At 72.2% G+C, this 56238-nt stretch carries 49 protein-coding genes, 3 tRNA genes and 6 pseudogenes (2 of these 58 cut by a window edge); 29 read left to right on the top strand and 29 right to left on the bottom strand.

Features of this window, described 5'->3' with window-relative positions; all coding sequences use genetic code 11:
- On the bottom strand, positions 1 to 6224 hold the 5' portion of the coding sequence (locus GEV43_RS45760) for a hypothetical protein (protein ID WP_160826814.1). It extends 3565 nt beyond the left edge of the window; only the first 6224 of its 9789 coding nucleotides appear in the window; its start codon is at positions 6222 to 6224; its stop codon lies off the left edge, out of view.
- Positions 6221 to 7834, bottom strand: a complete 1614-nt coding sequence (locus GEV43_RS55770) for a phospholipase D-like domain-containing protein (protein WP_160826813.1) — start codon at positions 7832 to 7834, stop codon at positions 6221 to 6223. Before GEV43_RS55770 ends, GEV43_RS45760 begins: the two co-directional genes overlap by 4 nt.
- 918 nt (positions 7835 to 8752) lie before the next feature.
- Between GEV43_RS55770 and GEV43_RS45750 the strand changes: the two genes are divergently transcribed.
- Entirely contained in the window at positions 8753 to 9646 is an 894-nt protein-coding gene (locus GEV43_RS45750) for a hypothetical protein (RefSeq protein WP_160826812.1), read from the top strand.
- Positions 9643 to 9975, top strand: coding sequence for a hypothetical protein (locus GEV43_RS45745; protein ID WP_160826811.1), 333 nt, complete (start codon positions 9643 to 9645; stop codon positions 9973 to 9975). The genes GEV43_RS45750 and GEV43_RS45745 overlap by 4 nt, the downstream gene beginning before the upstream one ends.
- Before the next feature lie 78 nt (positions 9976 to 10053).
- On the opposite strand, the gene GEV43_RS53010 is transcribed toward GEV43_RS45745, so the two are convergent.
- The 4 genes and pseudogenes from GEV43_RS53010 to GEV43_RS55760 form a co-directional block, all read right to left on the bottom strand.
- Positions 10054 to 10404, bottom strand: a complete 351-nt coding sequence (locus tag GEV43_RS53010; protein WP_241684535.1) for a TipAS antibiotic-recognition domain-containing protein — start codon at positions 10402 to 10404, stop codon at positions 10054 to 10056.
- Positions 10405 to 10589: 185 nt separating this feature from the next.
- Positions 10590 to 10856: pseudogene (locus GEV43_RS53005) on the bottom strand (MerR family transcriptional regulator); the annotation flags it as partial.
- A gap of 53 nt (positions 10857 to 10909) precedes the next feature.
- Positions 10910 to 11146: a hypothetical protein gene (locus GEV43_RS55765; RefSeq protein WP_309240345.1), complete on the bottom strand. Its 237-nt coding sequence runs from the start codon at positions 11144 to 11146 to the stop codon at positions 10910 to 10912.
- Positions 11143 to 11415 carry a hypothetical protein gene (locus GEV43_RS55760; RefSeq protein WP_309240344.1) on the bottom strand — a complete coding sequence of 91 codons (273 nt, stop codon included), beginning with the start codon at positions 11413 to 11415 and terminating at the stop codon, positions 11143 to 11145. Before GEV43_RS55760 ends, GEV43_RS55765 begins: the two co-directional genes overlap by 4 nt.
- 286 nt (positions 11416 to 11701) lie before the next feature.
- On the opposite strand from GEV43_RS55760, the gene GEV43_RS45730 reads away from it, so the two are divergent.
- The 11 genes and pseudogenes from GEV43_RS45730 to GEV43_RS45695 all read left to right on the top strand — a co-directional run bounded on the left by GEV43_RS45730 (position 11702) and on the right by GEV43_RS45695 (position 22050).
- Complete coding sequence (locus tag GEV43_RS45730; RefSeq protein ID WP_160826810.1) at positions 11702 to 13096, top strand: MFS transporter; 1395 nt, start codon at positions 11702 to 11704, stop codon at positions 13094 to 13096.
- Positions 13093 to 13785: an FAD-dependent monooxygenase gene (locus tag GEV43_RS48955; RefSeq protein WP_206681741.1), complete on the top strand. Its 693-nt coding sequence runs from the start codon at positions 13093 to 13095 to the stop codon at positions 13783 to 13785. Before GEV43_RS45730 ends, GEV43_RS48955 begins: the two co-directional genes overlap by 4 nt.
- Positions 13677 to 14306, top strand: coding sequence for an FAD-dependent monooxygenase (locus GEV43_RS53000; RefSeq protein WP_241684534.1), 630 nt, complete (start codon positions 13677 to 13679; stop codon positions 14304 to 14306). The genes GEV43_RS48955 and GEV43_RS53000 overlap by 109 nt, the downstream gene beginning before the upstream one ends.
- A gap of 355 nt (positions 14307 to 14661) precedes the next feature.
- Positions 14662 to 15648 (top strand): alpha/beta hydrolase, encoded by a 987-nt coding sequence (locus GEV43_RS45720; protein ID WP_160826809.1) that lies wholly within the window; start codon positions 14662 to 14664, stop codon positions 15646 to 15648.
- Between the two features lie 212 nt (positions 15649 to 15860).
- Positions 15861 to 17063 carry a M20 family metallopeptidase gene (locus tag GEV43_RS45715; protein WP_160826808.1) on the top strand — a complete coding sequence of 401 codons (1203 nt, stop codon included), beginning with the start codon at positions 15861 to 15863 and terminating at the stop codon, positions 17061 to 17063.
- Positions 17064 to 17206: 143 nt separating this feature from the next.
- Positions 17207 to 18433 (top strand): aspartyl protease family protein, encoded by a 1227-nt coding sequence (locus GEV43_RS45710; protein ID WP_206681739.1) that lies wholly within the window; start codon positions 17207 to 17209, stop codon positions 18431 to 18433.
- 127 nt (positions 18434 to 18560) lie between these two features.
- The gene (locus GEV43_RS48945) at positions 18561 to 18839 is read left to right on the top strand and encodes an inositol monophosphatase family protein (RefSeq protein WP_206681738.1); all 279 of its coding nucleotides are present in this window, start codon (positions 18561 to 18563) and stop codon (positions 18837 to 18839) included.
- A pseudogene (locus tag GEV43_RS56895) lies at positions 18806 to 18877 on the top strand (hypothetical protein); the annotation flags it as partial. The gene GEV43_RS48945 and the pseudogene GEV43_RS56895, both read left to right, overlap by 34 nt.
- 220 nt (positions 18878 to 19097) lie before the next feature.
- Positions 19098 to 19373 carry an inositol monophosphatase family protein gene (locus tag GEV43_RS48935; protein ID WP_206681737.1) on the top strand — a complete coding sequence of 92 codons (276 nt, stop codon included), beginning with the start codon at positions 19098 to 19100 and terminating at the stop codon, positions 19371 to 19373.
- A gap of 73 nt (positions 19374 to 19446) precedes the next feature.
- A pseudogene (locus tag GEV43_RS56890) lies at positions 19447 to 20360 on the top strand (diiron oxygenase).
- Positions 20361 to 20370: 10 nt separating this feature from the next.
- The gene (locus GEV43_RS45695) at positions 20371 to 22050 is read left to right on the top strand and encodes an FAD-dependent oxidoreductase (RefSeq protein WP_206681736.1); all 1680 of its coding nucleotides are present in this window, start codon (positions 20371 to 20373) and stop codon (positions 22048 to 22050) included.
- A 77-nt stretch (positions 22051 to 22127) separates the two neighbouring features.
- Here GEV43_RS45695 and GEV43_RS45690 read toward each other — a convergent pair whose 3' ends face one another.
- The 7 genes and pseudogenes from GEV43_RS45690 to GEV43_RS45665 all read right to left on the bottom strand — a co-directional run bounded on the left by GEV43_RS45690 (position 22128) and on the right by GEV43_RS45665 (position 27137).
- Positions 22128 to 22871 carry a copper homeostasis protein CutC gene (locus GEV43_RS45690; protein WP_160826807.1) on the bottom strand — a complete coding sequence of 248 codons (744 nt, stop codon included), beginning with the start codon at positions 22869 to 22871 and terminating at the stop codon, positions 22128 to 22130.
- On the bottom strand, positions 22868 to 23812 hold the full coding sequence (locus GEV43_RS45685) for an asparaginase (RefSeq protein ID WP_241684533.1): 945 nt from the start codon (positions 23810 to 23812) through the stop codon (positions 22868 to 22870). The genes GEV43_RS45690 and GEV43_RS45685 overlap by 4 nt, the downstream gene beginning before the upstream one ends.
- Positions 23813 to 23823: 11 nt before the next feature.
- Complete coding sequence (locus tag GEV43_RS45680) at positions 23824 to 24735, bottom strand: amino acid ABC transporter permease (protein WP_160826805.1); 912 nt, start codon at positions 24733 to 24735, stop codon at positions 23824 to 23826.
- The gene (locus GEV43_RS45675) at positions 24732 to 25262 is read right to left on the bottom strand and encodes an amino acid ABC transporter permease (RefSeq protein WP_206681735.1); all 531 of its coding nucleotides are present in this window, start codon (positions 25260 to 25262) and stop codon (positions 24732 to 24734) included. The genes GEV43_RS45680 and GEV43_RS45675 overlap by 4 nt, the downstream gene beginning before the upstream one ends.
- A 149-nt stretch (positions 25263 to 25411) precedes the next feature.
- Positions 25412 to 25672 (bottom strand): hypothetical protein, encoded by a 261-nt coding sequence (locus GEV43_RS56885; protein WP_375539152.1) that lies wholly within the window; start codon positions 25670 to 25672, stop codon positions 25412 to 25414.
- Between the two features lie 140 nt (positions 25673 to 25812).
- Entirely contained in the window at positions 25813 to 26346 is a 534-nt protein-coding gene (locus tag GEV43_RS56880) for a transporter substrate-binding domain-containing protein (RefSeq protein ID WP_206681734.1), read from the bottom strand.
- Positions 26347 to 26409: 63 nt separating this feature from the next.
- Positions 26410 to 27137: pseudogene (locus tag GEV43_RS45665) on the bottom strand (amino acid ABC transporter ATP-binding protein).
- A gap of 116 nt (positions 27138 to 27253) precedes the next feature.
- Here GEV43_RS45665 and GEV43_RS45660 point away from each other — a divergent pair.
- Complete coding sequence (locus GEV43_RS45660; RefSeq protein WP_160826804.1) at positions 27254 to 28411, top strand: ROK family protein; 1158 nt, start codon at positions 27254 to 27256, stop codon at positions 28409 to 28411.
- A gap of 155 nt (positions 28412 to 28566) precedes the next feature.
- On the opposite strand, the gene GEV43_RS45655 is transcribed toward GEV43_RS45660, so the two are convergent.
- Genes GEV43_RS45655 through GEV43_RS45645 form a run of 3 tightly spaced genes read right to left on the bottom strand, consistent with a single transcriptional unit; the run spans position 28567 to position 30958 of the window.
- Positions 28567 to 29397, bottom strand: coding sequence for a siderophore-interacting protein (locus GEV43_RS45655; protein ID WP_309240342.1), 831 nt, complete (start codon positions 29395 to 29397; stop codon positions 28567 to 28569).
- Positions 29398 to 30306 carry a PDR/VanB family oxidoreductase gene (locus GEV43_RS45650; protein WP_160826803.1) on the bottom strand — a complete coding sequence of 303 codons (909 nt, stop codon included), beginning with the start codon at positions 30304 to 30306 and terminating at the stop codon, positions 29398 to 29400. It lies immediately after the preceding gene.
- Between the two features lie 22 nt (positions 30307 to 30328).
- Positions 30329 to 30958, bottom strand: a complete 630-nt coding sequence (locus tag GEV43_RS45645) for an MSMEG_1061 family FMN-dependent PPOX-type flavoprotein (protein WP_160826802.1) — start codon at positions 30956 to 30958, stop codon at positions 30329 to 30331.
- A 156-nt stretch (positions 30959 to 31114) separates the two neighbouring features.
- Between GEV43_RS45645 and GEV43_RS45640 the strand changes: the two genes are divergently transcribed.
- The 4 genes from GEV43_RS45640 (at position 31115) to GEV43_RS45625 (ending at position 34940) form a co-directional block, all read left to right on the top strand.
- Positions 31115 to 31744, top strand: coding sequence for a TetR/AcrR family transcriptional regulator (locus tag GEV43_RS45640; protein WP_160826801.1), 630 nt, complete (start codon positions 31115 to 31117; stop codon positions 31742 to 31744).
- A gap of 75 nt (positions 31745 to 31819) precedes the next feature.
- On the top strand, positions 31820 to 32674 hold the full coding sequence (locus tag GEV43_RS45635) for a helix-turn-helix transcriptional regulator (RefSeq protein ID WP_309240341.1): 855 nt from the start codon (positions 31820 to 31822) through the stop codon (positions 32672 to 32674).
- A 123-nt stretch (positions 32675 to 32797) separates the two neighbouring features.
- Positions 32798 to 33592, top strand: coding sequence for an alpha/beta fold hydrolase (locus GEV43_RS45630; protein WP_160826800.1), 795 nt, complete (start codon positions 32798 to 32800; stop codon positions 33590 to 33592).
- A 52-nt stretch (positions 33593 to 33644) separates the two neighbouring features.
- Entirely contained in the window at positions 33645 to 34940 is a 1296-nt protein-coding gene (locus GEV43_RS45625) for an FAD-binding oxidoreductase (RefSeq protein ID WP_160826799.1), read from the top strand.
- 25 nt (positions 34941 to 34965) lie between these two features.
- On the opposite strand, the gene GEV43_RS45620 is transcribed toward GEV43_RS45625, so the two are convergent.
- Positions 34966 to 36183 carry a GAF domain-containing SpoIIE family protein phosphatase gene (locus tag GEV43_RS45620; RefSeq protein WP_206681733.1) on the bottom strand — a complete coding sequence of 406 codons (1218 nt, stop codon included), beginning with the start codon at positions 36181 to 36183 and terminating at the stop codon, positions 34966 to 34968.
- Between the two features lie 182 nt (positions 36184 to 36365).
- Positions 36366 to 36521: a hypothetical protein gene (locus GEV43_RS45615; RefSeq protein WP_160826798.1), complete on the bottom strand. Its 156-nt coding sequence runs from the start codon at positions 36519 to 36521 to the stop codon at positions 36366 to 36368.
- Positions 36522 to 36679: 158 nt separating this feature from the next.
- On the opposite strand from GEV43_RS45615, the gene GEV43_RS45610 reads away from it, so the two are divergent.
- Entirely contained in the window at positions 36680 to 37027 is a 348-nt protein-coding gene (locus GEV43_RS45610; RefSeq protein ID WP_160826797.1) for a VOC family protein, read from the top strand.
- 80 nt (positions 37028 to 37107) lie between these two features.
- Here GEV43_RS45610 and GEV43_RS45605 read toward each other — a convergent pair whose 3' ends face one another.
- Positions 37108 to 37719, bottom strand: coding sequence for a hypothetical protein (locus tag GEV43_RS45605; RefSeq protein WP_160826796.1), 612 nt, complete (start codon positions 37717 to 37719; stop codon positions 37108 to 37110).
- 65 nt (positions 37720 to 37784) lie between these two features.
- On the bottom strand, positions 37785 to 41012 hold the full coding sequence (locus GEV43_RS45600) for a S8 family serine peptidase (RefSeq protein ID WP_160826795.1): 3228 nt from the start codon (positions 41010 to 41012) through the stop codon (positions 37785 to 37787).
- Positions 41013 to 41513: 501 nt separating this feature from the next.
- Here GEV43_RS45600 and GEV43_RS45595 point away from each other — a divergent pair.
- The 4 genes from GEV43_RS45595 (at position 41514) to GEV43_RS53530 (ending at position 44809) form a co-directional block, all read left to right on the top strand.
- Positions 41514 to 42146 (top strand): LysE family translocator, encoded by a 633-nt coding sequence (locus GEV43_RS45595; protein ID WP_160826794.1) that lies wholly within the window; start codon positions 41514 to 41516, stop codon positions 42144 to 42146.
- A gap of 231 nt (positions 42147 to 42377) precedes the next feature.
- Complete coding sequence (locus tag GEV43_RS45590) at positions 42378 to 43409, top strand: medium chain dehydrogenase/reductase family protein (RefSeq protein WP_160826793.1); 1032 nt, start codon at positions 42378 to 42380, stop codon at positions 43407 to 43409.
- Between the two features lie 63 nt (positions 43410 to 43472).
- Complete coding sequence (locus tag GEV43_RS45585) at positions 43473 to 44393, top strand: carotenoid oxygenase family protein (RefSeq protein ID WP_206681732.1); 921 nt, start codon at positions 43473 to 43475, stop codon at positions 44391 to 44393.
- Positions 44390 to 44809 carry a carotenoid oxygenase family protein gene (locus GEV43_RS53530; protein ID WP_206681731.1) on the top strand — a complete coding sequence of 140 codons (420 nt, stop codon included), beginning with the start codon at positions 44390 to 44392 and terminating at the stop codon, positions 44807 to 44809. Before GEV43_RS45585 ends, GEV43_RS53530 begins: the two co-directional genes overlap by 4 nt.
- 6 nt (positions 44810 to 44815) lie before the next feature.
- Here GEV43_RS53530 and GEV43_RS45580 read toward each other — a convergent pair whose 3' ends face one another.
- The 6 genes and pseudogenes from GEV43_RS45580 to GEV43_RS52985 form a co-directional block, all read right to left on the bottom strand.
- A complete protein-coding gene (locus GEV43_RS45580) occupies positions 44816 to 45163 on the bottom strand; it encodes a DUF1330 domain-containing protein (protein WP_160826792.1) in 348 nt (115 codons plus the stop codon).
- Positions 45164 to 45384: 221 nt separating this feature from the next.
- Positions 45385 to 45459, bottom strand: a tRNA-Val gene (locus GEV43_RS45575).
- A 4-nt stretch (positions 45460 to 45463) separates the two neighbouring features.
- Positions 45464 to 45534: transfer RNA gene (locus tag GEV43_RS45570), tRNA-Cys, on the bottom strand.
- Between the two features lie 26 nt (positions 45535 to 45560).
- Positions 45561 to 45633 (bottom strand) — tRNA-Gly (locus GEV43_RS45565).
- Positions 45634 to 45671: 38 nt separating this feature from the next.
- Positions 45672 to 46643, bottom strand: coding sequence for a CHAP domain-containing protein (locus tag GEV43_RS45560; protein WP_309240340.1), 972 nt, complete (start codon positions 46641 to 46643; stop codon positions 45672 to 45674).
- A gap of 79 nt (positions 46644 to 46722) precedes the next feature.
- Positions 46723 to 46884, bottom strand: a pseudogene (locus GEV43_RS52985) (universal stress protein); the annotation flags it as partial.
- On the opposite strand from GEV43_RS52985, the gene GEV43_RS52980 reads away from it, so the two are divergent.
- Positions 46807 to 46980: a hypothetical protein gene (locus GEV43_RS52980; RefSeq protein WP_241684721.1), complete on the top strand. Its 174-nt coding sequence runs from the start codon at positions 46807 to 46809 to the stop codon at positions 46978 to 46980. The pseudogene GEV43_RS52985 and the gene GEV43_RS52980 sit on opposite strands and share 78 nt — an antisense overlap.
- 430 nt (positions 46981 to 47410) lie before the next feature.
- On the opposite strand, the pseudogene GEV43_RS56875 reads toward GEV43_RS52980, so the two are convergent.
- Positions 47411 to 47524, bottom strand: a pseudogene (locus tag GEV43_RS56875) (universal stress protein); the annotation flags it as partial.
- A 201-nt stretch (positions 47525 to 47725) separates the two neighbouring features.
- Between GEV43_RS56875 and GEV43_RS45550 the strand changes: the two are divergent.
- Positions 47726 to 48316 (top strand): YceI family protein, encoded by a 591-nt coding sequence (locus GEV43_RS45550; protein WP_309240339.1) that lies wholly within the window; start codon positions 47726 to 47728, stop codon positions 48314 to 48316.
- On the opposite strand, the gene GEV43_RS45545 is transcribed toward GEV43_RS45550, so the two are convergent.
- A complete protein-coding gene (locus GEV43_RS45545; RefSeq protein WP_160826790.1) occupies positions 48317 to 49222 on the bottom strand; it encodes a LysR family transcriptional regulator in 906 nt (301 codons plus the stop codon).
- Positions 49223 to 49293: 71 nt separating this feature from the next.
- On the opposite strand from GEV43_RS45545, the gene GEV43_RS45540 reads away from it, so the two are divergent.
- The 4 genes from GEV43_RS45540 (at position 49294) to GEV43_RS45525 (ending at position 55124) form a co-directional block, all read left to right on the top strand.
- A complete protein-coding gene (locus tag GEV43_RS45540) occupies positions 49294 to 50505 on the top strand; it encodes a TDT family transporter (protein ID WP_160826789.1) in 1212 nt (403 codons plus the stop codon).
- A gap of 152 nt (positions 50506 to 50657) precedes the next feature.
- A complete protein-coding gene (locus GEV43_RS45535) occupies positions 50658 to 52055 on the top strand; it encodes an amino acid permease (protein ID WP_309240338.1) in 1398 nt (465 codons plus the stop codon).
- Positions 52056 to 52154: 99 nt separating this feature from the next.
- Positions 52155 to 54515: a LuxR C-terminal-related transcriptional regulator gene (locus GEV43_RS45530; RefSeq protein WP_309240337.1), complete on the top strand. Its 2361-nt coding sequence runs from the start codon at positions 52155 to 52157 to the stop codon at positions 54513 to 54515.
- A 288-nt stretch (positions 54516 to 54803) separates the two neighbouring features.
- Complete coding sequence (locus GEV43_RS45525; protein ID WP_160826788.1) at positions 54804 to 55124, top strand: hypothetical protein; 321 nt, start codon at positions 54804 to 54806, stop codon at positions 55122 to 55124.
- A gap of 239 nt (positions 55125 to 55363) precedes the next feature.
- Here the strand turns inward: GEV43_RS45525 and GEV43_RS45520 are convergent, their stop codons facing one another.
- On the bottom strand, positions 55364 to 56238 hold the 3' portion of the coding sequence (locus GEV43_RS45520; protein WP_160826787.1) for a M20 family metallopeptidase. It continues 352 nt past the right edge of the window; only the last 875 of its 1227 coding nucleotides appear in the window; the start codon falls outside the window, past its right edge; it ends in the stop codon at positions 55364 to 55366.

Here is a 56238-nt window from a genome sequence, read left to right as displayed (position 1 = left end):
CGGATGCCCTGGGGATGCGGCCGGAACCCGACGATCGCGCCGATGTCCCCGGTGAAGACGAACGGGACCGGGGCGGCGTTCTCCCCCTCGGATCGGGCGGTGTCCGGGAGCGGCATCGGCGCGTGGGCCACGCCCGGCTCCGCCCGTTCGTCCTCGGGCCGCACCACGCCGAAGGCGGTCGGGCGCGGCAGCCACTCCAGCTCCGCCGGACGGCGTTCCTCGCGCGGGTTGCCCGAGTGCTCGATGCGGTCGTCCGGCGCGGGGGACGTCGGCGGCGCGGCCACCGCCTCGGCGGCGAGCAGGAGCTGCACCGGCGCCAGGGCCGAGGGCACGTCGCGGTCGGAGACCGTCTGGAAGAAGACCCGCCACGCCTCGGGACGCCACGCGCCGTCGGGCAGTACGCCCCGTTCGCGCAGGGTGGCGACCGGGATCACCGCGCCGCGCGCGCCGGGCGGCCCGAAGACGTGCTCAAGGTCGATCTTGATGTCGGTGGGCAGCGGACGGGCGTTCGACGTCGGCAGGCCGGTGGTGCGCCCGCGCTGGGTCGTGCTGTCCAGGCCGTAGGAGCCGATCGGCACGGTGCTCTCGCGGCGGAAGACCAGCCGGTACGTGCGGACCGGCACCGCAGGGCCGCTCTGGCGCGCCGGCTCGCTCCACTCGACGTAGACCTGGCGCGGCGTCATCACCTGGGGCGTCGCCGCGCCTTCCGCCGGTTCGAGGTCGGACGGGGCGATGCTGTAGCTCACCGTGAGGTCGCCGTCCACCGGCACCGCGGGAGGCGTGCTCGGGTAGCGCGTCGCGATCAGCGTCAGCGGGCGCCCGGAGCCGCCCGCGAAGTCGACGGGCGTGATCGTGTAGACGTAGCCGCGGCCCTCGCGCGGCAGCGCGGCGAGGTCGCCCGCGGTGTCGGGGAAGTGGTCGACCACCTGGAAGCGCGGCTGGAGCAGCGAGAGCGTGTCGGTCGGCGTGGCCTGCCCGTCCCCGTCCGCGCCGGCGACGTCGGTCGTGTGGCGGTGCAGCACCTTGACCGGCTTCACCGTCGTGGTGTGCTCGGCCTCGTCGCCGTCGAGGGCGCGCCGGCGCACCAGGTAGTGGGCCAGGTGGTGGTCGGGGTCGTTCTGGGCCCGGGTCGTCCCCGGCGCGGCCTGGCGCCGCCAGCCCAGCTCCCAGGCGAGGGCGATCGTGCTCGCGTCGCTGTACTGCCGCACCTGCTCGAACTCGGGCGGGAACAGGTCGAACCGCGACTGGGCGACGTTGAAGGCGCGCACGGCCTCGCTCTTCGGGCCGGGCCCGGTCGCCTCGGGCCGTTCGCGCTGGCTGATCGACGGCTGGCCGTCCAGTCCGGCCGTCACCTGGTCGAGCCAGGCGGGACGGCGGTCGTCGGCGGTCTTCACCGCGAACACCAGCCCCATCTGGAAGGCCGCCGAACCGGCGACCAGCTTGTCGCGCTCGGCCTGGCTGCTCTCGGCGTGGAACGCGCGCAGGTCGGAGACGAGGTCGTGGATGATCACACCGCGGAGCTGGTGGGCCTGCTGGTCGGCCTGGACCGCGCTGACGGCGCCGGGATCGTCGCCGTCCTGGGCGCCGTCCGCCGCGTAGATCGTCGTACGCGGGTCGAAGGCCGACTCCAGCAGCTGCGCGTACAGCTCCTGCGGGTCGTGCTTGAGGAAGGGCGACCCGCCGAACTGCTCGTACGCTCCCCGCACGGCCGCCTCGAAGGAGCTGTCGGACGGGCTCTGCACCCGCGGGTCGCTGACCGGCGGGCGGTAACCGGGCAGCGCGCCGGGGTCGCCGACCGGGCGGGCGACCGCGGCCTCTCCCGCGCCGGTGTACTGCTGCTTGAAGGCGTTGGCGAGGTGCTGCGCCAGGCTGAGCCCGTCCTCCAGGGGCGCGGGGGCGCCCGGCGCTCCCGTGGCCTGGTTGACGACGCGGCGCTCGGCGGAGCCGTCGGCGTAGACCCGCGCGGCCCAGTTCACCCCCCAGGTGATCGGCTCGCCGGCGGCGACCGCGCCGCTCACGTCGACGAACCGCGGACCGGGTAGCGGGTCGAAGTGCAGGAGCGTGTAGTTCTCGCCGGCCGCCGGCTTCGGCACGCGCAGCGCGAAGTCCTTCGCGACCGCGGTGCCCTCGGCGGGGGGCGGCGGCAGGAAGCCCGGCTCGGGCTCCGCCACCGGGAAGCCCTCCTCGTCGAGGACGAGCCGGCCCTGCGCGTCCCGGTGCGGCCGTTCGCCCTGCGGCAGCAGCACGAAGTAGATCTTGTGCTCGTCGTCCCAGGCGGGCGCGTCGCGCAGCACGAAGATGACGTAGCCGGGCACGTGGAACACGTCGCCTTCGGCGGCCGTCCTCTCGCCGAGCAGGGGCGCGAGGGCGCGCGGCGGCAGGGCGGGACGGCGCGCGGCCAGCAGGCGCGTGAAGGCGGGCGCGGCGTCCAGCGCGCCCCCGGTGCCCGGCACCGGCTCGACCTCGGTGGCCTCCAGCCCGAGCGACAGGAACTCCTTGGTGCGATCGAGGGCGGCCTGGACGTTGTCCTCCTGGAACGCCACCTTGACGTTGGCCTGGAGGCTGTGGCCGCAGCAGGAGACGCCGACGGTGCCCGCGCCGCGCACGCCGGGCACGCTCAGTCCCTTGACGCCGATCTCCAGGCCGGCGCTGAACGTGATCTCTAGGCTGAAGCGGAACGAGAGCTTGATGGTGGTGAAGACCAGCGGGATCTTGATCCAGAACTCGATGGCGAAGGAGATCTGCACCTCCAGCCCGATCGCGCCGTACACCGCCGAGTTGTCCGTCGGGTCGCGGAAGTCGATCACGCCGATGTAGCGCGCGCCGAACGCCACCCGCGCGGTGGCGCTGATCCGCATGCCGACCAGCCCGAGGTCGACGCCGGCGCTCAGTTCGAGCCTGCCGCGGGCCAGGAAGCTCGTTCCGAGCACCATCTCCGTGGTCGAGACGCGGAAGATGAACCCGCCCTCGATCTCCACGGCCAGCGGGCCGAGCTTGGTGTGCCAGCGCAGCATGTTGGGCCAGCCGAGCTCGTAGTGGAACAGCCCCGGCTCGATCAGCAGGGTGGCGGAGAAGCGGCTGTCGGCGATCGCGTCGCGGACGAAGTCGGGCAGCGGCGGATGGACGCCCGGCTTGCCGCCCTCGGGCTTGGAGATGTGGGCCAGGAACCGCTTCTGGCGCGGCGACAGCAGCACGAAGCCGCTCAGGATGGGGTTCTCGCGCGCGCCGTCCCGGTTGGTGACGTAGTCGGCGTAGTTGGTGTTGAACCAGCCGCGCACCGACATGAAGAACGTCAGGTCGCTGCGGAAGGCGATGATCGCGTCGACGAGGAAGATGCAGGCGAGGTCGGCCTCGGCGAACGCCTCGTACCGCAGGGGCGAGGCCGAGGCCGAGGTCTGCGAGATCATCGCGCGCAGCACGATCGTCCAGCGCGGGTCCTGCCCGGCCTCCTCCAGGTCCACCGCCCAGCGGTCGCGCTTGGACAGGTCGCCCTGGGTGCGCGAGAGGCCCTCCAGGGTCTTGAGCAGCTTCTTGACGTCGTTCTCGGCGTCGGCGGCCTTGATCGCGGCGATGGTGAAGCGGTAGCCGAAGCCCATCCCGATCTCGCGCAGGTAGATCTGGATGACCGGGATCATGAAGCTGACCTGGCGGATCTCCAGGTACAGGAACCAGGCCCGCACCCAGGGCGAGCCGGGGCCGCGGCGCACGCGCAGGAACCCGAAGCTGGCCGCGATGGCGGGCAGCCCCTGGATCTGGACGATGCCCTCGCCGACCAGCCCGGCCTGGTCGGGCTCGTCGACGAAGTCGACCACGCCGCTCAGCCGGAAGGCGGCGCCGATGGCGAGGTTCACCGCCAGCCGCGTGAAGTGGATGCGCGGCACGAACTCGCCCGGCAGCGGCAGGCCGATGAACAGCTCGTGGTAGTCGGGCCGCGAGTCCGGCGTGTCGCCGGGCCCCTGGGCGAACCTCAGCTGCCCGGTCACCTGCATGGCCCCGTCGCCGCCGAAGAACTCGCACTGCGGAACGAAGCCGATCGCGCGCAGCTCCATCTCGAAGCAGCCGAGGAAGTTGAACGTCTTCGGCTTGGGCAGCTCGACCAGGAACTTCACATGCTTGCCGATCACCCGGGCGTCGCCGGTGAGCGGGCACTGGACGAGGTCGATGCGGGTCTTGCCGAGCAGGGCCAGCGGCCCGTCCGCGTCGTCGCCCGGAGCCAGCACGAACCGGGCGGAGCCGGTGACGGTGAAGTAGAGGTGGAACGCGCCGTCGTCGACGAACCGCAGGCCGAGCGCGTCGACCGAGAACTGGAAGCGCGTGCCCTTGCAGTCGAGCAGCTTGACGCCGCGCAGGTTCGCGGCGCCCTGCACCAGGGTGAGGTCGCCGCCTTCACGCTGGGCGAACTGCAAGGCGATGTCGGCCGTGGCGTCGCCCACGAGGTCGGGCGGCAGCGGGCCGGAGCCGGCGATGGTGAAGTCGGCGATGCGGTTCTCGCGGATCACGAAGCCGCTGTCGGTGAAGCGGAACCGCGTGCGCAGGCCGTTGAGCCGGGCCGGGCGGTCGGTGACGGTGGCGGCGAGGTTGACGCCCTTCGGCGTGAGCGCGAAGTCCCGCACGCTGAAGGTGATCGGCTCCTCGCTGGCCCGCGTGAAGTCGAGCTCCAGCATCGCCCCTTCGGGCTGCTGGATCTGGTAGTGGTAGTCCTTCGTGGCGATGGTGAAGTAGTGGAAGGACTTGTCGGCCAGCTCCTTGCCCTTGAACCGCCAACGCATCCCGAACAGGTCGGGGAACTCCCGCTCGGCCTCCGGCGCGCGCAGCTCGATCCCCTGGTCGTGGTCGACCTTGAGGGCGAAGGTGCCGAGGCTGAAGGTCAGGCGGCACCGCAGGTCGAAGCTGAGGCTCAGTACGCGCAGCCGCATCCCGATGTCGAAGCCGACCTCCCCCTGGGGCAGCGTGATCGGCAGCCCTTCGAGCGGCGTCGGGGTGTAGAGCTGGAGGAACTGCGCGTCGTCGCCCTGGCCCTGCTTGAGGAAGGGCAGGGTGAACGCCCCGCCGCCCGCGTCGATGTTGACGCTCAGCTTGGCCGTCCAGCCGTCCTGGAGGTCCACGGGGTCGAACGCCACGGGCTTGCAGAGGGACGCCGGGTCGTTGAGGTCGAGCGGGGCGATCGGCGCGGTCAGCTCGCGGAAGAAACCGGGCAGCTTCGGAGCGCCGAGCGCGACGTCCAGCAGCACCAGGCTGCGCGGCCCGTCCGCCGGTTCGAGCGTGACGCTGAAGAGGGGCTTGCCGGGCGGCTGGGGCGGCTCGTCGTTGTGCAGCTCGCGGTCGCCGTCGCGGCCCCACGCGAACGTGCTGCCCGCCGTCACCGGGCCGTCCCCCGCCAGGGTGACGACGAACGCGGCGCGGCCGAGGCCCGCGCCCTGGCGCATCAGCAGCAGCGAGAAGCGGCTGGACGCCGGGACGCCCACGCTGAGGCCGGGGAGCGCGAACGCGGCGCCGGACGCGGCCTGCCAGTCGAGGCGCACCTCTTCGAGCCCGTCGCCGATGATCAGGCGCAGGGTGACCTGCTGCTCGCCCGCCGGGCTGCGGTCGCCCAGGTTGGGAACGAACCGGCCGAGCAGCCGGTTGAGGGCGCCCTCCTTCCATTGCAGCACCAGGCACGCCTTGCCGCCCGCCTGGTGGAAGCCGACCGTGGCGCTGTCGATCACCACGCCCGTGTCGCCGATCTGCACCGGGTACGGCAGGGGAGCGGTGAACGGCGCGTCGGCGCTGAAGCCGTCGCTGCCCGCGCTCCCGCTGAGCTTCGGCACCGTGAACTGGACGAACGGGCGTCCGGGATCGGGCTCGTAGCGCGCGTCGCCGCCGCTCGTCACCTTGCGCATGGGCCGCAGCAGCTCCGGTCCGAAGCGCAGCGCGACGGGCGCGTCGGTCAGGCGCAGGGCGGTCTTCGGCAGCACGTCGATCGCGAAGCCCAGCTGGGCGGGCGCGCTCGGGCTGCTGTCGGGGGCCAGCACCACGCTCACCGCGTCGAAGCCGGGCAGGCCCAGCACGAGTTCCCGCTCGAACAGCAGGCGGGTGGCCAGCCTGCCGTGGTCGACGTCGGCGGTGGTGTGCGGCGGCTCGATCCAGACGTGGTCGAGCACGGCGGGGTCGGACGGCCTCGGCAGGAAGGACGGCCACTTCTCGCGCATGAACTCGTTGACGGTCACGAACATGCTGCTGCTCATGGCAGGCAACCCCCCCACGGGAAGCGCGAGTCGACGTCGTAGTAGCGGTCGTGTTGGTCCTGCTCGCTGTCGGTGAGCCTCGTCTCCGCGGTGGGGAGCGTGAGCGGAACGACGTTGGACGGCAGGGTGACGCCGCTGCCCGCGGTGCCCCACTCGGGCTCCCAGACGTGCAGCGCCTGGTCGAGGTCGGCGATCCTGCTCTGCTCGGCCGGGCCGATCAGGCCGAAGGTGTCGCCCCAGAGTTGCGTCCGGTACTGCCGCACCAGCGCGTCCTCCTCGTCGAGCAGGCCCACCGCGTGCTCGAGGTCGCTGTAGAGGCTGCGCTGGTAGGCGTTGGCCGAGCCGATGAGCGCCCAGTGGTCGTCGACGATCGTGCTCTTGGTGTGCACGAACACGTCGCGGAGGAACGCGCGCACCCGGCCGCGCTGCTGGGGGTTCAGATCGTGGAGCAGGCCGTTCCACAGCGCGACGTTGGCGTACGCGGGGATGGGCGGATCGTTCGGGTCGTTGATCCCCTTGATCAGGACCACCTTGAGATCGTCGCGGATCTTGAGGACGCGGTTCAGCCAGGCCATCACGTCCACCGACCAGAACCCCTGGTCCTCGATGTAGACGTAGCGCTCGGCGGTGAGGACCGCGTTGAACCAGGCGGAGCGCACCTCGAACAGCCCGTCGGGAGCGAACGAGATCTTCTGGTTCTCGGGCAGGAGGTTGGTGCTCTTGTAGTTGAAGCGCGGCACGGTCCGCAGCGACTGGACGTGGTGCTTGCCCACCGGCGTGGTGGGCAGGTTGCGCGTCGGCAGGTAGGGCGTGCCGGGCGTGTGGCTGGCGACCTTCACATTGCCGTCGCGGAAGGACCTGACCTCGCGTGCCCGGAGCTCGTTCCAGATGTTGCGGTAGAACTCGTACATCGCGAGCACCGCCGGGCCCTGGACCTTCGCCTGCACGTCGTGCCACTGCCCGGCGGGGTGCGGCGGGGCGCCGTGCCGGTCGTTCACCAGGTCGAGCCCACCGGTGTAGCCGGTGGCGGTGGTGCCGTTGCCGACGAGCACCAGCTTGGTGTGCGACGCGCCGGCGGAATGGGCGATGATGTTCAGGCAGGCCCTGTCGGCGAGGGCGGGTTCGTTGCGCAACTCGCGGATGGAGGCCATGGTCGACAGGTTGATGTCGGCGATGCCTATCTTGTTCCGGACCGACGAGGTCGCGACGCCGTAGTCGGCCATTCCGGAGAACGAGATCCAGCCCATGACGCGGACGTCCACTCCGGCGCGCGCCTTGGCCTTGAGCACGTCGATCATGAGATTCGAGGCTCCGTAGCCGTCGAGCGAGAACGGGAGCTCCGATCCCCTCGGCGGCCTTCCGGGAGGGGGCGGGTGGCCCAGGAAACCGACCCACCAGCCGGTGATGTAGATGAACTGGGCGCTGTTCTCGCTGGGCGTCCCCGTGCCCAGTGGCGTGATCGCCGCGGCGAGGTCGTTGAAGTAGGCGGCGCCGTCGATCAGTGGAGTGACCAGGCAGCCCGAGAACGTGGCCGGCAGCGGCTCCGAAGGGGGTTCCGTGTCGTCGGGCTGAACGAAGTATTTCTTTCTCAGAGCATCGATGTCAGCCACGGAAAACCCCCGAAGCTATATGCCATTACATGATGGAATCTGGCATTCTGATGGCAGAGAGCGGTGAACGCGTATCGGCCGGGAATGACGGAGAACCCGGCCTGATAAAGGGTGGGAGAAGCGATGGGCCGATTTTCCCACAGGCGGCCACCCTCCACAACTACCCGGCCCGATCCGGTCAGCGCGACTTCCCGTCGCCGGATCATCGGCGCTGTATCGAATACAGCGTCGACATCCATCCCCGATCCGGATCGAACGGCCCGACACGGTGCGTCGCGAGATCGCGGAAACCGGGAGAACTTCCATGCCGCTATGGGCGATTCTCGCCGAATCGCGTCCGAGTGGATCATTCCGAAAATCACGCGGCGTGAAACTGGCCGTGTGAAGCCGGAACGACGCCGGGCCGGCTTGCCGCGCATTCTTTCGCCCGCGCCGCCGCTCGGCGTCCGGCGCGAGCGTGGTACAAGATCGCCTGGTCGTGGGCCGTAAGGAGCCGCTCGTCCCCGGCTATCCGTTTGGCCGCCGCGCGCCTGGAGACGTGTTCGATTCGTCCTTGCTCCGGTGCGGGACCCGGCGCCTCGCCCCGTACGCCAACGGCCTCTCGCCCCGCGCGGTGACGCCGCCTCGGCGCGGAAGTGCGCCGTCAAAAACCTTCGCCTGAGATGGCGGGTAACGCGCTATCCGACTGGCTGTCAAGAGCCTGCCAATATGGCCGAATCGCCCTGTTCTATCCCCTTTGAGCGATCTTGTCGCGGTTCCATTCCGGCGTTTGGATCTAGAGGTGATCTTTCGCAGCGCGCCGCCCGCGGTGCGCTTCGGGCGCCCGCCCGTCGCCGCCGCCGGACCGGTCCCGCGCGGACCGTCCGTCCCGGACGCGTGCCCGGCCTGCGCCGTCCTCCCCGAGAAGGAGCCGTCACCATGCCCAGCCTGCTGAGCTACAGCCTCCACACCGACGCGGCGCCGCTGGAGGTCTCACGGACCGGGGCGCCCTCGCAGGCCACGGTCTACGTGCTGGCCTCCAACCACCACAACCGTTCCGTCACCTGGACCACCATCGACGTCACGGTGCCCGCCGGCGCGAACGCCGCCGACCTGGCCTCCAGCAACGCCTCCATCGCGCCTGAGACCCAGGCCGTGCCGGGCGGCACGCCACCGGCCTTCGCCCGGGACCCGCGCACCGGCGCCTACCGCGCGACCCCCGCCGCCGGCGGCGGAACCCTGCGTTCCGGCGAATCCCTGGTCCTGGTCCTGCGGAAGATCCCGGTCAACGAGACCGAGGGCCTGGCCGTGCTGACGATCAGCGAGACCGCACGCGGCGGCGACGGCAATCTCAAAACCGGCACCCGCCACGCCGCGCAGGGCGTTGTGAAGAAGGCCCCCAGCATTCCGCGCGACTTCCGTCCCGACCGGACCCAGGTGGACAACGGAGACGACATCGTTCTGCGTTGGGACGGGCCCGACACCCTTCAATACGCGATCGGCCTGCCGGACGGATCAAAAACTGCGATCGCACCCGGCGCGCGCGAATGGAAACCCGGCCCCGGCACCGGCCCCAAACGCGACACCACGTACACCCTCATCGCCACCGACCCCGGCACCCAGCGCGAACACCACCTCACCACCACCGTCCAAATCAGCAGGCCCACCTACGAAACCATCACCGCCACCACCGGAATGCACACTCCCTGGATCCAGGGGACCAACACCAACGACGGCTGGATCACGTTCCCTCAAACGGCATCAACGTGTATCGCGACGGTGGGCAGCAGTGGGGGACGGTGGCGGCGGATAAGGCGGATGTCAACGGCGTGAACGCTTCGTGGGTTCAGGGAAGGTCCACGAGTGATGGCTGGATCAGTTTCCCGCAGGGCGGCATCAACGTTTACCGCGACGGCGCGCAGCAGTGGGGGACGGTGGCAGCGGACAAGGCCGACATCAACGGCGTGGACCTCCAGCATTTGAACGTCGCCGGGGAAGTGGTCGCCAGCGGCCTGACCATTTACAAGAACGGGACGCAGTGGCTGCAAACCAATGAGACCACCGACAGCTTCGTCTTCGACAAGCGCATCGACGCGCCGGCCGTGACGACCAGCGAAGCGTACATTACGGACCTCGAAGTGCTGGGCAGGTTCAGGAGATAGGCGGATAGGCCGTTCCCCGTGATGACCGGGCACGCATTCGGTGACGTGGGCGCAGGCGGACGCGCAGGCGCGGGTGCGTCAAGTCCACGTCGCCGAATCCGGGTCGATGCCTTGATCGCGGGCGTTGGCGTCGATGATGTCGCGGAGCCAGCCGGCCAGGCCCGGCTCGATGGCGTCGTAATACGCCGCGAAGCCGGGGTCGGCGGCGTATTTCCTGCCCAGGCAAACGTGCATCGAAAGGGTGCAGTCGAAGTAGACGGCGATGGAGGCTCTGTGCCGTTCCGCCAGCGCGTTGGCTTCGGCACTTCCCGGCTCGACGCCCGTGCGTTCGGCCGCTGCCAGGTCGTTCTCCAGCGTCGCGATGTCGTCGGCGATCCGCTGCCAATCCTCGGGGCCATGCCCGCGGCGCGTTCGGCGTACTGCGCCCATTGGGCCGTGCCGCCCCACCGGTCACGTGCGCCCGCTGCCCATGACGGCTTCCAACGCTGCCCGAAGATCGCGACCTGCTCCTCCGCGGAGAGCAGGATGCCGACGTTCGCAGCTTCGATCAGGCGGTCGACCGCATCGACCATCGCCTGCAACCGGGAGATGCGATCGAGCAGTTGTGTGCGCTGCTGCCTCAGTGGCGCGGTCAGGTCGGCCGTCGGAGCGTCGAGGAGTTCGCCGATGCCGTCGAGGGGCAGGCCGAGCTCGCGGTAGATGAGCACCCGGTGGATGCGTGCGACATCGGCCGCGGAGTAGAGCCGGTAGCCGCCATCCGTTCGCCCGGAGGGGCGGACGAGCCCGATCGCGTCCCAGTGATGGAGGGTGCGGACGGTGACCCCGGCGTGCGACGCCGCGGCCCCGACGGTCAGCCCGCCGGGTCCCGCGGCGTCGTTCATCGCGATGTCGGTCACGCCGTGGAGTCTGGCATGCGCGTCCGACCTGCGCGCTCTCACCGTTCGGGGAGTCGGATGCCGAGCGCCTCAAGGTCGCGCGCCTCGTCGCCGCCGGGGTCGAGGAGCCGGGCCGCGGTCATGATCACGCGCGCGTTCTCCGGCGTGACGACCTCCAGATCCAGGGTGCTCCACGGAGTCCGCCGCGGCCCCGTCGTACATCCCGGCACCAGCGCGGTGCAGGCCCGCGCGATGTCCTCGACCTGGCCGAGCACGCAGGCGAAGCTGACGCTCACCGTCGGAGGGCCGCCGGGGCGCCGGTCGGCACGAGCAGGACATCCTGGAACGCCCACCGTCGAAGGTGCGTGACCTGGCCGGGGATCGTGAACAGGTCGACGAAACCGAGCCCGCGGGTCCAGAAGTCCACGGACCCGGCCAGATCCGACGTCGGCACGCTGACGAACATCGGCATGCCGTAGATGCCCCGGTAGATCTCAGGCGGCGTCGCGTCGGGTCCGGGCGGAGGGACGGGGCTGATCTCGAATGCTTCGTAGTAGTCGGTCACGCGTTCATCGTGAAGCCTGACGCGACGTGAGGGTCAAGCCGTCGCGTCCGAACCGCGGTGGAGCGCCACGGCAGCGGGCCTTGCGGTGAGATGCGCGGTCCCGCTCCTCCCTGAGGGGGAGGGACGGCCGCCGCGGACTGCGGGCGCACCAGGCCCGAATCGATGCGGTGCGACGACGACCGGAGGGTTGTCGGCAGGGATTCTTCAACTGCTCGGCGTCGGCGGCCGTACCGGCGTTCTCAAGCCCGATCCGCGCTCGCTATCAACGACGATGAAAAGGACGTCTATGTCCGAAGCAGTGGTTCTCCCGGTCCGCATGGGGAGGCTGTCGATCGGTGTCCTCGGCGTTCTGGCACTCGCCCTCGGCACCCTGCAATCAGTGGTGGAACCCGCGCTTCCGCTGCTGCAACGGGAATTGGGGGTCAGTCCCGCCGAAGGGGCATTGGTCGGCAACACGCTGCTCATCACGGGCGCGGTCATCACACCCGTCGTGGGCGAACTCGGCGACCGCTACGGCGGAAAGCGGGTGCTGGTCCGGCTGATGGCCGTGGTCTCGGCCGGTGGCCTGCTGGCGAGCCTGGCGCCTAACCTGCCGGCGTTGCTGCTCGGACAGGTCTTGCAGGGCGTGATGGTGGGCGCCCTTCCCCTCTCCTTCATCCTGGTGCGCAAACACCTTCCGATAGGGGAGTCGCAGGCGGCGATGGGACTGGTCGTCGCGCTCTTCGCGGGCGGCGGAATGGTGGGAATACTGATCGCCGGCCCGCTCGCGGAAGGGCTGTCCTGGCATTGGATGTTCGCGCTGCCGACGATCACGATCATCGCGGCGACGCTGGCCGTGACCCGGCTGATGCCGCACGATCCGCCGATCCGTTCGGACGGCGGGATCGACTGGCCCGGCGTCGTTCTGCTGAGCGGCACGCTGCTCGCGTTCATGCTCGGGCTCGTGACGGTGACGAGCACCGACCTGCCGCCGCTCGCGGTCGGCGCCCTCGCGGCGCTCGCGGCCGCACTCGCGGCCGGATGGGTCGCCGTCGAACGCCGCGCGGCCTCGCCGATGGTCGATCCGCGGATGCTGGCGAAGCCTGCGATGTGGAATGCGTGCGTGCTCACGTTCGCCATGACCACCAGTTCGGGAATGGTCGTCTTCCTGCTCCCGCAACTGTTCGCGATATCGGCTGACGGGTACGGCTTCGGAGTCGGCACCACCGATATCGGACTGTTCCTGATGCCCGGCGTCATCGCCGGGGCGGTGAGCGATTCGGTCGGCGGGATCGCGGCGCGGCGTTTCGGCCCGCGTCCCGTGTTCATCGCGGGCGCCATCGTCACGGCGGCCACGATGATCGCCCTGGCGTCCCTGCACGACGCGGAGTGGCAGCTCGTCCTCGCGAAGGCGCTGACCGCGTTCGCCGCGGGCGTCGGAACCACGGCGTTGCTCGCCGGCACCGCCACCGCCGTCGAGGCCGGCGACACCGGCGTCGCCACCGGCCTCCTCATCGTGACGCGCGTGATCGGCGTCGCCCTGGGAGCCCAGATCAGCGGCGCGATCCTCGCCGCCGGCGCCGACCCGGTAACGGACCAGCCGACCGAATCGGCCTTCGTCACGGGATTCGCCGTCGCCGGACTCGTCGCCGCGCTCTCCCTGCTCGTCGTCCGTTTCATGAAGAAAGGAGCGTGGACATGACATCTACCAGCCCGCCGATGGACGTGATGAAGCGAACAGTCCTGATCTCAGGGGCCAGTATCTCCGGACCCGCGCTGGCGTACTGGCTGCACCGGTCCGGATTCGCGGTCACCGTGGTCGAGAAGGCAGGCGCACTGCGCGGCGGCGGTTACCCGATCGACGTCCGCGGCACCGCGATAGAGGTGGCCCGGCGGATGGGAATCCTGCCGCAACTCCAGGAGGCGCATATCGACTCGCGTCGCTGCACCTTCCTCAACGCCGATGGCAGCAGATTGGTCTCGGTCCCCCCGAGCGCCGTTTCCGGCGGCACCGAGGAACAGGACGTCGAGGTACGCCGCGGAGACCTGGCCGCCATCCTCTACGCGCTGGTACGCGACGACGTTGAATTCATGTTCGGCGATTCCATCGACACGCTCGACCAGTCCGAACGGGGAGTCGACGTTGCTTTCCGCAGTGGCCGACGGCGCACGTTCGACCTGGTGATCGGCGCCGACGGTATGCACTCGCATACCCGGGAGGTCCTGTTCGGCCCGAAGAGCGGTTCCACCGCTACCTCGGCTACTGCTTCGCCATATTCACGATGCCGAACACGTTCGGGCTCTCCCACGAGCTCACATTGTGGAACGCCCCCGGAAAAGCCGCCGCCCTCTACGCCGTCGGAGACAACGACGAGCTGCATGCCTTCCTGAACTTCCACCAACCAGACCCGCCGTTCGATGCCCTCCGGAACCCCGACGCCCAGCGGGACTTGGTCGCCACGGTATTCGCGGGCGCTGGATGGGAGGTCCCCGCCATGGTCAACGCCATGCGCGAAGCGGACGACCTGTTCTTCGACACGGCCGGCCAGATCCGCATGCCCCGCTGGTCCAGCGGCCGCGTCGCGCTCGTCGGCGACGCCGCGTACGCACCCTCGTTCCTCACCGGACAAGGGTCGAGCCTCGCCCTGGCCGGCGCCTACATGCTCGCCCACGCCCTGGCCACCGACCGCGACCACACGGCCGCCTTCGCCGCCTACGAACGCGACGTACGCGAATTCGCGGACATGAACCAGGCGCTGGTCGACAACGGCGCGGCCACGCTCTTCCCCACCACAGCGCAGGCCCTGGAGCAACGCGACACCATGCTGCGCGCCCTCGTCACCATGCCTTCCACGCCGCCTCGCCCAGCCCACTCAGCCCTCACCCTCCCGGACCTCGCCCCGCCACCCTGACCCAACCACGCCAACCACCCGCAGCCGACCCATCACGGGCCCGCGGTGGGTCTCCCTGCCTTCTCGGGCGGCGCGGTGACGCCGCCTCGGGTTGTCCGGCGAAGTGCCTGAGGACCATGTGGACCAACGCTTCGACGTCGGCGTTCACCAGGGGCGTCGACGGTGGCGCGGGCGTAGCCGAGCTCGTCCAGCGTGGTCAGCGTCGCGGCGAAGACCAGGTCGTTGACGCCGGAGCGCGGGCGACCGGGCGGTCTGGGGGAGGCGGTCGCTCGGGGCATGTCGACACGGTAGCCCATTGCGCTACCATCGGTAGCGATACTTGCGGTAGCGAAATTCTTCGGGCTGAGGAGGACACATGGGCGAGGCCACCGGTACGGAACGGCCGCCGCTGGGCATCCGGGTGCTGCACGCCCTCGGCAAGGAGCCGGACTGGGCGGCGATGACGGCCGAGGAACTGGTCGCGCTGCGCGAGAAGGTGAACCGCAAGCGGGCGTCACCTCTGGCGCGGCTGATCACCGGGTTTCCGGACCGCGGTGCCGCGGTCCGGTGGCGGGAGGTGGCGCTGCCCGACCGGAGCGTCCCGGTCCGGGTGTACCGGCCCTCGTCCGAGCGCGACGGTACGGGCGCGGGCCTGCCCTTGGTGGTCCACGTGCACGGCGGCGGGTTCGTGGGCACGGCGACGCAGAGCGACTGGGTGAACAGCCACCTCGCCGCGCGACTGCCCGCGGTGGTCGTCTCGGTCGAGCACCGCCTCCTCGACCCGGAGACTCCGCTGGCGGCGGCCGTCGACGACGGCTGGGACGTGCTCCGGCACGTGGTGGCGGACGCCGCGCAGTGGGGAGTCGACCCGGCACGGGCCGCCGTCTTCGGTGAGAGCACCGGCTCGATGGTCACCGCTCTGGCGGCGATCCGCGCCAGGGACTCCGGCCTGCGCCTGCGGGCCCAGGTGCTGGCCAACCCCGTCGCCGACGTGACCCCGGCGGGGTTCGACCACGCCTCGATGAAGCGGTACGCCGACAGTCCGACCCTCAACATGGGGCAGATGCGGCTGTTCGAGCAGCTCGCCGTGCCGCCGGGAACGGACGCTCGCGCGATGTCGCCGCTGCTCGCCGACGACCTGAGCGGGCTGGCCCCGGCGCTGGTGGTGGTGCCGACCATCGACCCGGTGGCCGACCACGGCCGCCGCTACGCCGAACGGCTGCGCGCGGCCGGCACGCCCGCGCGGGTCACCGAACACCCCGGCGCGACGCACGCGTTCCTCAGCATGCCGAACCTGGTGCCCCAGGCCAAGGCCGCACGGACGGAGATCGTCGCCTTCCTCCGGGAGCAGTTCGCGGGATGACGGGCCCCTGGCGCCGGTGCGGCGTGCCTCCGCGTGGTCAGCCAGAGGTGCGGACGGCCCGGCGGTTCGGAGGGTGTACGCGGCGGGGCGCGCTTGGGTGGGGTGATCTTTCGTGCTGTCGGTGCGGGAGGACAAAGTAGCGGACGTGGTGGCGACGGGGTTCTGGCCTAACGGGGTGCCGTCGCCCATCCCGAACGATCAAGGAGTTGTCTATGCCCGTCCCGCCTGAGGAGGAGCTGGTGGCCGATCTGGTGGCGCTCGCTCGCGTGCCGTCGGCGGTGCCGCTCGGTGCGGACACGCTGATCGAGCCGGACCATCCGACGCTGCGGCATTACGTTCAGGAGTGCCTGCGGCCGATGTTCCGGGGGCTCGGGGCCGACGTCATCGACCTGCCGCGCAACCAGTTCGCGGTACGGCTCGGGGACGGCGGCGGGCCCTGCCTCGCGCTCATGGCCTACACGCCCACCCAGCACCACAACCTGATGGCCGAGCCCTGGTCGGGACGCATCCGGACGCCCACCGAGCTCGGCATCGACGAACCGTGCGTGTTCGGCCAAGGCGTCACCCAGAACAAGGCCCACCAGGCGTGCCTCCTCGACCTGGCCCGCTGGATCATCACCGAGCGCGTTCCGCTGCGCGGCACTCTGCTGCTCTGCGTCAACAACGAGGGCCGCAGCAGCCACGACTGCTCGAACGCGATCCTCGACGGCCTTCCGCAGACGCCGGACCTTGTCGTCCAGCTGTTCCCCACCGGATTCGACGTTTCGGTCGGCAACCGGGGACGCGTGGACGTGCTCGTTGACATCCAGGGGACGACGGCGCATTCCTCCGCTCCGCCCGCTCAGGGACGGGTCATCGACGCGGCAGCGGACGTCGTGCGGCGGCTCGGCGAGCTCGATGCCGTCGTACGGACACGTTCGCACCCGGAACTCGGACACGAACAGGTCGTCCCGTACCAGGTGCGGTACGAGCCCCTCGCGCCGCACACCCTCCCCGCCACGGCGCGGATCACCGTTGACCGGCGGTTGCTGCCCGGCAGCGACCCGGACGCGGCGACCAGCGAGATCCGCGCGGCCCTCGAAGGAGCCGGTACCGGCTGCGAGATCAGCGTACGGCCGGGTGTCGCGATGCTCCCGGCCTACCTTCCGCCTGAGCGGCGTGCCGTTCTGGGCCCCCTGGCCGCGTCGATCCGCACGCACCTGGGGGAGCCCCGCTACACGGTCTACGGCGGCAGCTTCGACGCGGGCGGCCCGGCGTCGCGGGGGATCCCCACCGTGATGTTCGGCGTGCCGGAGGAAGGGGACCTCCTCGGCGACGACTACGTCCGCCTGTCCGCGGTACGGCGGCAGGCCGCCATCCTCCGCGACACCGTCACGCGCTTCTTCGAGGCCGAACGAACCCAGGCGCCGAGCTGACACTCCCGTTGCGGTCCGGCGGCGGGTGTGTCCGCTTGGCTGGACGGGGCCCAGGGGCCGGGAGCGCCTACGGAAACGGTACGGAAACAGCCGCGGGTGTACCAATGGCCGTGTTACCCGACGCACGATGTGAGGAGCACGGCATGGCGCCTCCGGCTGATCTCCCCGTACCCGACCGGCGCGCATTCTTGGCCGCGACCGGCCTGGCCGCAGTCGCCGGCGCGGCGTTCTCGCCGACGAGCGCGAGCGCGGACGCGAGTGGGGCCGACGCGTCCGTCGAGGAGCCCGACCGGCTGTTCAAGGAGGGCAGGTTCACCGCGGCCGAACGCGGTTATCGACGCGTGCTGCGCCAGAATCCGCGGGAGGCACGCGCCGCCGCGCAGGTCGGTTACATCGCGCTGCTGTCCAACAGGTTCCGCACGGCCGAGAGCTTCCTGGCACGTGCGGTCCGGTTGAATCCCAGGGACGTCGCCTCGAAACAACGGCTCGCCGAGTGTTTCGTGCGGCAGGACCAGCTCGCGCGCGCTGTGCCGTTGCTCCGGCAGACCGGTGGCCAGCGGGACGCGGCGTACGCCACCGTCTTCGACCATCTCCCCGGTACGCCCTGGCAGATACACGGCCCCGCAGGCACGCGCGTGCCGTTCCACACCCTTGACCCCGTGCCCAGCGTGGAGGCGTCGGTGAACGGCGGGGCGCCGAAGAAGTACCTCCTCGACACGTACGCGACGCTCGACCTGTCGGCGCAGGCGGCGGAGGAGGCGGGGCTGCGCGCGCTGGCCAGCATGTCGGGAGGCGTGGTCGACACCCATCCGGTGACCCTGTACTTCGGCGTCCTGGACTCGTTCAGGATCGGGGATTTCGAGATCCGCGACATCCCGGTCCAGTGGAACGACACGCAGAGGCCGCCCATGCCCGACGGCTCGCAGCCGGCGGGCGCCTTCGGAACGACGATCTTCTATCACTTCCTGACCACGATGGATTACGCCGGCCGGGCCCTGATATTGCGGCGCAAGAGCAGGACTCCGCAAAAGGGATTCCCCAGCCGGAACCGGCTCCCGCTGTGGCTCGCGGGCGACCATTTCCCGTGCACGGTGGGCAGCCTCCGCGATTACGGGCCGCGCATGGTCACCGTCGACACCGGCGGCATCGCCAGCGCCCTCGACACCACGGTGGAGATCGCCGAACGGGTCGGCCTCGCGGTGGACTACGAGCACCCGTCCGACCGGTTCGGGCACAGGACCTACCCGGTCACGGCCGACCGGATCAGCCTCGGCGGGGCGGTCGGGCGGAACGTGCGCGGCCACGCGGCGGAGAAGGCGTTCCCCGGGCTCCCCGGGCCGGCCAGTCCGCGCAGTTCGGCTTCGACCTGATCGCCAACTTCACGCACGAATTCTTCAAGCCGTTCGCCGTCACTTTCGACTACACCGCCATGACCTTGTCCGTCGCCCGCGGCTGAAACGCCTCCCGGTTTCAAAGGTGCGCGGATATCCTGCGCGGATGCCGTTCGAGAACATGAGTCCCGATGCGCGATTGGCCGTGGCGGCGGCGCAGGCGGGAGCCGCCGTCGTCCGCGGTATGTACGGGACGACCCAGGCGAAGTACGGAAAAGGCGGAGGCGATTTCGCCACCGCCGCGGACCTCGAAGCCGAGAGGACCATTGTCGACCTCATCCGGACGGCCCGGCCGGACGACGCCGTGACGGGGAGGAGAGCGGGCGTTCCGGCGGGGACGGCACGGACCGCATGTGGCTGGTCGATCCCCTGTGCGGCACGTTGAACTACGCCGCTGATACCACACTGGTCGCGGTGAACGTCGCCTTGCGCGTCGGGTCCGCCGTGACGGCCGCGGCGTCGGCCGATCCGTTCGCGGGGAGGTCTTCTGGACGGACGGCGAGGGCGCCCGGGTACGGCGCGACGGCCACGACCGGGACCTCGTGCCGTCGCCCGCATCGAACCTGGTGGACGTGCACCTCGATCCGCCGTTCCCCAACGCGCCGGGCTTCCGGGCGGCCGGCCTTCTCGGGACGCGGCGTTCATGGAGCGGTTCCGGCCGCGGGTCGTCTGCACGTCCCTGGCCGTGGCGTGGGTGGCGGCCGGCCGGCGGGCCGCCTACGTCACCGACGGGCACCTGAACGACAGCGTCCACTTCACCAGCGGGATCGCGCTGTGCCGGGCGGCCGGGTGCGTGGTGACCGGCATCCGCGGCCAGCCCCTGCACACCGGCCCCGGCGGGCTCGTCGCCGCGGCCGATCACGGCACCCACGCGGCGCTGCTCAGCATCATCGGCAATCAGGGCAAAAGGGGCGGGTGAGGTCGGCCACAAACTCCTTACCAATAAGTAGCTTACTGACTAGTATCGGCGACCTAGCTGGAAGGAGCCCACCATGGCACGCCATATCGCCCAACGGGACGTCCAGGACCAGCCTGTGGAGAGCGACGTCGCCGGTCGACTGCTCGAATCATCGGCCAAGCTCTCCTACGACCCGAACGTCGAGGTCGACTGGGACACGCCGCTGGACGAGGACTTCCACGGCGCGAGTCCCGAGTGGAGCACCCTTTACGGCACCGCGTACTGGGACGAGCTGACCGAGGCGCAGCGCAAGGAGCTGACGCGCCAGGAGGCGGCGTCGGTGGCCAGCACCGGCATCTGGTTCGAGATGATCCTCCAGCAGATGATGCTGCGCGACGTCTACGGCAAGGACCCCACGGACGAGCGGGTCCAGTGGGCCCTCACCGAGATCGCGGACGAGTGCCGGCACTCGATCATGTTCGCCCGCGGGCCAGGAAGCTGCGGGCGCCCGCCTACCGGCCCCGCCGCCTCGTGGTCGAGCTCGGCCGGGCGTTCAAGACGCTCGCGTTCGGCGAGGCCGCGTACGCCGCGATCCTGGTCGCCGAGGAGGTCCTCGACGTCATGCAGCGCGACTGGATGCGGGACGAGCGCGTCGTGCCGTTCGTGCGCACGATCAACAACATCCACGTCGTGGAGGAGTCGCGGCACATGCGCTTCGCCCGCGACGAGACCCTCAAGCGCCTGGAGAACGCAAGCTGGCTGAGGCTCCAGATCCAGGCGTTCGTCGTCGCGGTCGCCTCGTACGTGATCGTCACCAGCATGGTGACCGAGAAGGTGTACGCCAGGGCCGGCCTCGACGTCGAGCGCGCCGTCCGCGAGGCGAAGGCCAACGAGCACCACAAGGCGATGCTGCGCTCCAGCTGCTCCGGGCTCATGGAGTTCCTGGCCTCGGCGCGGCTGCTCACCAAGCCGTCCCTGAGGTTCTACAAGCGCGCCAACCTGATCTGAGCCCGCGCACATGACCCACGTCATCACCCAGACCTGCTGCGGCGACGCCACGTGCGTCGCCGTGTGCCCGGTCAACTGCATCCACCCGACGCCGCAGGAACCCGGGTTCGCCGCCGCCGAGATGCTCTACATCGACCCGGCGTCCTGCATCGACTGCGGCGCCTGCGTCGACGCCTGCCCGGTGGACGCGATCTACCCGCTGGACACGCTGCCCGGCCCGCAGAAGGAGTACGCGCGGATCAACGCGGACCACTTCGCGGACGCCGGGACGCCCGCCGCCCGCGACGGGAGCCCGATCTTCCATCCGTGGGAGGAGCCGGCGTTCGAGCGCAACCTGCCGTCCGACTTCGCGCCGATCCGCGTCGCGGTCGTCGGCACCGGCCCGGCGGGCATGTACGCCGCCGAGGACCTGCTCCTGCACACCAACGCCGAGGTCACGCTGATCGACCGGCTCCCGGTGGCGGGCGGCCTCGTCCGGTACGGGGTGGCCCCGGACCATCCGGCGACCAAGAGGATCGGCGAGACGTTCGCCCGCTTCCACACCCATCCCCGCGTCCGGATGCTCCTCGGCCTGCACGTCGGCCAGGACGTCACCGTGGACGAGCTCGCCGCGCACCATGACGCGGTCGTCTACGCGGTCGGCGCCTCCCGCGACCGCCGGCTGGGCATCCCGGGTGAGGACCTGCCCGGCAGCACCTCGGCCACCGCGTTCGTCGCCTGGTACAACGCACACCCCGAGACCGCGGCGGACGCCGTCGACCTGTCCACCGAACGCGTGGTCGTGGTCGGCAACGGCAACGTCGCGCTCGACGTCGCCCGCATCCTGGTCGCGGACGACGGCCATCTGGCCGGGACGGACATCGCCGACCACGCCCTGCGGGCACTGCGCGGAAGCGACGTGCGGGAGGTCGTCCTGCTGGGACGGCGGGGCCCGGAGGACGCCGCGTACACCCGTTCCGAACTGCTCGCGCTGACCCACCTGCCCGGCGTGGAGCTCGTCGTGGACGACGGCGACCCGCGGACGGGAGCGGCGATCGACGCGGCCGGACCGCGGGACAAGGCCGGTCTCCTCCGGGACGTCGCCCGCACGAAGGTCGACTGGACGAGCCCGCCTCCGGAGGGCCGCCGCATCGTCTTCCGGTTCCACTCCGCGCCCGTGGAGGTGCTCGGCGGCGACGCGGTCCGCGGCGTGCGCGTGACGTCCGGGTCCGGCGAGGTGGAGATCCCCACGGGGATGCTGCTGCGGGCGATCGGCTACCGGGGCTCCCCGATCCCCGGGCTGCCCTTCGAGGAGGCCACGGGCACCGTCCCGCACGTGGACGGCCGGGTCGTCGGCCGCCCCGGGACCTATGTCGTGGGGTGGATCAAACGCGGGCCGACGGGCGGCATCGGCGCCAACCGCGCCTGCGCCGCGCAGACCGTCGGGACGCTGCTGGCCGACGCCGTCCAGGGCGACCTGCCGGCGCCGACGGGTTCGGCGAAGGCGTTCCGCAGGCTGGTGCGGCACCGCAACCGCCACGTGGTCGACGCGCGCGGCCTCGCCGCGATCGAACGCGCCGAGCTGGCGCGCGGAAGGCGCAGCGGCAGGCCCGCAGCAAACTGGCCACGTTCCCCGAACTCCTGGCCGCCTCCAGGACCCGCCGCCGCCTCCGCTCCTGACACCAGGACGGGCGGCCCGCAGCACCCCTGAAGGCAGCGCGGAACGCCGGACGGCGCCAGCGTCGGCGTCCGGCGATCCGCGTCGGCCGTTCTCGGACCGGCCCGGCGTCAGCCGGCGGCGCGCATCACGGCCGTGATGCCGTCGCCGGTCGTGACGAGCCGCTGGTACTCCGGCTGCCGCAGCTCGCCGCCCATGAACGGGTACGGGTTGCGGTGGACGGCGGGGCTCGGCCGCTCGCTGAGCGCGGCGAAGTGGATCTCGCGGGCGCCGGTCTCCGCGACGATCCGCGCCACGTTGCGGTCGGTGACGCCGCCGCCGGGCATCACGACGATGCGGTCGCCCGCGCGCCGGACCAGCTCGGCGATCAGCGGCGCGCCCTCCAGCGCGCCGGCGTCCTGGCCGGAGGTCAGGACGCGGTCCACGCCGAGGTCGATGAGCGTCTCCAGCGCGGCGAACGGGTCGGCGGCCATGTCGAAGGCCCGGTGGAACGTGATCGGCAGGCCGCCGGCGGCCGCGATGAGCCGTTCGGTGACGCGGCGGTCGATCTCGCCGCCGGGGGTGAGCGCGCCGATCACGATGCCGTGCGCGCCGGCCTCGCGGGCGAGGACGGTGTCGTGCTCCATCGCCGCGACCTCGTGCTCGTCGAAGATGAAGTCGCCGCCGCGCGGGCGGATGATGACGTGCACCCGGATCCGCGACACCGCCGCGAGCGCGGCCCGGACCGTTCCAAGGGTGGGGGTGAGCCCCCCTTCGAACAGCGCCGCGCACAGCTCCACGCGCTGGGCGCCCGCCCGCTCGGCCGCGACGGCGCCCTCGACGCTGTCGATGCAGATCTCGTAGGTGAGGCTCACTGGGGTCCTTCCGGGGTCGTTCGGATCTCGCCGACCGGGCGCCCGCCGCCGAGGACGGGGACGGCGGCGAGGGGAGCGGCGGGGGTGGTGTCGGCGCCGAGCGCGGCGAGCGCGCGCAGCGCGATGGCGGTGGTCGCGCGGGGGCTGCCGTCGATGACCTTCACCGCGACCGCGAGGCCGTCGGCGGTCGCGGCGACGAGCACGCCCTCCGCGCCGCCCTTGGCCACGCAGCCGGGCAGCAGCCGCATGAGCTCGGTGTTGGCGTGGCCGGTCCCGCCGACGTACTCGGGGTGGGCGCGCATGGCGTCGGCGACGGCGCGGTACGGGCCGTCCGCGCGGACGAGGGTGGCGATCGCGCGGGCGAGGCCGGTGAGGGTGAGCCCGAACAGCGGCGCGCCGCAGCCGTCCACCGCGACGGGCGACGGCGTCTCGCCGGCCGCCTCGCCCATGATCCGCGCGACCTCGCGCTGGAGCGGATGCCCGGGGTCGAGGTAGGTGCCGAGGGGCCAGCCGTTGGCGGCGCAGGCGGCCAGCATCGCGGCGTGCTTGCCCGAGCAGTTCATCCGCTCGCGCGACTCGCCCTCGCCCGCCCTGATCAGCGCGGCCTTCGTCGGCTCGTCCTCCGGCCAGGACGGCGGGCAGCGCAGCGCGTCCGCGCCGAGGCCCGCGTCCGCCAGGATCGCCTCCACCGTCTTGACGTGGAAGTCCTCGCCGGTGTGGCTGCCCGCGGCGATCGCGAGGCGCTCGCCCGCCAGGGGAGCGCCCGCGGCCAGGCACGCCGCGGCCTGGAACGGCTTGGTCGTCGAGCGCGGCAGGACGGTCTCGTCCACGTTCCCGCGCGCGTAGGCGACGGTGCCGTCGGAAGCGAGCCCGACGACGCTGCCGTAGTGGCGGCTCTCGACGAAGCCGTTGCGGACGACCTCGGCCAGCACGTCGTACATCGGTCTCCTCATCACGGTCGGGCCGCGCCGGGACCGGCGCCGGGGTCGGCGTCCGGGTCCGCGGTCGGCGCGGCGGTGGGCGCGGCGGCCGGGACGGCCCGGCGGACGGCGCGGGACGGCCGGGTCCGCTGCCGGGCCTCCAGCGTCCGCGCGAGCTTGGCCAGCGACGCGTTGATGACCAGGTAGATCAGCGCGATCACCAGGTACGTCTGGATCAGCAGGTGGTTGTAGTTGGCCAGCACCTTGCCGCTGTAGAGCAGCTCGGAGTAGCTGACCACGTACCCGAGCGAGGTGTCCTTCAGCAGCCCGGCGGACTGGCTGACCAGCGACGGCAGCACCCGGCGCGCGGCCTGCGGCAGGACGACCAGCCGCATCGCCCGGCCGCGGGTGAGGCCGAGCGCGAGGCCCGCCTCCAGCTGGCCGCGTTCCACCGAGCGGATGCCCGCACGGAAGATCTCGGCGAACGCGGCGGCGTTGGACACCGACAGCGGGACGACGAGCTTCCAGAACAGCGGCAGGTCCACGCCGTACCGGGGGAGCGCGAACAGCACCAGGTAGACCAGCAGCAGCGCCGGGATCGTCCGGACGATCTCGACGTACGCGGCGGACGGGACGCGCAGCCACCGGGACGGGGAGATCCGCCCGAGGGCCAGCATGACGCCCGCCGCCGCGGCGAGCGCGATCGACACCGCGGCCGCCTGCGCCGTGGACCGCAGGCCCTCCAGCATGTACCGCCACATCGGCCACGTGCCGTACGGGCGCCACCGGTCGGCGGCGAGCTGGCCGTTGTCGGCGAACTGCTTCAGCGCGAGCGCGACGAGGGCGGCGCCGACCAGGACGGCGAGCGCGGTGGTGGCGCGGATGCGGCGCCGGGCGCGCGGCCCCGGCTCGTCGAACAGCAGCCGCGAGGACGGTGCGCTCATCGCAGGATCGCCCACTTCCGCTCCAGGGCGCCGGACGCCAGGCCGAGCACGCCGGACAGCGCCATGTACGCCAGGCCCGCCGTCACGAAGATCCAGATCGGCTGGGCCTCGGCCAGGTTGACGCGGTTGGCCGCGGCGGTCAGCTCGACCACGCCGACCGCGGCGGCCAGCGCGGTGTTCATCAGGGTCATGATCGCGATGTTGCCGAGCGGCTGCACGACGGTGCGCAGCGCCTGCGGCAGCACCACCAGCCGCAGCGACTGGACGAAGGAGAGCCCGAGCGCGCGGGCGGCTTCGCCCTGCCCCGCCGGCACCGCGTTGATGCCGGACCGGACCGCCTCGGCCATGTACGCCCCCTGGTAGAGGGCGATCACGACGACCGAGGTGGTGAACAGCCCGGCGATCACTCCGATCTCCGGCAGGCCGAACACGGCGATGACGAGCCACACCAGCAGCGGGATGTTCTGGAGGACCTCGACGTAGGCCATCCCCGCCGCGCGCAGCACGCGCACCGGGGAGACCCGCATCGCGGCCACCACGACCCGGCGACGAGCGCGCCGGCGAGCGACAGCAGCGTCAGCTCCACGGTCAGCAGCAGGCCGTGGCCGAGCTCCGACAGGTGGTCGGTGATGACGTTCATGGCGGGACGGGTCTCCCTCTCACTCGAAGGTCACGCTCACTGCGAGCCCGGCGCCGACCCGATCGCGGGCGGCTTCGGCGCCTCGCCCTGCACGACCGTCCCGACCGAGTTCTTCCAGACCTTCGCCCACAGCCCGGACGCCTGGATCTTCTTCAGCCAGTCGTTGACGAACTGCTTCATCTGCGCGTCGCCGTGCTTGAGCCCGATGCCGTACGGGTCGCTGGTCAGCGGCTTGCCCTGGATCTTGATGGCGGGGTCCTGCTTGGCGGTGGCCAGCAGCACCGCCTCGTCCTGCACGTACGCGTCGCCGCGGCCCTGCTTGAGCGCCTGGACGCACTCGGGGTCGCTGCCGAACGTGACGATCTTGGCGCCCGGGGCGAGCTTCTTGATGGCCGGGATCGCCGGGGTGTTGGCGCCCGCGATGACCGTCTTGCCCTTCAGGTCGGCGGGGCGGTGATGCCGGTCTTGTCCTTCTTGGTGGCGATGACCAGCCCCGAGCTGTAGTACGGCCCGGCGAACGCGACCTGCTTGGCACGTTCCGGCGTGATGCTGTAGGTCTGGAGCACCACGTCCACGGTGCCGTTGGACAGCAGCGCCTCGCGGGTCTCGGACGCCGAGTTGACGATCTTCACGTTCGGCTTGCCGATGATGTACTTGGCCAGCAGCCGGCCGAAGTCGGCGTCCAGGCCCTCGACCTTCTTGGTCGAGGGGTTCTGCTGCGACAGCAGCGGCGCGTCCAGCGACCCGCCGACGATGAGCTGCCCGCGCTTGCGGATCTTCTCCATGGTGGAGCCGGCGGGCGGGTCGCCCGCGACCGGCGCCGCGGCGACCAGGTCGTCCTGCTTGCCGCCGCCGGATCCGGGCACGGCCGAATCGGAGTCGCCGCCGGAGCACGCCGTGAGGCCCGCCACCGACAGCGCGGCGACCGCGGCCGGGACCGCCCACCGCATCCCCGCAGGGGTACGCACCATGATCATCAACCTTTCTCGGGCGGCGCGCCGTGGCCGGCGCGCCGGAGGATTACCGCAGTGCCGCTAGTGGCTGAGGACCTTGGCCAGGAAGTCCCGGGCCCGGTCCGTGGCGGGGAGTCGAAGAACGCGGACGGCTCGCCGGTCTCCACGACCTCGCCGTCCGCCATGAACACGACCCGGTCGGCGACCTGGCGGGCGAACCCCATCTCGTGGGTGACGACCACCATCGTCATGCCGTCGCGGGCCAGGCCCGTCATCACGTCCAGGACCTCGCCGACCATCTCCGGGTCGAGCGCGGACGTCGGCTCGTCGAACAGCATCGCCTTCGGCCGCATCGCCAGGGCGCGCGCGATCGCGGCGCGCTGCTGCTGGCCGCCCGAGAGCTGCGCGGGCAGCTTGTCCGCCTGCTCGCCGATGCCGACCCGGTCGAGCAGCTCGCGGGCGTTGCGCTCGGCCTCGGCGCGGGACGTCCCGCGCACCCGGGTGGGCGCGAGCGTCAGGTTCTCCAGGACGGTCTTGTGCTGGAAGAGGTTGAACGACTGGAACACCATGCCCACGTCCGCGCGGAGGCGCGCGAGCGCGCGGCCCTCGGCGGGCAGGTCCGCGCCGTCGAACCGGATCACGCCCGAGTCCGGCGTCTCCAGCCGGTTCAGGCAGCGGCAGAGCGTGGACTTGCCCGACCCGGACGGGCCGATCACCACGACGACCTCGCCGCGCGCGACGTCCAGGTCGACGTCCTTCAGAGCGGTGTGGTCGCCGAAGCGCTTGTGCAGGCTGCGAACCTCGATCATTCGATCATCCTCGATCCAACTTCCTTCGAAATCGAAGTCAGAGAGGACATTAGAACTTCAAATCGTCGTAAGTCAACGGATTGCTGTACCAAGTTCGCGCATGCTATCTATCTGGGGTGCGCAACAGCAGAGACGACGGACCCGCGGCGCTCGTACGCCTGGTCGCCACCGGCCAGGCCGAGTCGCGGGCCGAGCTCGCCCGGCTCTCCGGCCTGGCCGCCTCCAGCGTCTCGCTGCGCGTCGAGCAGCTCATCGAGGCGGGCCTGTTCGCCGAGGGGGGCGCCGGCGTCTCGCGCGGCGGGCGCCGGCCGCGCCGGCTCCGCCTCGCCCGCGCGGCCGGCGTGTTCCTGGTCGCCGACCTCGGCGCGCGCCACGCGAGGCTCGCCGTCGTCGACCTCGCCGGCACGCCGCTCGCGCTCTCCGACCTCGCGTGCGACATCTCCGTCGGCCCGGAGCCCACGCTGACCGCGGTGGTCGACGGCCTGCGCCGCCTCGCCGGCGAGCACGGCCTCGCGGACGTGCCCGTACGGGGCGTCGGCGTGGGGCTGCCGGGCCCGGTCGACCCGGCGACGGGCCAGGTGGTCTCACCGTCGCGGATGCCGGGCTGGAACGACTTCCCCGTCCGCGAGTTCACCGCCGGGCACGCGGGCACCCCCGCCCTGGTGGAGAACGACGCCAACCTCATGGCCGTCGGCGAGCACCGGGCGTCCTGGCCGGACCTCGACAACGTCATGGTCATCAAGCTCGGCAGCGGCATCGGCTGCGGCGTCATCGTGGACGGCCGGCTGCACCGGGGCCGCGGCGCGGCGGGCGACATCAGCCACGTCCGGATCCGCTCCGAGGCCACCGTGGACTGCTCGTGCGGCCATCCCGACTGCCTGGAGGCGCACGCCAGCGGAGCGGCGCTCGCCGCGTCCCTGAACGCCCAGGGCATCGCCGTGGAGACCCCGGCCCAGATCGTCGACCTGGTCACCGACGGCGTTCCCCAGGCCACCAGCGCGGTGCGCAACGCCGGGCGCCTCATCGGCGACGTCCTCACCGCCCTGGTGAACTTCTTCAACCCCGACGCCCTGGTGATCGGGGGCAGCCTGTCCAACGCCGAGCCGCTCGCCGCGACGATCCGCGGCGCCATCTACGAGCGCTGCCTGCCGCTCGCCACCCGCAACCTGCGGATCGCCACGTCCCGCGCCGGACGCGACGCCAGCATCCTCGGAGCCGGGCACCTCCTGCTCGACGAGTCCGGCGAATGGATCGACCAGACCCTCCAGCGCTGACCGCCGTCAACGGAACGACGGTTCCGGCGACCGCCGCGGAGCCCCTCCGAGGTGCGCGACGTTCGGCCGGCGGGCGTGGAGGCCCTCCGAGGCGCGCGACGTTCGGGCGGCCGGCGTGGAGGGCCTCCGAGGCGCGTGACGTTGACGCGGGCCGGTCAGCCGGGGCTGGACCGGCCGTGGCGCCAGTAGCCGAAGAAGGCGATGTCCGACTTCGGCACGCCGCGGTCGTTCACCAGGTGGCGGCGCAGGCCGGTGGCCATCTTGGACTCGCCCGCGACCCAGGCGTAGAACGGGCCGGGCCGCAGGGAAGCCCGCTTGACCGTGTCGAGAGCGAGCGCTCCGGGAAGGCCGCCCGCGCCGTCGCGGGCCAGCCAGTGCACGTTCACCCCGTCGGGGGCGACGACGTCGGGCCGGATGTCGGCCGTCTCCGGCACCTCCAGGAACACCTCGGCGGCCAGCGAGGCGGGCGCGTGTTCGAGGATGGCCAGGATCGCGGGCACGGCGCTCTCCTCACCGACCAGCAACTGCCACCGCGCCCGTTCGGGCGGCAGGTAGGACACCCCCATGTCGAAGATGCCCGCCTGGTCGCCGGGCCGGGCCCGCCGGGCCCAGTCGGAGGCCGGGCCGTCGTCGTGCAGGGTGAACTCGATGTCCACCTCGCCCGCCTCGGGGCGGGCCCGCCGGATCGTGTAGTTGCGGACCCAGGGCCGGCGCGACTTCGGCAGCAGGAGGATCTCGGCCATCCAGGCTTCGTTGGACAGGCTCGGCATCCGCAGCCGCTCCTGGCCGGGGCGGGGAAAGAACAGGCGAACGACCTGGTCGTAGCCCATGGGCCCCAGGTGCTCCAGTTCGGGACCGCCGAGGGTGATCAGCCTGAAGTTGGCCGTCAGCGGGACGTTCTCGCGCACCTCCAAAGTGATCATTTTCCGGGTCTCGGGCTTGCGCAGTTTGGGCAGCATCGCGTGCTCGTACTTCCCTTGCTTCACTCAGAGGTCCAGGACGAGCCTGGATGACAGCGCGCGGGACACGCAGGCGTACATCCGTCCGGGCGCGGCGCCGATGTCGTCGCGGTGCTCGGGCTCGCCTTCGAGGACGGCGATCTCGCAGCTCCCGCAGACGCCCTCGCGGCACCCGGCCGGCACGGGCCGTCCGGCGTGGTTCAACGCGTCCAGGAGCGTTTCCTCCGGCGGCACCTCGACGGTCTGCCCCGACCGCGCGCACGCCACCTCGAACGCGGTGTTGGGCGCGAACGTCTTGACCGCGGGACGGAACCGTTCGACGTGCAGCCGTTCGGCGGGGAACACGGCCTCGGCCTCGGCGGTCATCGACGCCGGGCCGCAGCAGTACACCAGCGCGCGGGGGCCGAGCGCGGCGGCGAGGGCGGCGAGATCGGGCCTGCCCCGCTCCCGCGTGGCGACGAGCCGCACCCGGTCCCCGTACGTGTCGCGCAGCTCCTCGGCGAACGGCATGGTCTCCGCCGACCTCCCCGCGTACACCAGTGTCGCGTCGGCTCCCGCCTCGACGGCGGCGCGCAGCATCGGCACCATCGGCGTGACGCCGATCCCGCCGGCGAGGAACAGGTACTCCGGCGCGGGCAGCAGCGGGAAGTTGTTCCGCGGCGACGACACGTCGAGCGTGCGGCCCGTCCGCAGGAACAGGTGGACGTACTCCGAGCCGCCCCGGCTGAGCGGATCGTGGCGCACCGCGATGCGGTAGCGGTCGCGCTCGCCGGGATCGCCGCACAGCGAGTACTGCCGGGACAGCCAGTTCGGCAGCGCCAGGTCGATGTGCGCTCCCGGCTCCCAGGCCGCCAGCGGCCCGTCGGCGCCGCGCAGGACGAGGGAGACGGCGTCTCCGGCGACCCTGTCGACGCGTTCGAGAATGGTCTGCTGCATGGGATCATCCCTTGTGGCGTGGTCAGTACAGTCGCCGGTAGCCGGCTTCGAGCATGCGGGCGACCGTCTCCGGGTCGACGTCGAGGCCGAGCTGGTCCGCGGCCACCTCGCCCGCCGACGGCAGCTCCTCGGCGAGGGCCTGGCTCGCGGGGTCCCACAGCCGCGATCGGATGAGCGCGCGACCGCAGTGGAAATACACCTCGGCCACCTCGACCACCAGCGCCAGGTCCGGCGTCTTCGCCTCGGTGCGCATCCTCGCCAGCACGTCGGGCTCGTCGGTCGGGTAGGCGCGGCCGTTGACGCGCAGCACCTCCCGCATGCCAGGGACCAGGAACAGCAGCCCGATCCCGTCGTTCTCCGCGAGGTTGCGGAACGAGTCGGCGATCTTGTTGCCGGGCCGGTCGGGGATCGCGAGCGTCCGCTCGTCCAGGACCTTCACGAACCCCGGGTAGTCGCCGCGCGGCGAGCAGTCGGCGCGCCCCTCGGCGTCCGCCGTCGCCATGGTCAGGAACGGCGAATGGGCGATGAAGCGATGGGTGAGCGCGTCGACGCGGTCACCGACCTTGTTCTTGACCATGGCCTCCGGCGCGCCGAGCCGGGCGCGGACCTCTTGCGGGGACACGCGCCGGGGCCGGGCGCGGGCGAGCGTCATGGCTGTCTCCTTCGGGGTCGCGGTACGTGCGCGAGCGGGGCGCCCGGATGTCGGCACGGCACCCCGTTGACCGCATCAGTGCAGGTCGTGGCACTATTATGAGCAATTACTCGCGAATCGCGCTACTCGCTTTCGAGGCGCCGCAAAGGAGGTGCGATGACGTCGGACGACCGCCGGATTCGCCCGCGTAAACAGCCCAGGCAGGTCCGGGCCGAGCTCACCCGGCAGCGCATCCTCACGGCGGCTGCTCACGTTTTCGGCGACCACGGCTACGCCGCGGGCACCACCAACCGGATCGCCGAGCGGGCGGGGATCTCGATCGGCTCGCTGTATCAGTACTTTCCGAACAAGGACGCGATCCTCGCCGAGCTGCTGATCCGGCACATCGACGCCGGGATGGTCGCGTTCGACCGCCAGAAGGCCGACGAGCCGTCCGGTCCCCTCGAAGACGTCCTGCGGGCGCTCGTGAGGACCGTGATCGAGAACCACCACGACGACCCGCGACTGCTCCGCGTCATGATCGAGCAGGCGCCCCGTTCCCTGCGGCTGCTGGACAGGGTCGCCGAGGAGCAGCGGACGCGCGTCGCCTACGTGCGCGACCTGTTCGAGCGCCACCCCGAGGTCCGCGTCGGCGACATGGAGACCGCGGCCCGGCTCGTCGTCGCCACCGTCGAGCTGGTCGTGCACCAGCTCATCGCGGCGCCCGACCCGATCGACGTCACCCGGTTCGAGAACGAGCTCGTCGCCATGCTCACCCGCTACCTCACCGCCGCCCCCGCCGACTGACCCCGGCGTGCGTGCCGCCGCGGCCCGGGGCCCGTCCGGCCGCCGCGTCCCGTCTCGCCGATATCCTCGCTGGCCGTGGACGTTCGTAGCGAGCTCAGCGAGTTCCTGAAGTCGCGGCGCGCCCGGCTCACGCCCGAGGAGGTGGGGCTGGCGAGCCACGGCGGGCAGCGGCGGGTGCGGGGGCTGCGCCGGGAGGAGCTCGCGCTCCTCGCGGGCGTGAGCGTCGCCCACTACACGCGGCTGGAGCAGGGCAACAGCGACAACGTCTCCCCGAAGGTGATCGACGCGATCGCGCGGACGCTGCGGCTGAACGAGGACGAACGGGCCTACCTGCACCGCCTCGCGCACCCGCCGCAGGCCCGGCACGAGGCCCCGCGCGTGCGCGTCCGGGAGGGCCTGCAACGCGTGCTGGACTCTATGGAGCACAACCCGGTGTTCGTCCTCGGGCACCACACCGACATCGTCGCCTGGAACCGGGCGGCCGCGGCGCTGGTCGATCTCGCGGCCTTTCCGCCCGAGCGGCGCACCTGGTCGCATCAGGTCTTCCTCAATGAGGAGTACAGGCTCATGCTCGGCGCGGACTGGCAGCGGTTCGCCGGCGAGCATGTCGCGTACCTGCGGGTGCTCCTGGCGCGCAACCCCGAAGACCCTCGGCTGACGGCGCACGTCCGCGCCATGCGGGACGCCAGCGAGGAGTTCCGGCGGCTGTGGGACGAGCACGACGTGGCCACGTGGAGCCACCGCGACTACCGGTTCGTGCACCCGGTGGCCGGCGAGCTCGAACTCTTCGGCGAGACGATGCTCCTCCCGGGGGACCCCGACCTGAGCGAGCTGGAACTCCTCGTCGCCGAACCGGGCTCCCGTTCAGAGGCCGCGCTGCGGTATCTCGCGTCGACCACCGACCGCAAGGCCAGCGCCGAGCTGACCTGAGCGAGCCTGCTCAACCGCTGAGTACGCAAGACCGGGGGCTGGCTGCCGGGCCTCCCGCCTTCCAAGCTTGCTCTTGCCAGGTCAGACGGGCCTGGCGAGAACAAGCTTCTGCGGAGGTCCCCCATGCCTGTCGTCCCCACCACCGACGGCTCCGTCCACTACGAGGCCGACGGACACGGCCCCGGCCTGGTGCTCGTGCACGGAGTCGGCGGCGACGCCGACAAGGCGTTCGGCCATGTCGTGCACCGCTTCGGCGACGACCGCACCGTCGTGCGCCCCAACCTCAGCGGCAGCGGCAGGACCACCGACGGCGGCGGTGAGCTGACCGTCGACCTGCTCGCCGGACAGGTCGCCGCGGCCGCCCGCGCCGCCGCGGACGGCCCGGTGGACCTGTTCGGCTTCTCCATGGGCGGGGCCGTCGCGGCGGCGACCGCCGCCACCCGGCCCGAGCTCGTGCGCAGGCTCGTCCTCGTGGGCGCCATCGCCGACATGAGCGGCCCGCGGGCCCGGTTCAACTTCGAGCTCTGGCGCGACCTGGCCGCCGCCGACTTCGGCCTGTTCAAGCGGTTCGCCACGCTCCAGGGGTTCAGCCCCGAGGTCGTGGACGGGTTCGGCCACGACGGCCTGGCCCGGTCGCTGGAGGACGAGTGGCCGCCCGGGGTGGCCCGCCAGATCGACCTCGCGGCCAGGATCGACATCCGCGGACTGCTGCCGCGGATCCAGGCTCCGACCCTGGTCATCGGACTCGGCGGCGACCAGATGGCCCCGGTCGGGCAGTCCCGGCTGCTGCACGCGGGCATCGCGGGCTCGCGCCTGGTGGAGCTGGACGGCGACGGGCACATGGACTGGTTCGTCCGGCCCGACGACATCGTCAAGCTCACCCGCGAGTTCCTCGGCGGCGGCGGGAACGGATGCTAGCATCCTAGCAACATGGTGATCAGGGCCAACTGCCCGTGGACGGGGGACCGAGATGACGAGCGGTGATCTGCGAGACGCGGTCAGGGGCCGGGTGCTGGAGCGCGGCGACGACGGGTTCGACGCGGCGCGCCGGGCCTGGAACCTGGCGGTCGAGCAGCCGGTCGCGGCCGTGGTGGAGGCCGAGGACGCCGAGGACGCGGCCGCGCTGGTCCGCTACGCGCGCCGTTCGGGCCTGGCGGTGGCGGCGCAGGCCAGCGGCCACGACGCCTCGGGCGACGTGGACGGCGTGATCCTGCTGCGCACCGGCCGCCTGGACGGCGTGCGCGTCCAGGAGCGGGAGCGGCTCGCCCGCGTCGGCGCGGGGGTGAGCTGGGGCCGGGTGCTGGCGGAGACCGGGCCCTACGGCCTGACCGGGCTGGCGGGCAGCTCCCCGGCGGTGAGCGTGGCCGGGTACACGCTGGGCGGCGGGCTCTCCTGGTTCGGCCGCAAGTACGGCTGGGCCTCCGACAGCCTGCGCGCCCTCGACATCGTCGACGCCGACGGCGAACGGCACCGAGTGGACGAGTCGTCCGATCCCGAGCTGTTCTGGGGGCTGAAGGGCGGCGGAGGCGACTTCGCGCTGGTGACGTCACTGGAGTTCGAGCTGCGTCCGGCGCCGTCCCTGTACGGCGGGCGCGTGGTCTGGCCGGGCGACCGCGGCGCCGCGGTGTTCGAGGTCTTCCGGGAGATCACCGACGGCGCGCCGCGCGAGCTGACCGTCTGGTTCAACCGGTTCGCGTTCCCCGGCGCCCCGCCCATGGTGGCGCTCGACCTGGCCTACCTCGGCGACCCGCGCGAAGGGGCCGACCTGGTGCGCCGCGTCGACGGCGTCGGCGGCGCGATCAGCGACTCCCGCGGCCCCGTGCCGGTCGCCGAGCTGGGCTCGATCACCGACGAGCCGACCACCCCGCGTGCCGCGCTGCCGCGGGCGGAGCTGCTGACCGGCCTGGACGACGGGCTCGCGACCGAGCCGATCGACCCGCTGATCACCATCCAGATCCGGCACCTGGGCGGCGCGCTGGCCGAGCCGGGCTCCGGCGCGAGCGGTGCGCTGGCCGAGCCGTACCTGCTCCAGATGCTCGGCGTCGGATCGAAGCCGGACCTCGCGCGCGAGTCCCGTACCGCGCAGGCCCGGATCGCCGAACGGTTCGGCGCCGTCGTCGCGGGGACCAAGCCGTACACACTGCTGACGCCCGAGGAGACCGCCGCCGACGCCTTCCCCGAGCCGACCCTCGCCCGGTTGCGCGAGCTGAAGCGCTCCCGCGACCCGCGGAACGTGTTCCGCGCCAACCACCCCGTCCTCAAGTAGCGACGCGAGACCGCCCGCCGCGCCGTTACGAGGGCTGCCGTCGGAACAGCAGCAGGGCGGTGTCGTCGGTCGGGGGACGGCGGCCGACCAGCTCCGACATGATCGCGGCGCTCACCTCTTCGGGCGGACCGGCGTACACCGCTTCGCACAGCCGGTCGAGCTCGCCGCCGAGCGACCTGTCGCGCCGTTCCACCAGCCCGTCGGTGTAGAAGCACAGCAGGGCGCCCGGGGCCAGCGGCACGGCCGTGGACTGGCGCGGGATGTCCTCGCCCAGGCCGATCAGCACGTCGGACTTCATGTCGACCATGCACGCCGGGCGTCCGGGCTCGGCGAGGATCGGCGGGAAGTGTCCGGCCGAGGAGATCCGGACCTCCTCCAGGCTTGGGGCGCACACCGCGTAGAGGACGGTCGCCGTCGCGTCGGGCTCGAAGTGCTGCATCTTCCGGTTGAGCTTGTCCAGCACCTCGGCCGGGTCGATGGTCTCCAGCGCGTAGGCCCGCAGCGCGCTGCGCATCCGGCCCATCACGACGGCGGAGCCGAGTCCGTGCCCGGCCACGTCGCCCATCACCAGGCCGACCTCCCCGGACGGGAGCGTGAACACGTCGTACCAGTCGCCGCCGACGTCCGCCTTGCCGGGACGGTAGCGCGCGGCCAGCTCGGCACCCGGAACGGGCGGGAGCGCGGCAGGTATCAGGCTGCGCTGCAACTGGAGGGCTCCGGCGCGTTCCGCCCGGCTGAGCAGGGACTGCACCGCCAGCGCGGCGCGTCCGGCCGCGAGCTGGAGGAACTCGGTCTCCTCGCCGGTGAACCGGCGCGTGGCCAGCGTCCCCACGTGCAGGACGCCCACCAGTGAGCCACCGCCGATCAGCGGGACGCCGAGCAGCGAGCGCAGGCCGCGCCGCACCAGCAGGGGGTTGAACACGTCGGCGTGCGTGACGTCGTCGATGTAGACCGGACGCCGCTCGGCGGCGACCCGCCCGGCGAAGCCCCGGCCGACCGGGACGTGCACCGCCTGGCTGACCTCTTCCTCGATCCCCTTGGCGGCCGTCGCCCTCAGCAGCTGCGCCTTGCGGTCCAGGATCAGCACCGCGGCGGTGTCCACGCCCAGGATGTCGCGGACGCGTTCGAGCAGGGTGTCCAGGAACTCGTCGACGTCCATGTGCGCGAACGCCTCGTCGGTGACCGCCTGGATGTTCTCAAGCCTCCGGGTGGCATCCTCCCCAGCGCCTGCCGCGTTGCTCACGCGTCAACTGTATGTGAGCTATCTGCCGTTCCACTCCCGTCACCCCTGGTGAGCGGCCTGAACACGGGAACGGCCGCGCTGCGCCGCATCATCCGGCGGCAACGGCGGGTCGGTGAACCGCCAAGGGAATGCCAACTCTGATCGGCGGCGCGTCGAACGCGCCCGGCGCGCGGGCCGCGGCCTCAGGGTGGTCCGCGATGGCGGCCGAGCTGCCGGCCGGCGCGGTGATGAGGGCGGAGGTGCTGGTGGTAGCGGCCGTCACGCAGGTGGAACCAGCGCGCCAGCAGGGTCCACCACCAGTCCTGGCCCCGCCTGCGCGCGGACCGTAGCGGCTTCATCGCTCAAGGTTAGACGCTGCGCCTGCCTGCCGGTAGTTTCTGTGCAAGTTTCACGCCAGAGTTCCCATCCTTACAAGACGTGGTCGCCGCTGGGAACGACGATGGCGTGCGTACTCGCCCGATCCTCGTGATCATTTCATTACCGCTTGGAGCCGTCGATGACCGTTCGCCGTGTCATGCCCAACGTCCAGACCGAGGCCGTGCGAGAGAGCCGGGAGTTCTACGGGCTGCTGGGCTTCGAGGAGGTCATGAGCCTCGGCTGGATCACGACGCTCGCCTCCCCGTCCAACCCGACCGCGCAGGTCAGCTTCATCACCGCCGACCGGACCGCGCCGGTCACCCCCGACGTGAGCGTGGAGGTGGACGACGTGGACGCCGTGTACGCGGTCGTGCGCGAGAGCGGCGCGGAGATCGTCCATCCCTTGCAGGACGAGGAGTGGGGAGTGCGCCGGTTCTTCGTCCGCGACCCCAACGGCCGGGTGGTCAACGTGCTGGGCCACCGCTGACCCCGCGACCGGCCGCCCGGCCGCCCGGCGCCCGGCCACCGGAACGGACCGGTGGCCGGGCGCGCGGTCGTGCGGTCGCGCTAGGAGCGGATCTTGAACATCTGGTGGAACGTCTGGGACACGGTGTTGCCGTCGGCGTCCCGCGCCTGGAAGCGCAGCGACACGTTCTGGTGGTTCTCGTCGGCCTGCGGCACCGTCAGGGCCGCGGTGAACGTCCGGTCGTCCTTCCTTTCGGTGGTGATCGGCTGCCAGGTGGTCCCGTTGTCGTACGAGACGGATGCCTGGACGCCGTCGAGGTCCGGGTCGTCCGCCCCGGGCTGGTGGTAGCCGCCGACCGTGATGGCGAGCGGACCGGGCGCCGCCCGGTAGTCCTGGCCGAGCGGGATGCCGTAGTCGAGCAGGAGCAGCGGCGTGGCCGCGCAGTCGCCGCTGCCGCTGCCGCCGGTCCTGCCGCAGACGTAACCGGCCGGGGCGGTGCTCGATCCCGGCCGTTCGGAGTCGAACGCCCAGGTGGTGTCGGTCTTGTAGCCGGGGAGGATCGCGATCTCCGGGGTGTGGACCAGCCGCCATTCGTACCGCGACCGGCCCTGCGGCAGGTCGTAGACGGTCATGGTCCCGTCGGTGCGCGGCTGCACGGGCGTGCCGTCCCGGGTGAGGGTGCTGACGACCTTGGTGCCGTCAGGCAGGAACACCCCGGCGCCGTGCGGTTCGAGCCCCCACGCGTGGTGGCCGTACTCGTGGTGGCCGTCCCCGCTGATCAGGTGGGGGATCGGGTAGAACGTGTCGCCGCGCCGCCCCCGAGCAGCGGCGTCGTGCCGGGCTGCTCGGTCCGGGCGAGCTGGCCGAGGCGCAGCGGCAGCCGTCCGCGCACCTCGGTGCGGCTGCCCGTCGCGGCGAACACGTCCCAGCGCGACCAGGTGACCGCGCCGAAGCTCGCCATGGCCTTGGTCGGGATCACCGTCCGCTGCCAGCGCAGGCCGGCGTCCACCGGGTACGCCTCCAGCCGCTGGACGGGTCCCCAGAACGCCATCGAGGAGATGTAGATGCCGTGCGGCTCGTCCTTGGGCCACACGGCGTTGGCCACCAGGTAGTACTCGTCCTCGTGGGCGGGGTAGGTCGTGTTGACGACCGCCATGGAGCCCGCGGTCATCGTGATCGCCGGGTTGGCCGGGATCTCCTGCTTCCAGAACTTCGCCGGGTTGTAGACCCATGGTGATCTGCGGGTGGAGCTCAGCGCCACCTGCGCGGGCTGGGAGCCGATCGCCTGCTGGAGCGCCAGGCCCTGCTCGCGCGTGACGCCCACGACGGGCAGCTTCTCTCCGCCGTACAGCCCGGTCTGGCCCGTCTGGTAGCCGTCGCGGGACTCGGCGACCACGACGCCGAGCGCCCCGGCGTCGGCGAGCCGCTGGGCCAGGTCCACCGCGGCGTCGTAGTCGTTGGTCGGCCGCCGGACCAGGACGAGCTTCCCGCTCACCTGCACCCCGGCGAGGTCGGCGGCGCTCCCGCTGCCGCCGTACACCATCGGGACGTTCTGGTTGCCGTTGGCGAACATCTTCAGCGGGGCGTCGCCGCCGTACGCGCCTTCGCGGTCGGGTTCCACGTAGCGGCCCTGGACGCTGGTCTGGCCCGCGGTGATGCCCACCTGGTACGCGATCCGCTGGCTTCGCAGGCCGAACGAGAACGTGCCCAGGGTGACGGGCTGCGCGGTCGGCAGCACGTACATCGTGGTCGGGTCCGAGATGAGCTGCGCCCCGCCGCGCAGCGGGAGTCCGGGCGCCGCGCGCCGCCACGCCGGGGTCGCGGCGACCTGGAGGCTGGCGGCCGGAGTGCCGACGGCGACCGGTTTCATCTGCCGCACGTCGAACGTCACGTCCGCGTCGCCCTGCACCTGGTACTGCGGCATGACTGCCATGATCTGCTCGGGGTCGAAGCCGAGCCTCTCGGGATCGTCGGTGGTGTCGCCCTCCAGGGCGAACGTGTACGAGCCCTCGGGGAGGTTCAGCGTGCCGCCACCGCGGATCGTGTACTCGGCCGGCGTCTGGGAGGCGTCGTCGTTGGAGGCGACGGTGAGCGTGCGGTCACCGGTGAGCGGCGCGCCGTCCCGTCCGACCACGTGGAACGCGACCGTCCGGATGGGTTTGGACTTCTCCAGCCCCACGGCCGTGCGGACGGCCTGGTTCCCGGCCGTCGCGGTGACGTGCCCGGTGTAGAGGCCCTTCGCGCCGGCGGCGGTGGAGAGCGTCAGGTTCACCTGCCCGGTCTGCCCGGCGGCGATCGTCAGGCTCGTCGCCGAGAGCTGCACGCTCCCGGAGGGCAGCGGCTGCCCGGACGGCCCGTTCACCGCGGCGGCCAGAGCGAGGGTCACCGGGGCGCTCCCGGTGTTGGTGTAGGTGATGGCCTTGGTGGCCTGCTGCGCGGTGTCGTCCTGCCGGTCGAAGCTGAGGGTCGCCGGGCTCGCGGTCACGGTCTGGTCGATGGCCTTGTCCGCCTGGACCCGTCCCGCGCCGGTCTCGTACGAGGTGCGGCCGACGTCCTTCGCCGAGCCGATGATGGCGGCCTTGAGCTGCGCCCCGCTCCAGGAGGGGTGCTTCTGCTTGAGGAGCGCGGCGACCCCGGCGACGTGCGGGGTGGCCATCGAGGTGCCGCTCATCGAGGTGTACCGGTCGTCGACCGGAGTGCCCTCCGAGGTGCCCGGCGCCCGCGCGGCGACGATGTTCACGCCGGGCGCGGTGATGTCGGGCTTGACCGCGCCGTCGGGGAGCAGGGGCCCGCGGGAGGAGAACGAGGCGAGCTGGTCGTCGCCGTCCACGGCCCCGACCGTGAGCGCGGAGGCGGCCGTTCCCGGCGAGTTGATCGTCCGGGCCGCGCCGCCGTCGTTCCCGGCGGCCACGACGAACAGCGCGCCGGTGGACTGGGACAGGCTGTCGACCGCCTGGTCCATCAGCTCCGTGCCGTCCTGCGGGGCCACCCCGAGGCTCATGCTGACCACGTCGGCGTCCTGGGTGTCGGCCGCCCACGTCATGCCCTCGACGATCTCCGACAACTGCCCGTAGCCGTCGCCGCCCAGCACCTTGCCCACGACGAGCTTGGTCCCGGGCGCCACCCCCTTGCGGGCCGGGGTGCTCCCGACGCCGCGGCTGGCGATGGTCGCGGCGACGTGCGTGCCGTGGCCGTTCCCGTCGAGGACGGACGGCTCGGACGGCACGAAGCTCTTGCCCGTCAGTAGGACGCCGCTGAGGTCGGGATGGCTGTTGATGCCGGTGTCCAGCACGGCGACCTTCACCCCGGTGCCCGTGTAACCGGCCTGCCACGCCTGCGGAGCGCCGATCTGCGGGACGCTCTTGTCGAGGGTCGCCCGTACGCGGACGTCCAGCATCAGCCGCCGCGCATCGGATTTCAGCCTGGGTTTTCCGGTGGACTCGCCCGGCGCCAGGGCCGCCCAGAGGGCCCCCTTCTTCTTGCGGTCCACCTTGAGGGCGACCGCGTCGATCGGGTCGAGGACCCGCTTGGAGCCGCTTCCCGGGAGTCCCTGCGCCCGGGACTTCAGCGTGCTCGCCGAAAGCCGCGACTTCTTCTCGCCGTACCCGACGATGACCGGCAGCGGCTTCCTCTCGTCGGCAAGCCCGTCCCGCACCAGCCGGGTGAGGTTGAACAGCTCCCGGTCGACGGCCTTCGCGCCGATCAGCGGCTGGGCGTCGCTCGGTACAGCGTACCAGTCGTCGCCGTTCTGGGTGAGGCGGTACCTGATCCCTTTCCTGCCCTTCTCCAGCAGGACCGAGCCCCGGGACCTGTCGAAGACGAACGAGTCACCCGTGATCAGGGACACCCGTACGGCCTCGCCGGGCGGGCCCGGTCTCGGCGCGGCGGACGCGCCCGCACCCGCCCCGGCCGGAAGCGCGCCGGTCAGCGAGAGCGGCAGGGCCGCCGCCAGGGAAGCGGCGAGCAGCGCCCGCCGCCTCCCTCGGTGCCATGGAAGAACGGTCACCTGGCCTCCTTGGTTAAAAGCCTTTTTCAGTTATCAATCTTGCTTTTGTTTATGGGACCGTGACAATGATCGCCCATGTCCGTTGCCGGTCAACGAGAAAACCCCGGACAACCCGCAGGAGGAAGGGCTCTTTTATCAGCCGACTGACAAGGCGGAGGGACGGGTTTCGCACGCGGGACGTCGCCCTGCGAGCACCTCATCGGCTACACAGGCGCAGCACCCACGGCCGGCGGATGACAGCGGCCATCGAAAATGCTCATCCAATGCGAACATTCTGAACGCCCGCTCGGCGACGTGTTGAATCCGACCGGAAAACCGTCCAAGACGAGATCCGTCGGCAAATACTGAATGACACAAGCCCTTCCGCGACCCGACGGCGAGCTGACCGGACCTCTTCGTGCCCGGCCGCTGCGGGCACCCCAGGGACGCGGGCGCGTTCGGGGAATCGCGCGGGAGTCCGGGCGACCTGTGCTGATCCGTCCGTTGTGCGAGGATCGTGGTATGCCGATCGATCAGCACCTGCTCGTTGCCTTCACCGTGACGACGATCGTCGCGATGATCACTCCCGGCCCCGACATGCTGTTCATCCTGGGCTGCGGCATGCGCGGCGGGCCGCGGGCCGGGCTGCTCGCCACGGCGGGCGTCGCCACCAGCGAGGTCGTCCACGTCGCGGTGGCGGCGGCGGGGCTGGCCGCGCTGTTCGCGGCGGTGCCGACCGCGTTCGCCGTGGTGCGGATCGTCGGCGCCGCGTACCTGATCTACCTGGGCGTCCAGATGATCCGCCACCGCAAGGGCGTCCAGGACGAGCTGGACGAGCAGACGGGCGGGATGCCCGGGCGCCGGGCGTACCTCAACGGCCTGCTGACCAACCTGCTGAACCCCAAGATGGTCACCTTCACCATCGCGTTCCTGCCCCAGTTCATCGATCCGCGGCTGGGCCACGTGTGGCTCCAGTTCGCGATCCTGGGCGCCGTCCTGGTCGTGGCGGAGTTCATCGTGGACGGCCTGGTGGGCGTGCTGGCGGGCCGGATCGGCGGATGGCTGCGCCGCCGGAAGGCCGCCCGCCGCCGCATCGACACCGCCACCGGCGGCATCTTCATCGGCATCGGCGTCCGCCTGGCCGTCGAGAGCTGACCCGCGCCCCAGCCCGCGCCCCCAGCCCGCGCCAGGCCCGGCCAAGGCCCGCCGCCTCCAGGCCCGGCCGAACCCCCCGCTGACCTGCCACTCTCCCCACCTCCACCCCGCGAAGGCGCGGCCCGTTAGAGGCTATAGCGAACGTTATTGACACTCCCATGTCCTAGGTGTTACAACTTATAACGAACGCGACAGCAACTAACCTGCCCGTCCGGGGCGGTGGAGGTCACCATGAACACCGAAGAACTCGTCGAGGTCGTCCTGCCGGGCAAGGTCGAGCCGGAAGGGCTGGAGATCCGGCGCGGAGACGTCCCCGCCCCGGGCCCGGGCCAGGTCGTGATCCGGATGGAGGCGACCGGCGTCTCGTTCGCCGAGCAGCAGATGCGCCGCGGCCGCTACTACGACCAGCCGGCGTTCCCGTTCGTGCCCGGCTACGACGTCGTCGGCACGGTGCTGGCCGCCGGCGAGGGCGTCGGGCCCGGCCTGGTCGGCGAACGGGTCGCGGCGCTGACCAAGATCGGCGGCTGGGCGAGCCACGTGCTCCTCGACGCCGCGGACGCGGTGCCGGTCCCCGCCGGGATCGGCGCGGCGGAGGCCGAGACCCTCGTCGTCAACGGCATCACCGCGTGGCAGATGCTGCACCGCAAGGCCCGCGTCCGCAACGGGCAGACGATCCTGGTGCACGGCGCCAACGGCGGCGTCGGCTCCGTCCTCGTCCAGCTCGCCCGCGCCGCCGGCGTGAAGGTCATCGGCACCGCCTCGGCGCGCCACCACGACACCCTGCGGGACCAGGGCGTCGTCCCGGTCGACTACCGCGCCGGCGACGTCGCCGCACGCGTCCGGGAGCTCGCGCCCGGCGGCGTGGACGCCGTCTTCGACCACGTCGGCGGCCCCGGCATCGTCGACTCCTGGCGCCTGCTCGCCCCCGGCGGCACGCTCGTGTCGTACGGCACGGCCTCCACCCGCGACGACGAGGGCTCCAAGCAGTGGCCCGTCCTCAAGCTCCTCGCCCGGGTCTGGCTGTGGAACGCCCTGCCCAACCGGCGCCGCGCCTACTTCTTCAACGCCTGGGCCGGACGGGCCCTGTCGAAGGACCGGTTCCGGGCCCGGCTGCGCGCCGACCTCACCGAGGTCTTCACCGCCCTCCAGCGCGGCGACATCAGCGTCCGGATCGCCGCGCGGCTCCCGCTCACCCGCGCCGCCGACGCCCTGCGGCTGGCCGAGTCCGGCACCGTCGCCGGGAAGGTCGTCCTGACCCCGTAGCGCCCCGCACCGAGCCCCTCAGCGCACTCGTCACCCCACGCACCGAGAAACGAGAACTCCGCCATGACCGCCAAGCCCTACCTGATCGGCCACTACGAACCCGTCGCCGACGAGATCACCGCGTCCGGACTCACCGTCGAGGGCGCCCTGCCGCCGGAGCTGAACGGCCGGCTCGTCCGCAACGGACACAACCCCAAGCCCGGCGTCACCCCCGCCCACTGGTTCAAGGGCAGCGGCATGGTCCACGGCATCCGCCTGCGCGACGGGCGCGCCGAGTGGTACCGCAACCGCTGGGTCCGTACCCCCGCCCTCGACGGCGCGCCCTACATGACCGAACGGGGCCCGGACCTCACCGCCAGCACGGCCGGCACGCATGTCATCGAGCACGCCGGCCGCCTCCTCGCCCTGTGCGAGGCCAACTTCCCGTTCGAGCTCACCCGGGACCTCGACACCGTCGGCGCCTACGACTTCCGCGGCAAGCTGCGCAGCGCGATGACCGCGCACCCCAAGGCCGACCCGGTCACCGGCGACCTGCACTTCTTCGGCTCCTCGCCGTTCCCGCCGTACCTGATCTACTACGTCGCCGACGCCGGGGGCGAGATCACCCACAGCGCGGAGATCCCCGGAGCCACCGCCTCCCTCAAGCACGACTTCGCCATCACCGCGCGCCACGTCGTGTTCGTCGAGGGCACCGTCACGTTCGCCCCGGGCGAGCACTCCGGGATCCCGTACGGCTGGGACGACGAGCAGCCGGCCCGCATCGGCGTCATGCCCCGCGGCCGCGCCGACCTCATCCGCTGGTTCCCCGTCGAGCCCGGCAACATGCTGCACGCCGCCAACGCCTACGAGGACGCGCGGGCCGCATCGTCGTGGAGGGCCCGACCGTCGACCGCGAGGGCTTCCGGCTCTCGTGGAACTGGTGGGTCGGCGCCCCCGGCCGCGGCTCCGAGCCCGTCAGCCGCTCCCGCACCCGCCGCTGGGTGATCGACCCGGCCGCCGGGACCGTGGACGAACGGACCGTCGACGACCTCGCGGTCGAGTTCCCCACTGTCAACGACGCGTTCCTCGGCGCCGAGCACCGCTACCAGTACGCCGTGTCGTTCCCCGACGAGAACGGCTTCGGCGGCTACGGCGTCGTCAAGTACGACCGCGCGACCGGCGGCCGCCGCGTCCGCGAGGTCGGTGACGCCCGCCTGCCCAGCGAGGCCGTGTTCGTCCCGGCCGCCGGCTCCGCCGGCGAGGACGACGGCTACCTGCTCACGGTGGTCTCCGACCTCAAGCAGGACGCCTCGCGACTCCTCGTCCTGAACGCCGCCGACCTCGGCCGCGTCGCCGCCGTCCACCTGCCCCGCCGGGTCACCGCGGGCATCCACGGCTCCTGGATCCCCGACGAGACCTGACCTCGTCTACCCGGCGGGGAGGGCGCCGCGTATCGCCCCGACGGCGGCCGTCGGGGCGTACCCCTCGGGAACGCCCTCGACCAGGATGATGTCGCCCTCGATGTGCCGCGAACGCAACGGCGCGATCTCCCGGTACTCCGGCGAGTCCCACCAGGCCCGCGCCTCCGCGATCCCGGGAAACCCGATCATCACGACGTGCCCTGGCCACCCGCCCTCCTTCACCTCGTGCCGCGTCCCGTGAACGAGGTAGCGCCCGCCGTACGCCGCGAACGTCCCGGGCAGACGCTCGATGTACTCCGCGATCTCCGGGTGCGGCGCGGCGTCCTGCAAGTGGGCGATCACATAGGCGGTCATGGCGTCCTCCGGTCGCTCGTTTCGGTGCACCGCCGATCCTGGCACCGGCCGCACGCTCCACACGATGACCCGCCAGGTAAAGCGCCGCCCCCGGAGCGCACCTCGGCCGGAGCACACCCCGGCGACACCGTCGCGGACGCGGCGGGTGGCTTCGGCTCTCCGGGATCGCGAAAGGCCCTGCCTGAGCATCTCGGGCAGGGCCTTGAAAGTGGAGGGAAAGGTGGTGGGCGATACTGGGATTGAACCAGTGGCCTCTACCGTGTCAAGGTAGCGCTCTCCCACTGAGCTAATCGCCCGTCGAGGTGGAGACGGGATTTGAACCCGTGTACACGGCTTTGCAGGCCGTTGCCTCGCCTCTCGGCCACTCCACCAGAGCGAGGTCTCCGGGACCTCTCAGAGCGGACGACGGGATTCGAACCCGCGACCCTCACCTTGGCAAGGTGATGCTCTACCAACTGAGCCACGTCCGCGTGGGCTCCGGGGTTTTCCCCCGGCGCGCACGACAACTCTAGCGGAATCCCGGAGTGGTTGCGTACTCCGTCGTGGTCTCCGCGTGGAGGGAGTTCCAGAAGGCGAGTTCCTCGTCTTCGCGCAGGTGGGCGATGCGGCCCCAGAACTCGCGGTCCTCCGCCTCGTGGGCGGCGGCGAGCGACAGGGCGGGCATGACCGTGGTCGCCGACTCGGCGTGGTCGAGGTCGGCGGGGGTGACGTCGGCGGGGAGCGCGACGGGGGTGGAGGGGCGGTGGTGCTTGCCGCGCTTGCGCACGCGGATGGGCGGCGTGGTGGGCGTGCGGGCCGCGGCGGCGCGGCCGGCGGCGAGGGCGACGGTGCCGCACAGGACGAACGCGAGGATGCCGCCGAGGACGGCCTCCTGGGCGGGGAGGTGGTTGTCCTTGGCGGGTTCCTGCTCGTGGGTGCGCGCGGCGGAGTCGCCGGTGAGGTGCTCGACCTTCGGCGGCGGCGCGGCGTGCTTGGGGGCGTACTTGGTGACGGTGATCTTGGCGGGGTAGCCGAAGCCGACCACGGAGTCCAGGTCGCGCGTCTTGCGCGTGAGCTGGTAGCCGTCGGCGTTGCCCTCGATCGTGTGGATCGTGTGGCCGTCGACCTTCTCGACGATGCCGACGTGGTCGATCTGGTCGATGTCGTCCGAGCCGTTCCAGTCGTAGAAGACGAACGCGCCGGGCTCGGGCTCGGTGCCCCAGGCGTCGTTCTTCTTGAACCACTTGGCGTGCTCGACGGTGGACGCGAACTGGCCCGCCTGGTCGGTGACGCCGGCCTTGTCGGCCGCCCAGGCAAGGAACATGTCGCACCAGGGCGCGGTCTTGAAGTAGCTGTCGTGGTCGCCGTCCACGTTCTTGGCGTACCAGTCGCCGAACTTGGTGTAGCCGTCGCCCTTCTCGGTGTAGCCGAGCTGGGCCTTGGCGACGTCGAGCAGCTTCTTGCCGATCGGGTCCATCTGCCACCGTTCGTTCAAGGTCACGTTCCGGTATCGACGGAATGTAGCCGAGGTAAAGAGCGGTGGGCAAGCCGTTCCGGAGGAAGCGGCCGATTCGGACTAGTCAGTAGTAGCCCCTCGGGAGGACGGTCACCGGGCAGGGGGCGGCGCGCAGGACCTTGAGCGCGACCTCGCCCAGGAAGACGCGGTGGACGCCCGCGTCCTCGCTGCTCGCGCAGACGAGCAGTTCGCCCTCGGGCCAGTCGATCGCGCCGAGGGCGTCGGCGACGTCGTCGCCTTCGGCGAGTTCGGCGGTGAGGGCCTCGGGGGCAGCTTCGCCGCGTCGGAGGCGAGGCGGATCGCCAGCGCGAGGTCGTCGTAGAGGGGCCCCTTGGGGCGTCGCCCAGCGCGAGGGTGACCAGGCGCAGCGGGACGCCGAGCTTCTCCGCGGCCTCGGCCGCGTGGAGCACGGCCTCGTCCGCCTGGGGGCGCCGCACGTACATCACGGTGATGCGGTGCAGGCCCGGGGGAGGGGTGTAGCCGAACGGGGCGAGCATGACCGCCTCGGTCGCGGAGTGCAGCAGGTGGTCGGCGGTCGCGCCGACGCTGATGCGGCCGCGCGCGCCGCCCTCGGGGGAGCCGACGGCGATCAGGTCGGCGCCGATGCGGCTGGCGAGGGTGGTGAGGCCGCGGCCGACGCTGCGTCCCTCGTGGGCGACGTACTCGGCGGGCTGGTCGTCCAGGTGGGCGGCGGCCTGGTCGAGGAGGGTGCGGGCCTCCCCGGCGGCGGCCGGGCGGTCGGGCGGATGGACGTGGGCGACGGTCAGCCGGCCCCCGGTGAGCGCCACGATGGCGCGGGCGAGGTCGAGCGCTTCGCGCCCTCCGGCGTCGTGCGCGTATCCGGCCAGAACGTGTTCTCCGATCATGTACGGATCATTCCCGACGCGGGCGGGTGCCAAGACTCGATGGCCGGTGCCGGAGAGGCGGGGACGGTGGGCGCGGTGCGCGCGGGCGGCGGCCTGACGTGGCGGTTCTCGTGATCTTGTGACCGGATGATCACGCTGCGGGATGTGGTGTTGTGCGGTACATTCTCTGCCTCTGAGTGGATTGTAGATATCTGGGGGATTGTGAGTCAGCGGGCAGCGGTGCCGGGTCTGGTCGCGGGCCGGTGGACCGTCGATCCGGTCCATTCCGAGATCACCTTCACGATCCGGCACCTGATGACGACGGTGCGCGGGTCGTTCACCGACTTCGGCGGCGAGATCCTGATCGGCGAGGACCCGCTGGCCTCCACCGCGCGGGCCGAGATCAGGCTCGCGTCCATCGACACCCGCAGCGCCGAGCGCGACGCGCACGTGCGGTCGGCCGACTTCCTGGACGTCGAGAACCACCCGCTCATGACGTTCGAGGGGACGGGCGTGGAGCCCGCCACGATCGGCCGCCGCGCCCGCCACCCGCGCTACCACCTGGACGGCGGCCTGACCGTCGGGGACGTCACCCGGCCCGTCCGGCTGCTGACCGAGTTCCACGGCGTCGCGCCCGACCCGTGGGGCGGCACCCGCGCCGGCTTCACCGCCACCGCCTCGATCAGCCGCCGCGACTTCGGCATCGAGTTCAACGTGCCGTTGCAGGGCGACAAGGTGATGCTCGGCGACACCATCGCCATCCAGCTGGAGATCCAGGCCGTCCTCGCCACCGAGCCCGCGGCGGCGGAGTAGTCAGCGGCCCTGGCGGGTCAGCGACAGCAGGTCCCGCGCGGGGCCCGCGGGGCGCTGCCCGGCCGGCCAGACCGCGCGCAGCGGACGGCTGAGGTCCAGCTCCGGCACCGGGACGGCGACGAGCCGTCCGGCCGCGATCTCGTCGGCGATGGCCAGCTCGCTCACCACGACCGGGCCCGCGCCCGACACCGCCGCGGCCTTGAGCGCGGTGGTCGAGGCGAGCTGGAGCAGCGGCGGGGCCGTCCCGCCGTACGAGGCGAGCGCCCGGTCGAGGACCTCGCGCGTCCCCGAGCCCTCCTCCCGCAGGACGAGCGGGGTCGCCGCCAGCTCCGCGGCCGTCACGCCCGCGCGGCGTCGCGCCCAGCGGTGCCGGGCTGCGACGGCCACGACGAGGCGGTCGGCCGCGACGACCGTCCCGCTCAGCCCCGACGGGGTCCGCGCGCCCTCCACGAAGCCGACGTCGGCCTCGCCGCCGCGCACCTGCTCGGCGACCGCCGTCGAGTTGGCCGTACGGAGCGTCACCGCGATCCCCGGATGCAGCTCCTTCAACGCGACCAGCCACCCGGGCATGAGGTACTCGGCGACGGTGAGCGACGCCACCACCCGCAACCGCCCGTCGCGGCGTTCGCGCAGGGCCTCGATCCCCGCGTCCAGCGCCTTCGCCGCGTCGAGGACCTGCTGCGCCCATCCGGCGACGAGCGCGCCCGCCTCGGTCGGGTGCGAGCCGCGCGGCGAACGCTCCAGCAGCGCCACCCCGACCTGCCGTTCCATCGCGCGGATCCGGGCGCTCGCGGCGGGCTGGGTGACCCCGACCTCGGCCGCCGCCCGGCCGAGGCTGCCCAGCCGGACGACGGCGAGCAGCAGCTCCAGGGCCCCGAGGTCGGGGACGCGGCTCGCGACGGTCATAACCCCACCTTATGCCCTCATAGCTCCATGACCTCTAGTGACGTCCCCCGGACGGGCGCACGCTGGAACCCATGGGAATCACCACGGCACCGGCGCCGGACTCCCCGGGACGGCTCGCGTTCCCCGGACTCCTCGGCGCGCTCGACCGGCCCGGCGACCTCTTCCGCCATCTCGGGCCCAACTGGTACGCGGCGGTCATGGGCACCGCGATCGTGGCGAACGGGGCGAACGCCCTCCCGGTGTCGGTTCCCGGCCTGCACGCGTTCGCGGTCTGCGTCTGGGCGCTGTCGCTGGCGATGCTCGCCGCGCTCGCCGCCGCGCGCGCCGTCCACCTCGTCCGGCACCGGGACGTGGCGGCCCGGCACCTGCTCGCCGAGCCGGGCGTCGCGGTCTTCTACGGGTGCCCGCCGATGGCGCTGCTGGCCGTCGGGTACGGGACGATCGCGCTCGGCCCCGGGGTGATCGGCGCCGAGGCCGCCGTCGCGATCGACGCCGTCCTCTGGACGGCCGGGACCGTCTACGCCGTGGTCGTCGGCTTCGGCATCCCGTACCTGATGATCACGCGGCACGAGGTGAAGCCGGGCACCGCGAGCCCGACATGGCTGCTGCCCGTCGTCGCGCCCATGGTCGCGGCGGCCCTCGGCCCCGCGCTGATCCCGCACCTGCCGCCGGGCCAGGCGCGCGAGACCATGCTGTACGGGTGCTACGCGCTGTTCGGCGCGAGCCTCGCCGCGACGCTCGTCCTGCTCCCGGGCGTCTGGACGCGGCTGGCCCACGACAAGCTGGCGCCGGTCACGCTGACGCCGACGCTGTTCCTGGTGCTCGGGCCGCTCGGCCAGTCCACCACGGCCGTGAACGCGCTGTCGGACGCGGCGTCCGTCGCCCCCGAGTACGCCGCGGCGATGCGGGCGTTCGCGATCCTCTACGGCGTGCCGGTGATGGGCTTCGCGCTGTTCTGGCTCGCGCTGGCCCTCATGGCGAACGTGCGGGCGCTGCGGAACGGGATGCCGTTCGCGATGACCTGGTGGGCGTACACGTTCCCCGTCGGGACGTGCGTCACCGGCGCCGCGGGGCTGTCCCGCCACACCGGCCTGGACGCCCTGACCGGGGTCGCGGTCGCGCTCTACCTGCTCCTCGTGGCCGCCTGGGCGGTCGCGGGCGCGCAGACCGTGAGAGGCGCGCTCACGGGCCGCCTCTTCCTGCCGCCCGCCCCGGCGCCTGGCCCCGCGTCCGCGCCCGCGTCGGCTCCCGCGCCAGCCCCGGTGGCGGCCTCGGCTCGTTGAGCTGCGGCGCGTCGCGGCGTGGAACGTGCCACGCCGCGACACGCCGCCGCGCCGCCAGGGACGGAGGGTTCCCGGGGGTCGGATGGGACACCCGCACGCCGGGCGGGTAACTTTCCGTGGGTTTCCTTCGGTGAACCTCACGGAGTGTGTGCGTGTCCGAGTCCGAGCAACCCCGCCTCCAGCACAGCCTCAAACAGCGGCACATGACCCTGATCTCGATCGGCGGCGTGATCGGCGCCGGCCTGTTCGTCGGCAGCGGCGTGGTGATCGGGCAGACCGGGCCCGCCGCGATCGTCTCGTTCGCGCTGGCCGGGCTGCTGGCCATCCTGGTCATGCGGGCGCTCGGCGAGATGGCGGTGGCGCGGCCCGCCGTCGGCGCGTTCTACGAGTACTCGCGGATCGCGCTCGGCCCGTTCGCGGGGTTCGTCACCGGCTGGCTCTACTGGTACTTCTGGGTGATCGTCGTCGCGGTCGAGGCGGTCGCCGGAGCCAAGATCGTGCACGGCTGGGTGCCCGGCGCGCCGCTGTGGGTCCTCGCGCTCGGGCTGATGCTCCTGCTCACCGTGACCAACCTGATCTCGGTGCGGTCGTACGGCGAGTTCGAGTACTGGTTCGCCTCGATCAAGGTCGCGGCGATCGTGGTGTTCATCGTGCTCGGGCTGGTGTTCGTGCTGGGGCTGTGGCCCGGCGAGCCGTTCGACCTGTCGCACCTGTCGTCGGACGGCGGGTTCGCGCCGAAGGGGGCCGTCGCGATCCTCGCCGGCGTCGTGCCGTGCGTCGGGTTCTTCACCGGCGCCGAGATCGTGACGATCGCGGCGGCCGAGTCGCGCGAGCCCGCGCGCGCCGTCGCCCGCGCCACCAACTCGGTGATCGTGCGGGTGCTGCTGTTCTACGTCGGGTCGGTCTTCCTGGTCGTCGCGATCCAGCCGTGGAGCGACAAGGGCGTGCAGGACGCCCCGTACGCCAGCGCCCTCGACGCGATGGGCGTGCCCGGCGCGGGCGACATCATGACCGTCGTCATCCTCACCGCCGTGCTGTCGGCGCTGAACTCCGGCATCTACACCGCGTCCCGCATCCTGTTCGCGCTCACCGGGCACGGCGACGCGCCGCGCGGGTTCACCCGGCTCAACCGGCGCGGAGTGCCCGTGCCCGCGATCCTGCTCGCGACGGTCGTCGGCTACCTGTCGGTCGTGATGGCGTACGTGCGGCCGAACGACGTCTTCAAGTTCCTGATCCAGAGCTACGGGACCGTCGCGCTGTTCGTCTACCTGCTGATCGCGGTCTCGCAGCTCCGGATGCGCCGCGCCTTGGAACGTGACGATCCGGACCGGCTGCGGCTGAAGATGTGGGGCTTCCCGTACCTGACGTACGTCACGATCGCCGGGATGGCCGGGGTCATCGTCGCGATGGCGTTCCTCAAGGACACGCGCGCGTCGTTCGTGCTGAGCCTGGTCACGTTCGCCGCGGTGAGCGCCGCCTACCTGCTGCGCCGCCGGTACGGCCCGGACCCGTCCACCGCCGCCCCCGCGGAGTCCCGGAGCGGCGGGTAACGGGACGGTTGCCATCGGTTCAAGGGCGGGTACGATGCTGCCAGGACGGCCCCGGGGAGGCGTCGGCGCCGGCCGGCGGGGGGCCGCGCAGAGGCGGCGGTGTCCCTGACCAGCAGCATGGTGGACGTGCGTTCGGGTCGGCTCCCTGCGGAGCTGACGAGCTTCATCGGCCGGCACGCCGAGCTGGCCGAGATCGTCCGGCTCTTCGACCGGTGCCGCCTGGTGACCCTCATGGGACCGGGCGGGGTGGGCAAGTCGCGGCTCGCGGTGCGCGCCGCCGCGCGCCTCGGCGAGTCGTTCGACGACGGCGTGCGGTTCGCCGACCTGGCGGCGCTGCACGAGCCGAGCCTGCTCGCCGCCGCCGTGGGGGAGGCGGCCGGGATGCCCGACCAGCCGCCCGGCGCCGCCCTCGACGCGCTCGTCCGGCACCTCGCCGACCGGCGGATGCTGCTCGTCCTCGACACCTGCGAGCACCTGGTCGACGCGTGCGCGATGCTCGCCGAGGTGCTGCTGCGCAACGCGCCGGGCCTGCGGATCATCGCGACGTCGCGGCGGCCTTTCGACGTCCCGGGCGAGCACACCCTCGTCGTCGCGCCGCTCGCGCGCCCCGAGCCCGGACGGTACGACCCGGCGGAGCCGTGCGAGTCCGTCACCCTGTTCGCCGACCGCGCCGCGGCCGTCGTGCCCGGCTGGACCCTCACCGACGACAACCGTCCCGCGGTCGCGCTGCTGTGCCACCGCCTCGACGGCATCCCGCTCGCGATCGAGCTGGCCGCCGTGCAGGTCCGGGCGCTGTCGGTCGAGCAGATCGTGACCCGCCTCGACAGCCGCCTGCTGCACGTGCGCGGCCGCCGCTCGGGCCTGCCCCGGCACCAGACGCTGCGCGCCGCGGTCGACTGGAGCCACGAGCTGTGCACGCCCGGCGAGCGGCTGCTGTGGGCGCGGCTGTCGGTGTTCGCGGGCGACTTCGACCTTGAGGCCGCCGAACGCGTCTGCGCCGACGAGGAGCTCCCCTCCACCGAGATCTGCGAGCTGGTCGCCGGGCTCGTCGCCCAGTCGATCGTCATGCGCGTCGACCGGGGCGGCGCCGTCCGCTACCGGATGCTCGACACGATCCGCGAGTACGGCGCCGAACGGCTGGCCGGAGCCGGCGAGACCGAGCGGTTCCGGGCCCGCGCGTTCGACTGGTTCGCGGCGATGGTGCAGGCCGCCGGGCCCGAGCTGGCGACGCCCGCGCAGCCGCACTGGCTCGCGTGGTTCCGCCGCGAGCAGGCCAACGTCCGCGACATGTTCGACTACGGGATCCGCTCGGCCGGCGACGAGGACCTCGCCCGCACCGCGCTCGCGACCGGCCGCGTCTTCGCGCTCCAGGGGCTGATCGGCGAGGCGCGGCACTGGTCCGCGCGGGTGCTGGAGAGCCGGGGCGAGCTGCCCGGCCCCGACGGCACCGAGGTCCTCGCGCTGACCGGGCTGCTGGCCGTCCTGCAGAACGACCTCGACGACGCCCGCGGGCTGCTGCGCCGCGCCGAGGAGCGCGCCGTCCGGCACGAGGACCTGCGCGGGCTCGGCTACGTCCGCGAGGTGCAGGGCGTCGCGGCGCTCTACGCCGACGGGCCGGACGAGGCGACGCGGCTGCTCGCCGAGGCGCACGACCTGCACGCGCGGTCCGGGACGGCCGACGTCCTCGTGCCGATCACCGACGTGTTCCTCGCGGTGGCGTGCGCGCTCGGCGGCGACCCGGCGACGGCCGTCCGGCACGCGGGGGAGGCGCTGCGCGCGACGGAGGCGGCGGGCGAGCTGTGGTGCCGCTCGTACGCCCTGTGCGTGCGGGGCCTCGCCGTCGCGCTCGGCGGCGACCCGGCGGCCGGGCTCTCCGACCTGCGGGCCGGCCTGCGGATGAAGAACGACCTGGACGACCGGCTCGGCGTCGCCCTGGCGTTCGACATGGCCGGCTGCTGCCTGGTCATGCTCGGCGACGCGGCGGGCGGCGCGCGGCTGCTCGGCGCCGCCGACCGCGCCCGCGACTACACCGGGACGAGCCTGTTCGGGCCGCAGCACCGGCTGCTGCGCGGCGTCTACGAGGCGCAGGCCGCCGAGACGCTCGGCGACGGCCTCTACCGCAGGGCGTACGAGTCGGGCGCCGCGCTCGACGCCGGGGTCGCGGTCGCCGAGGCGCTCGGCGACCGGCCCGCGCCCGCGCTCGGCGACGCGGCGCCCGGCGCCCCGCCCGGCACGGCGCGCAGCCCCGAGCAGGGCGGCGGCGCGGGCTCCGGCCAGCCGCTCACCCGCCGCGAGACCGAGATCGCGGCGCTCGTCGCCGAAGGCCGCACCAACCGCGAGATCGCCGAACGGCTCGTCATCGCCAAACGCACCGTCGACTCCCATGTCGAGCACATTCTGGCGAAGCTGGGCTTCTCGTCGCGTACACAGATCGCCGCCTGGTACACCCAGCGGTCCTGAACCCGTCCGCCGTCCCGGTTTCGCGGCGTCCGTGCTCGTAGGGGGCGGTTCGCCGCTCGTCCCGCACGGTCCGCCGCTCGTCCGGCGCCGATCGTCCGCTCGGCGCGGCCCGGCGCGTCCGGGCCGTTTCGGACATCCTTTTCCGGCACGCGACCAGGGATCATCACGCAACGTGAATAGGTAGGCACATAGGTCGGTCTACCCATGTGCCGCCCGCGGCGGCGCGCCTACGCTTCACGCACTGTCGTCGGATCGGCCGCCCTCCAGGGGCGGCCTGGGGAAACCACCATGTCGGTAACACGCCAGAGCACGGCCCGGCCCCGCACCTCGCACGCGGCGGCGAACGGCGCCGAGCAGCGGCCGTGCTTCAGCTGGGAGATCATCGACACCCAGCACGGGCCCCAGGGGCTCGGGTCCTGCGGGGTCAGCCAGAGCAAGCCCGGAGCCCTGCGCGCGCTGTCCGAGGCGCTGCTGAGCGCCCGGCCCGGCACCGTCGGCGAGGTGTGGCGGACGCGGCCCAGCCTGGTCCGTCCGGCCGTGTACGTGTACGAGGGCCTCGTCGCGCGGGGCGTACACGATGGGAGCACCCTGTCGGTCGTCTGGCAGTGAGCCGGACCGCCGACGGGGAAGCCGGGCGGCCGTCCGGCCCGGGCGCGGACCGGGCCGGGCGCCCGCCCGGTGTCAGCTCCGGCACCGGTGCCGGCGCGGGCACCGGTGCCGGTGACGGCGGAGCCCCGCCCTCTCGCCGCCGCACGTGACGCGGGGCTTGATCGGGCGGGGCTCCCACGTTCCTCGACCGGCCGGTGGGCGGCGCGCCGCCCACCGGCCGTTCAGCTCGACGCAGCCGTTCAGCCAGCCGCGGCCGCCGCGAGGCGCGCGGCGGCGAGCTCGGCGTAGAGGGCGGCGCCGTCGGGCAGGACGCCGTCGTCGTAGCGGGCCTCGGGCGAGTGGTTGAACGCCGCGGAGCCCGGGTCGAGGTCGGGCGGGCACGCGCCGAGCGTCAGGAACGTCGAGGGGACCTCGTCGCAGACGAACGAGAAGTCCTCGGAGGCGGGCAGCGGCTGCGGCGCCTCGATGTAGCGGTTCTCGCCGTACACCTCGCGGATCGTGTCCGCGACGAACGCTGCCTCGCCCGCGTCGTTCACGGTGACCGGGTAGTCGACGACGTACTCGACGTCGGCTTCGAGCCCGTGCGCGCGGGCGATGCCGTGGACCACCTCGACGGCCGCCTTCTCCAGGCGTTCGTGCGCGCCGTGCGAGAACGAGCGGACGGTGCCGGTGAAGCGTGCCTCGTCCGGGATGACGTTGTCGCTCGTCCCCGAGTGGAACGAGCCGACCGTCAGCACCACCGGGTCGAACACGTCGAACCGGCGCGTCACCATCGTCTGGAGCGCGGTGACCATCTCGCACGCGGCGGGCAGCGGGTCGCGGGCGAGGTGCGGGGACGAGCCGTGCCCGCCCCGGCCGCGCACCGTGACGCGCAGCCGGTCGGCCGCCGCCATGATCGGGCCGCCCCGGCTCGCGAACAGGCCGTTCGGCAGCCCGGCCGACAGGACGTGCAGCGCGTACGCGGCGACGGGCCGCTCGCCGGCCGCGTCCAGCACCCCCTCGTCGATCATGATCTTGGCGCCGCCGTGGCCCTCCTCGCCGGGCTGGAACATGAAGACCACGTTGCCGGGCAGCCGGTCGCGGCGCGCGGCGAGGAGCCGGGCGGCGCCCGCGA

Origin of the sequence: Actinomadura sp. J1-007 (assembly GCF_009793335.1) — a bacterium.
Classification (GTDB): Bacteria; Actinomycetota; Actinomycetes; order Streptosporangiales; family Streptosporangiaceae; genus Spirillospora; species Spirillospora yumaensis.
This window is presented reverse-complemented; position numbering and strand designations above follow the sequence as displayed.

Excerpts from the sequence above, each read along its gene's own strand:
- GEV43_RS45750 (WP_160826812.1), top strand. The coding sequence starts at position 8,753 with ATGCCCAGCCTGCTGAGCTACAGCCTCCACACCGACGCGGCGCCGCTG.
- GEV43_RS53010 (WP_241684535.1), bottom strand. The coding sequence starts at position 10,404 with ATGGGCGCAGTACGCCGAACGCGCCGCGGGCATGGCCCCGAGGATTGG.
- GEV43_RS45730 (WP_160826810.1), top strand. The coding sequence starts at position 11,702 with ATGTCCGAAGCAGTGGTTCTCCCGGTCCGCATGGGGAGGCTGTCGATC.
- GEV43_RS48955 (WP_206681741.1), top strand. The coding sequence starts at position 13,093 with ATGACATCTACCAGCCCGCCGATGGACGTGATGAAGCGAACAGTCCTG.
- GEV43_RS53000 (WP_241684534.1), top strand. The coding sequence starts at position 13,677 with ATGCCGAACACGTTCGGGCTCTCCCACGAGCTCACATTGTGGAACGCC.
- GEV43_RS45720 (WP_160826809.1), top strand. The coding sequence starts at position 14,662 with ATGGGCGAGGCCACCGGTACGGAACGGCCGCCGCTGGGCATCCGGGTG.
- GEV43_RS45715 (WP_160826808.1), top strand. The coding sequence starts at position 15,861 with ATGCCCGTCCCGCCTGAGGAGGAGCTGGTGGCCGATCTGGTGGCGCTC.
- GEV43_RS45710 (WP_206681739.1), top strand. The coding sequence starts at position 17,207 with ATGGCGCCTCCGGCTGATCTCCCCGTACCCGACCGGCGCGCATTCTTG.
- GEV43_RS48945 (WP_206681738.1), top strand. The coding sequence starts at position 18,561 with ATGCCGTTCGAGAACATGAGTCCCGATGCGCGATTGGCCGTGGCGGCG.
- GEV43_RS48935 (WP_206681737.1), top strand. The coding sequence starts at position 19,098 with ATGGAGCGGTTCCGGCCGCGGGTCGTCTGCACGTCCCTGGCCGTGGCG.
- GEV43_RS45695 (WP_206681736.1), top strand. The coding sequence starts at position 20,371 with ATGACCCACGTCATCACCCAGACCTGCTGCGGCGACGCCACGTGCGTC.
- GEV43_RS45685 (WP_241684533.1), bottom strand. The coding sequence starts at position 23,812 with ATGTACGACGTGCTGGCCGAGGTCGTCCGCAACGGCTTCGTCGAGAGC.
- GEV43_RS45680 (WP_160826805.1), bottom strand. The coding sequence starts at position 24,735 with ATGAGCGCACCGTCCTCGCGGCTGCTGTTCGACGAGCCGGGGCCGCGC.
- GEV43_RS45675 (WP_206681735.1), bottom strand. The coding sequence starts at position 25,262 with ATGCGGGTCTCCCCGGTGCGCGTGCTGCGCGCGGCGGGGATGGCCTAC.
- GEV43_RS56880 (WP_206681734.1), bottom strand. The coding sequence starts at position 26,346 with ATGGTGCGTACCCCTGCGGGGATGCGGTGGGCGGTCCCGGCCGCGGTC.
- GEV43_RS45650 (WP_160826803.1), bottom strand. The coding sequence starts at position 30,306 with ATGCAGCAGACCATTCTCGAACGCGTCGACAGGGTCGCCGGAGACGCC.
- GEV43_RS45645 (WP_160826802.1), bottom strand. The coding sequence starts at position 30,958 with ATGACGCTCGCCCGCGCCCGGCCCCGGCGCGTGTCCCCGCAAGAGGTC.
- GEV43_RS45640 (WP_160826801.1), top strand. The coding sequence starts at position 31,115 with ATGACGTCGGACGACCGCCGGATTCGCCCGCGTAAACAGCCCAGGCAG.
- GEV43_RS45630 (WP_160826800.1), top strand. The coding sequence starts at position 32,798 with ATGCCTGTCGTCCCCACCACCGACGGCTCCGTCCACTACGAGGCCGAC.
- GEV43_RS45625 (WP_160826799.1), top strand. The coding sequence starts at position 33,645 with ATGACGAGCGGTGATCTGCGAGACGCGGTCAGGGGCCGGGTGCTGGAG.
- GEV43_RS45615 (WP_160826798.1), bottom strand. The coding sequence starts at position 36,521 with ATGAAGCCGCTACGGTCCGCGCGCAGGCGGGGCCAGGACTGGTGGTGG.
- GEV43_RS45610 (WP_160826797.1), top strand. The coding sequence starts at position 36,680 with ATGACCGTTCGCCGTGTCATGCCCAACGTCCAGACCGAGGCCGTGCGA.
- GEV43_RS45595 (WP_160826794.1), top strand. The coding sequence starts at position 41,514 with ATGCCGATCGATCAGCACCTGCTCGTTGCCTTCACCGTGACGACGATC.
- GEV43_RS45590 (WP_160826793.1), top strand. The coding sequence starts at position 42,378 with ATGAACACCGAAGAACTCGTCGAGGTCGTCCTGCCGGGCAAGGTCGAG.
- GEV43_RS45585 (WP_206681732.1), top strand. The coding sequence starts at position 43,473 with ATGACCGCCAAGCCCTACCTGATCGGCCACTACGAACCCGTCGCCGAC.
- GEV43_RS45580 (WP_160826792.1), bottom strand. The coding sequence starts at position 45,163 with ATGACCGCCTATGTGATCGCCCACTTGCAGGACGCCGCGCCGCACCCG.
- GEV43_RS45545 (WP_160826790.1), bottom strand. The coding sequence starts at position 49,222 with ATGACCGTCGCGAGCCGCGTCCCCGACCTCGGGGCCCTGGAGCTGCTG.
- GEV43_RS45540 (WP_160826789.1), top strand. The coding sequence starts at position 49,294 with ATGGGAATCACCACGGCACCGGCGCCGGACTCCCCGGGACGGCTCGCG.
- GEV43_RS45525 (WP_160826788.1), top strand. The coding sequence starts at position 54,804 with ATGTCGGTAACACGCCAGAGCACGGCCCGGCCCCGCACCTCGCACGCG.